Here is a 57,000-nt window from a genome sequence, read left to right on the forward strand (position 1 = left end):
GCGCACTTCCCGCGCTTCAAGCGGAAGAATCAGCAGAATGTAAAGCTCTACTTCCCGAAGAACAACAAGGGCGACTGGACGATCTGGCGACACAAAATCCAGATCCCGACCATCGGCAAGGTGCGCCTGAAAGAATTTGGCTACCTACCGCAGAGCGTGACCATCAAGAACGGGCACGTCTCCTATGAAGCGGGCCGCTACTACGTCTCGGTCACGGCCGAGATTGATGAGACGAGCCGCTATAACAATGACTTAGAAGCATCGTACCATCCGCAGTCGGATGGCATCGGTGTGGATCTTGGCGTCAAATCGCTTGCCATCGTCAGCGATGGCAGGATTTTTGAAAATATCAATACGTCTTCCCGGGCCAGACGGCTCGAGAAGCGGCTGAGAAGAGAGCAGAGGCGTCTCAGCCGCAAGTACGAGATGCGAAAGAGGAAAGGTGGTAGTACTGCTACTGCCTCTGCAAACATAGCGAAAAAGAAATTATCGGTACAGAAACTGCATCAGCGGTTAGCGAATCTCCGCCGCAATCACGAGAATCAGGTCATCCACGCACTGGTGGAGCAAAAACCACGCTTCATCACGGTGGAAGACCTCAACGTGACCGGCATGATAAAGAATCGTCATCTCTCGAAGGCAGTGTCAGAGCAGCGCTTCTATTCCTTCCGTGAAAAGCTGCGGCGCAAGGCAGAGATCATCGGGATTGAATTCCGCATCGCGGACCGATTCTACCCGAGTTCCAAGACCTGTCACGCCTGTGGGCATGTGAATAGTGGCCTGAAACTCAAAGACCGCGTCTATATTTGCCACGCATGCGGCTACACGGAAGACCGCGACTTGAATGCAGCGCTGAATCTGCGCGATACGAAGAACTATCGCATCGCCTGATTCACGTTTTCACATTTGATAAATGTACCGATGGCTAGTCGGAAACAGGCCGTTGCTTTGCGAGGCAAGGAACACGGTCAACGCCTTTGGAGTGTACAAGAACTTGTGAGTAGTCTCAGGCTTGCCTGGACAAAAGCATACACGATGAATAAGGAATTTTTCTAGGCATAGATAATTTCTATGTTATTCTATGTTTTTAGTAGCAGGTTTTTATTATGAAGCGCAGGAAGGGATTCATGGCAATCCTGATTCTCTTGCTGGCGGCCATCGGCGTCAGCGGCTACTGCTATCAGTCGTCCCGCACGCCGGAATACGCCCTGGACCAGCTCATGGAGGGCGTCAGAGACCACGACGCGCAGAAAGTACAGCGCTATGCGGACGTATCCGCCATCATCACGACGAGCTACGACACGGGCACGGCCATCCTCGCGCGTGACATCGAGCGGCTGCACGCTGCGTATCCGCAGGATTGGTTCTTCTGTCACGACACGGCGTTCATGAAATCGTACATCGCCGACCGCCGCGATAACGACCTCGTCTTCATTCACCGCAGCATGGAGTTCTTCCTGACGCCGACCATCGCGCCGATTGGCGAGAGCGACGAGCAGGCGAAGTGGATCGCGGGCGAAGCCGAGAAGTTCGCGCAGCACTACAGCGCCAAGCTCGAGAACGTCGAGCGCAAGGGCGACTGGGCCGAGGCGACGTTCCTCGTGACCGGTGACGAGTCCGACTACGGCCGACTCGTGCCGCAGATGACCGTCAAGGTCGAGCTCGCGCAGCAGGACGACGGCCACTTCCAGGTCACGCATATCACGAACGGCGAGGAGATCTTCGACCCCATCGTTAAGGGCGTCGAGGACTACTGGACCTTGCAGGGCTGGCAGTAAATCAGATAGCCGAACGCAAAAAGAGATTCCTCAATCTGGGGAATCTCTTTTTTGTGCGTTCTATGAGTTTGGTGAGCTTTCTCGTAGAAAACTGCGGCGCGGTCTGCTAGAATGGGCATGAGGTGATACTTATGGAAAAGATTGAGCATATCGGCATCTACGCCTGCCGGTTCGGCTTCTTCCGCATTGTGGAGGAAGAGGGGGCAGTCGTCGCCATCGATGTCGTCAAAGAGCGGCAGGGCGAGGAGGCGCCGAGCGAGGTGACGGACCTCGCGGCGCGCGAGCTCGCAGAGTATCTGGCGGGCGAGCGGCAGGTATTCACGTTCCCATACCGTCTTGTGGGCACGCCGTTCCGCCTGAAGGTCTGGCATGAGCTCGAGAAAGTCCCTTATGGCGAGACGACGACCTACAAGAAGCTGGCCGAGGCCATCGAGCGGCCCGGCGCCTACCATGCTGTCGGCGGCGCTGTCGGGGCGAATCCCCTGAGCATCGTCGTGCCGTGCCATCGCGTCATCGGCACGGACGGCAGCCTGACTGGCTACGCCTGGGGCCTGCCGATGAAAGAGGCCTTGCTCGACCTTGAGCGCCATTAACGGCGGCCGAGCGGCGTTTTCTGCAAGATGCCCGCGGCGACGATCGCGATCGCGCTGTTCAGCACGCCCTCTGCGATGAGGCCGGGGGCCGAGGCGAGGCCGGCCGCGAGGCTGTCGTAGAGCATGGCGCCGAAGAGCGTATAGGCCGCCGCCATCCAGGCCGAGGCGAGCAGGAAGCCGACGACAAGGCGCGTGAGCGAGGCATGGCGCTGGTCTGGACGGATGACGCGCCAGGCGATGTCCGCCATGAAGTACTTGATGATGATGGTCGGCACGATCCAGAGCGGGAAGCCGCCGAGCAGATCCGAGAGCGCCGAGCCGAAGCAGGCCGCGATCAGTGTCTCGCGGCGGCCGAGGAACAGCACCATGAGGAAGATGGCCGCATCGCCGAGATGGGCGTAGCCGAGCGGGATCGGGATGCGCGGCACGAAGGTTGCGAGGAAGACGACGGCCGCCATGACGGCCGCGAGGCAGAGCTCGCGCACCGTGAAGGAAGTTGAAGAGGAAGAGGATGGATGTACAGATGAGGTCATGAGTTTTCCTTCTTTCATTTTTGCATTTTTGGGTTTTGTCAATCTGGACTTGTGTCCTTTTGGTAGATAGTATATACTGATTTTGACCTTAGAAAAAGACTCAAAGTATGATGACAAGATAGTACCAGATGAGAGAGAAGGACTGCCATGCTGACCTATTCATTCGAGAACATTGGGGAGGAATCCCTCTATGAGCACCTCTACCGCTGCATCCGCGCCGACATCCTCGCCGGGCGGCTGCAGGCGAGCGAGAAGCTGCCGTCGAAGCGCTCGCTCGCGCGCCAGCTCGGCATCAGCGTCATCACGGTCGAGGGCGCTTATGGTCAGTTGGTGGCCGAAGGTTATTGTCAGTCTGTGCCGAAAAAGGGCTTCTTCGTCGCGCATCTCGCGAGCCTGCCCGTCCCGCCCGCGCGGCCGCGGCGCGCGCCTGCCGAGCCGGAAGCGCATAAGGCCGCGTATTTGGCCGACTTCACAGCTAACAGCCTGCGCCCCGAGGATTTCCCGTTCAAGACGTGGACGCGGCTCTTGCGCCAGGTCATGGCCCAGCAGGCCGAGGAGCTCTTAGTGCGATCGCCGGGCATGGGCATCATGGGCCTGCGCGAGACGATTGCCGACCATCTGCGCAGCTTCCGCGGTCTTGACGTCGCGCCCGAGCAGATCGTCGTCGGTGCCGGCACGGAGTACCTCTACGGCCTGCTCGTCCAGCTCTTGGGCCGCGACAAGTGCTTCGGCGTCGAGAATCCCGGCTTCGACAAGATCCGCGCGGTCTACCGCCAGCACGCCGTGCGCTGCGTGCCCGTGGCGATGGACGAGCAGGGCATCTGCCCGCAGGAACTCGAGGAAAAGGGCGTCGCGGTCCTGCACATCAGCCCGTCGCACCACTTCCCGACGGGCTGCATCACGCCGATCAGCCGCCGCTACGAGCTCCTGGGCTGGGCGAGCGCGGCCGAGGGCCGCTACATCATCGAGGACGACTACGACAGCGAATTCCGCCTGACCGGCCGGCCAATCCCGACGATGATGGGCATCGACGTCAGCGGCCGCGTCATCTACATGAACACCTTCTCGAAGACCCTGACGCCGACCATCCGCATCAGCTACATGGTCCTGCCCGACAAGCTCGTCGAGGTCTTTCACCGCGAGCTCGGCTTCTACAGCTGCACCGTCTCGAACTTCGAGCAGTACACACTCGCGCGCTTCATCCGCGGCGGCTACTTCGAGAAGCACATCAACCGCATGCGCAACTGCTACCGCAAGCGGCGCGAGGCCCTGCTGCACGCGATGAAAGCGGGCGGACTCTTCCGCCATGCCGACCTCATCGAGCGCGGCTCCGGCCTCCACTTCCTGCTGCATTTCCACACGGATAAGGACGATGGTGCACTCCAGCAGGAATTCGCGCAGAAGGGCATCCGCATGCGCCCTCTGCGCGACTACTACGTCGGCACGGCCGACGGCGCGGCGCACACCTTCGTGCTCAACTACTCCGGCATGGAGGAGAGCTGCCTCGAAGAGGCCATCGCCCGCATCGTCTCGTGCCTCGAGGCATGACCACATAGATATTTGCTATACACCCGATAGGGATTCCATATTTTCCATATATGATGATTCGTGATATAATGAGAGACAATGAGATAAAACCGTCACTTGCAGTGGATAAATGAAAGATAGAGGTGCTTCTTATGTTGATGGGTCTTACCGTACCAAAACTCCTGCTGATCCTCGGAATCGGCCTGTTGGTCTTCGGACCGGGCAAACTGCCACTCGTCGGCAAATCGCTCGGCAAGAGCGTCCGCGAGTTCAAATCCGCCGTCACTGAAGACGAGAAGGCCGAGCCAAAGCAGCTCGCCCAGGCGGAAACGAAGACGGAAACCGCCGCAAAATAAAAAAGCGAATACATTGCACAGTAACCTGGACCGAACAAGTCGGACAAGTGAAGAACGCTTACAACGCGAAAAGGCCATGCATTCCTGCATGGCCTTTTCGCGTTGGAGTTGCATTCTGCTCGTTTTAGAGTAGAATAAAAATGTGTGTTCAATATCAAAGGAGTAATAACATGTTTTTAAATGAATTGAAAGCCGGTGAGCGGGCGGTGGTGCGCTCGGTCGGCGGGGAGGGGGCGCTACGGCAGCATTTCCTCGACATGGGCGTGATACCGGGGGCGGAGATCACGCTGGTGAAGTTCGCCCCGATGGGGGACCCGATCGAGTTCCGCATCCACGAGTATGAGCTGACGCTGCGCGTCGACGATGCGAAGCAGATCGGCATCGAGAAACTGCCGAAGTGGGAGTCGGACCAGCATCCGGTCGTCAAGATCCCGCACGAGCCGACGGACCATCCGGGGCTCGGCGAGGGCGGCCGCTACCATGTGCGCGAGGGTGAGCACCCTCTGCCGGATGACCAGCTGCTGACGTTCGCGCTTGCGGGCAACCAGAACTGCGGCAAGACGACGCTATTCAACCAGCTGACGGGCTCGAACCAGCACGTCGGCAATTTCCCAGGCGTCACGGTCGACCAGAAGAGCGGCAGCATCCGCGGCCATGAGAACACGAAGATCACGGATTTGCCGGGCATCTACTCGATGTCGCCGTACACGGACGAGGAAATCGTCTCGCGTGAGTTCATCCTGCGCGAGCAGCCGACGGGCATCATCAACATCGTCGATGCGACGAACATCGAGCGCAACCTCTACTTGACCTTGCAGCTCATCGAGCTCGACCGCCCGATGGTCCTCGCGCTCAACATGATGGACGAGCTCACGGGCAACGGCGGCTCGGTCGACATCAATGCGATGGAGTCCCTGCTCGGTATCCCGATTGTGCCGATCTCGGCATCGAAGGGCGAGGGCATCGAGGAGCTCGTCGCGCACGCGCTGCACGTCGCACATTACCAGGAGAAGCCGGGCCGCATGGACTTCTGCGATGCGGAGAGCCATCGCGGCGCGGTGCACCGCTGCCTGCACGGCATCATGCACCTCATCGAGGATCACGCGAAGGAAGCGCGCATCCCGGTCCGCTTCGCCGCGACGAAGATCGTCGAGGGCGACAGCCGCATCATCGAGGCGCTGATGCTCGATCAGAACGAGATGGAGATGATTGAGCACATCATCTGCCAGATGGAGAAGGAGCGCGGCCTCGACCGCTCGGCGGCCATAGCGGACATGCGCTTTTCCTTCATCGGCAAGCTCGTCGACCGCACGTTCCACAAGGCGCACGAGAGCCGCCAGCACGAGCGCAGCCGCCGCATCGACAAGGTGCTGACGGGCAAGTACACGGCCATTCCGGCCTTCATCGCCATCATGAGCCTCGTCTTCTACCTGACGTTCAACGTCATCGGCGCGGGGCTTCAGGACCTCTTGGCGGCAGGCATCGGCCTGCTGCAGGATCAGGTCGATGCGGCCATGACGGCGGCCGGCGTCAATGAGGCCATGCACTCGCTCGTCATCGACGGCATCTTCCAGGGCGTCGGCACCGTGCTGTCGTTCCTGCCAATCATCGTGACGCTCTTCTTCTTCCTGTCCCTGCTCGAGGACACGGGCTATATGGCGCGCATCGCCTTTGTCATGGACAAGTGGCTCAGGAAGATCGGCCTGTCGGGCCGCAGCATCGTGCCGCTGCTCATCGGCTTCGGCTGCTCGGTGCCGGCCATCATGTCGACGCGCACGCTGCCGTCGGAGCGCGACCGCCGCATGACGATCCTCCTGACGCCGTTCATGAGCTGCTCGGCCAAGCTGCCGATCTACGGCTTCTTCATCGCGGCGTTCTTCGGCGATTACGGTGCCCTGCCGATGATTGTGCTCTACTTCGGCGCGATGCTCGTCGGCATTCTCGTGGCCTATCTCGGCAAGAACACCATCTTCAAGGGTGAGGCTGTGCCGTTTGTCATGGAACTGCCGAACTACCGCATGCCGGGCCGCCGCAATGTCATGCAGCTGCTCTGGGAGAAGTCGAAGGACTTCCTCGAGCGCGCGTTCTCGGTCATCTTCATTGCGACGATCGTCATCTGGTTTTTGCAGACGTTCAACTTTCGTCTCGACATGGTGACGGATTCGTCGGAGAGCATGCTCGCCGCTGTCGCGGGCATCATCGCGCCGATCTTTGCGCCGCTGGGCTTCGGCGACTGGCGCATCTCGACGGCGCTGATCTCGGGCTTCATGGCCAAGGAGAGCGTCGTCTCGACGCTCGGCGTCCTGTTCGGCACGAGCTCCATCTCGACCGTGCTGACGCCGCTCTCGGCTGCGTCACTCCTGGCGTTCTGCCTGCTCTACACGCCGTGTGTCGCCGCCATCACCTCCGTCAAGCGCGAGCTCGGCACGACGTGGGCTATCTGGGTTGTCATCTTCCAGTGCGTTATCGCCTGGATCGTCTCCTTTATCGTCCATACAATCGGCTTACTTTTATGATTCATTGAATCATTTCTTGTGAATATCTGCCTGCTGTGAGCTATGCTGCAGCAGGCTTTTTTACGTGTTGATAATAAAATATAGATGCATATTATTGCTATGATAAGCGGTACCTTTCATCGGAAGACAAAATACGATAGTGATATGAGTGTATAAATAAGAGCAAAAAATAGAAAACCAGGTAAAATATAAATATCAGCTGAGGAAAAACAAAACAAGAAGGTTGTAGGGGGTTAATAGGGGGAATGTGAAGCATGGAAAGCAATCAATATCAACCAATCAAGATGAAGGAAAAGCTTTGTTACAGCAGCGGTGATTGCGCTGGTCAGATCTATGTCACCTTGTGTACCTTTTTCCTGACTGGTTATTACACGGACACCGTCGGCATTGCCGCTTCGGCAGTCGCTACGATGATGTTCGTGACGCGAATCTTCGATGGCACGAGCGACCTGTTCATGGGAGCACTGATTGAGAAGACGCATTCTCGATATGGCAAGGTCAGGCCGTGGATCCTCTGGAGTTCGCCATTCATGGCGCTCGGCTTCATCGCCTTGTTCTTTGTGCCGGAGTCGCTGGGGGATACAGGCAAGCTCATCTACGCGTATGTGACGTACATTCTGCTCAACTGTGTCATCTATACGGCAAATGGTATTGCCTACAATTCGCTTCTCTCGCGCATGACTTTCAGCATTCGCGACCGCGTGTCCTGCACATCCATTCGCTTTATTCTCGGCAATGTCATGGCACTGGCCATCAATATGATCACTGCAGTCCTCGTGGGCAAGATTGGCTGGCATGCGCTGGCTGTCATCTATGCGGTCATCATGCTAGTCCTACTGCTCATCTGCTTCTGGGGCTGTGAAGAGCACATCGGCAAGCGCCTGGATGAGTCGGATAAAGAACGGAAGGGAAAGGCGGAGCGTGTTCCACTGAAAAAAGCGTTCGCTGCGTTGCTGCACAACAAATACTTCTATTTGCAGACGCTCCTGATGACCTCACTTTACATCAGCGTGATGTTCACGGGGACCATGACGTATTATTTCTGCAACAGCGTTCTGCATGACCTTTCGCTCATGGCACCTATCAGCATGGCTTACACCTTGCCGGTACTGCTCGGCAGCTTTTTGAATCCGCGTCTTGTCGAGAGAATTGGCAAGCAGAAGACCTTGATTGCTGCGTTTGCTCTGGTCATCCTTGGTCGCATCCTGGTCGGTCTGGCGGATGTCGCGCTCGTGCCCATCATGATTGGCTGTGCCCTGCATGGCTTTGCTCTGGGCTTCATCTACGCAGATGTATTTGCGATGACGTCGGATGTCGTGGACTATGGTGAATGGAAATTCGGCATTCGCTCGGAAGGACTGGTTACCTGTTGTGTCATGATCGGCATGAAGGTCGGTCTGGGCATTGGTGGCGCTCTCGTCGGCATCCTGCTGGCTGTCAGTGGTTATCAGGGACTTGCCGCCATGCAGGCACCGGAGGCGCTTGCAGCCATCAAATTTGGATTTGGTTACATTTGCGCAGCCTTTGCTCTTGTCAGCCTGCTCATCAGTCTCTTCATGAACCTGGACAATCTCGTCCATCGGATTCAGGAAGACTTGATTCGCAAGTATTCTTAATCTCGTCTATACATATCATAGGAGGTCCTATCATGTTTGATAATTTTCTGATTCGCAAAGACAGCTTGAAGAATGATTACGATGCCAAGGGAAACATCATCGGGTTCCAGATGGCTGTCCGCAATGCCAATTATCGTGGCGTTTATCTTTCCTTGCACAATGGCTATTACATCAAGGCTGATGGTGTGCTCTACAAGCGCGATGTCCAGACGTTTGAGATTAACGGCCGCGAGCCGCGCACGTTTGAGCAGATCAAGAAATGTGTCTGGGAACATTGGGATTTCGATGATGAAGCAATTCTGCACATCTATAAGCCAGGCGGGCTTAAGCCGGGCAAACATACCATTGATTTCCAGCAGTCCATCCTTGCAGCATATGGCTATCTGCCCACGGATGAAGAGTGGGTCAAGAATCCGCCGGAGCCTGGCACGGGTGCTGGTTCCGATAAGACGAAGAATATCGTCACATATGAGTTGGAACTGCAGGAGTGACAGAAGATAGAATGATTGATGCAGACCGATAGATTAGGAGGAAATATCATGGCAATCAAACGCGGTGTCGATTTTTACAGCTATCAGCAGGCCCAGTTCTTTGGCCAGATGAATCTTGAGCAGCAGATGAAGGAAGCGGCTAGTATCGAAGGTGTTACAGGCATCGAGATGCTCGATGAGCAGGCGCTGCACTATCCGGACCCGAGCCCGGAATTCGTCGATCAGTGGTATGAGTGGCTGGCTAAATATAAGCTCGAGCCGGTCACCCTGGATGTCTTTGGCGATGTCCTGCAGTTCCGCGACCACGTCATGAGCATCCATGAACTGGGAGAGCGCTTGATGCACGATGTCCGCCTAGCACATCGACTTGGCTTCAAGTACGTCCGCACTCTCGCGACGACGCCGCTGGAGGTCATGGCACTCGCGGTTCCCGTGGCAGAAGAGCTCGGCATGCGCATTGGCAAGGAAATCCATGCGCCGATTCCACTCAATGGCCAATATGTCAAGGAAATCGTCGATTATGTCGATAAGACGGGCACGAAAGCCCTTGGTATTGTGCCAGACTGGGGCATCTTCGCTTATCGCCCGTCGGAGGTTACGCTTGACTGGTATGTGCGCCAGGGGGCAAAGCGCAAGACCTGTGACCTCGTCGACAAGCTCTGCATGGACACGTACACGGGCAAGTCGGACATCCTGTCGAACATCGACCTCTCCCTGTATTCGGCTGGCAATGTTGAATCGTTCTTCCACAGCTACCTCAACAACCGTAAAGTGCCGCAGGAACTCATCCCAGTATTCCAGATGATGGAAGCACTCGTCAAGGACAATGTCAAGGATTATACGGATATCGACTTTGAGGTCATGGGCCAGGCCCTGCTTCTGTCACGTGCCAATCCGGACAATCTGCGCAAACTCATGCCGTACATCGTCAACTTCCACGGCAAATTCTACAATATGTCGGAAGTTCCGGGACACCCGGGTGAATACGAGGACAAATCTATCGACTATGCAGGCCCAATCCAGGTACTCAAGGAAGTCGGCTATGATGGCTACATCAATACGGAATATGAAGGCCAGCGCCGCTTTCAGGATCGCGGTGTCGAGGATCTCATTGACGAGGCGGACCAGGTCCGCAAGCATCAGGGCATGATGAAACGCCTGATTGAAGGTTGAATGTGTATCGAGAATTTTATTTGAGTTATATTTGAATCATAAGTCCATAGGAGGAATTTATCATGGCTAAGAAATTACAGCTCGCATTCGTTGGCACTGGTGGCATCTGCAACCATAAACATATCCCGGCACTCTTGAAACTGCAGGATAAGGTCGAGATTGTCGCACTCTGCGATATCGACCGCGCAAAAGCCGAGAAGACGGCCAAAGACTTCGGCCTGACGGACGCTAAAATCTATACGGACTACCACGAGATGCTCAAGGATGATAACATCGATGTCGTGCATGTTTGCACGCCGAACGTCTCGCATTGTGAGATCACGGTCGCGGCTTTTGAGGCGGGCAAGCATGTTTACTGTGAGAAACCGATGGCTGCCAAGACGGAGGACGCCGAGAAGATGCTCGCTGCCTGGAGAAAATCCGGCAAGAAGTTCACGGTCGGCTATCAGAATCGCTTCCGCTATGATGTCCAGGTCCTCAAGAAAGCCTGTGATGCCGGTGACCTCGGTGACATCTACTATGCAGAGGCCAATGCCATCCGCCGCAAGGCCGTTCCGACTTGGGGGGTCTTCCCGGATAAGTCGAAACAGGGCGGCGGCCCGCTCATCGATATCGGCACGCATGCACTGGACATCACGCTCTGGTGCATGAACAACTACGATGTCGACTCAGTCAGCGGCCAAGTCTTCTACAAGCTCGGCAATGATCCAGAGGCGGCTCAGGGCAATACGTACGGTCCTTGGGATGCGGAGCACTTCGAGGTAGAGGATTCGGCCATGGGCTTCATTAAGATGAAGAACGGTGCCCTGATTAATTTGCGTGCTTCTTGGGCACTCAATTACCTCGATGCACGCGAAGCTTCGACGACGCTCTGCGGCACGAAGGAAGGTGCGGAGATTAAGCACGGCGGCAGCTACCCGAAGTCGGAGCTCTGGTTCAATCACACGCGCCATGGCAAGATGATGACGGAGTTCCTGTCGGGGGAAGCACTTGTCGACTATTTTGAGGGCGTTAACGAGCCGCCGGCTGATGTCGATATGCGCCAGTGGACGAATGCCATCCTCAATGATACGGAACCGTGCGTAAAGCCGGAAGAGGCATTCCGCATCACGCAGATTCTCGATACAATCTACAAAGCTGCAGCGACGAATACGACCATCAAGCTTTGATATGTGAGAGCTAATGATAGAAAAGAATGCAGGTGAGTATCATGTTTAAATTTGCAGTGATTGGCTACGGCTTCATCGGCCGCCGCCATGTCAATACGTTGAAATCATTCGATGGCGTGGACTGCGTGGCAGTCTGCGATATCGACCCGGTTCGCCGGGAAGAGGCCAAGAAAGCGCATTCGGACATTGAGACATACGCGAGTGCCGATGAACTTTTTGCCAAAGCCGATATTGACAGCGTCATCATTTCGGCCAATAATAATCAGCACCACGACCTTGTCATCAAGGCTGCCCGTGCGGGCAAGCACATCATCTGTGAGAAGCCGGTGGCGCTGAGTGTCCGTGAGCTCGATGAGATGATTGAAGAAGTCCGTCAAGCCGGTGTGACCTTCACAGTCCATCAGCAGCGTCGCTTCGATAAGGACTTCCAGACGGCGAAGGCATGCTATGACCAGCATCTCGTCGGCGACGTCTACACAATCCAGAGCAAGCTCTTTGGCTATAACGGTAATATGCATGACTGGCATGTTTACAAGGCTGAGGGCGGTGGCATGCTCTACGACTGGGGCGTCCACCTCATCGACCAGGCGCTGTACCTCGACAAGAGCCGTCTCGTCTCGGTCTACGCCGATGTGCGCAATGTCATCAACAAAGAAGTCGACGATTACTTCAAGATCCTGCTTTCCTTTGAGGATGGTGTGACCTTTGAGATTGAGCTTGGAACCTACTTCCTCTCGGACCGCAAGAATTGGTTTGAGCGTCACTGGTTCGTGGGCGGCAATAAGGGCTCAATGCATGCCGACAAATTCAATCCGGAAGGCTCCATCGTGCGCACGGCGCATCTGCTCGAGAATGTGGCAGGCGAACAGGATAAGTCGACGGCCTCGTATGGCCCGACGCGTTCCTTCGGCATCCCGGCACCAGGCCTTATCAAGACGGAGCCGTTGCCGGAAGTCCACACAGAGCAGCGCGACTACTTCGTCAATTACTTCAAGGCACGCCGCGGTGAAGCGGACTTTGTCGTCACAATCCCGCAGGTGCGCCGCGTGCTCGCAGTCATGGAAGCCATCCGCAAATCGGCTGCCACGAAACGCAGCATTGACTTTGAATGAGGTAGGACATCATGATGGCATGACGATGACGCGTCGTGAATTCGTGAAAGCAGCTGGCATAATTTGTGCGGCAGCTGTGGCTGGTGATATGGATACCTTAGCCATGGCGGCCGAAACAGCAGAGAAGGAGGAGGGTTCCATGGTTATTGATGGACATGTGCATGTCTGGACGGCAGAAGGGGAGAATGAGCGGGCCAAGGTTGAGAATATCGTCAAGGCGATGGATGCGAATGGTATCGACAAAGTCGTCTGCTTCCCGTTTGCCGCAGGACTGGAGAAGCAGAGGAAAATGGCAGAGCTCATCAAGCCGTATGGAGACCGGTTTTATCCGCTGGCCTTCATCAATCCGAACGAGAAGGATGCCAAGGAACAGCTGCTCTATTGCCTCGATGAACTCGGTTTTCACGGCATGAAACTGCATCCGTGGTTCGGTAATTTCTCACTGGCAAACATCGAGCTCTTGCGTCCAACCATGGAAGTGCTCAATGAGCGTGGTCTCTACACGGTTATCCATTGCACGTCAGACGATGCGCGCATGCACCCCATCATGTTCGAGAAACTCGGCCTCGCCTTCCCGAATGTCGCGATTCAGATGGCCCATATGGGGGAAGTCATGGCAGGGGAATATGCTATCGATGTCGCGAAACGCGTGCCGAACGTCTATGTTGATACGTCCATCACGAGCTATATGGCTGTCATTCACGCGCACGAGCAGATTGTCGATAAGACGGTCATGGGCTGTGATTTCCCATTCTACAGGTTCGAGATGGAGATACAGAAACAGAAGCTGGCTGCAGAAGAACTGCACGATGTCGAAGGCATGAGGAAAATCATGGGAGAGAATCTTGCTCGAGTGCTTCATCTGAAATAAGGGAAGCAAAACAGGCAGTGTATAGGAATTGAAAAAGGGGAAGTTCTCCGCTTAAGGTGGGATACTTCCCCTTTCCTATACGCATATCGGATATATTATCGTATTATTCTGATTATACAGGTGCGTAGAAGAGAGAAGAAAGGGAGGAAATCCAAATGCGGAAGGGATATCAAACAAAAACAGTCATGGCCATGGCAGCCATAGGAGCTGCCTTGAGTGTTTGGGGCACTGCTCCGGCAGAAGCGGCCTCATTCTTGGAGGAAGTGCCGGTCTCGGACTGGTCGTATCAGGCTGTCAATGGCCTCATCGATGCTGGGAAGGTGCCTGGCTATGCGGCGAAGATACCGGAGGGGCGCGTCATGAGTCGTCTGGAAATGGCGGCCATTGTCGAATCGGCGGAGGGAAATCAAGCAGCGATGACGCCGACAGAGCAGCAGGAACTCACGAAGCTGAAGAATGCATATGATTATGACATCAAGAAGCTGGAACTCATTAATCGCCTGGATGGAGCTGCGGAGCATCTCAACCAGCAATCGCGTACACATGACGATGGCTTTACACCGGAGGAGAAGGCTGGACTGAAGAAGGCCGCTGCATTGGCGGATAAGCTTTCCATCAGCGGCTATGGGCGCCTGCGCAACGATCATCGCATCAAGGAGACGGGCGGTCGACAGACGATTGCCAATAAAGTACAGGTCTTCGTGGCCTCCAACTATCAGGTCAATGAGGACTGGCAGGCCCATGCAGACCTCTACTATCGCAGCTCTTTGAGCAGTGGCTTCGATGAGAGCCGCAGGACGCTGTGGCCGGATGACAATCACACGGGCATCATTGTCGACCCGTACATCACAGGACGACTGCTCCACAATTCTTTAGGAATCAAGGCGGGCAAGTAGAATGAGTGGAACATCTACGGTTGGGGCATGGACATGGATTGCGATTTTGCCGGCTTCCAGCTCGATTACGGCAAGAAGGATTTCAAGACCTTCTTGACCGTCGGCAAGATGGATTTGTGGGATAATGTCATGGGCGGTACGCGTGAAGATGAGGAAATCACGAGCCTGCGCTTCTTCTATCCGTTTGACAAGAAGAATGATGTCAATTTCGGCGTCTCGTGGAGTTCTGCGATGCAGAGTCGCTATCAGGACCCTGACCAGGGTCGCGTCTTCTACTATTACGGTCACGCACATCATCGCTTCGACAAGAATTGGGATTTGCGCGCCGGACTTATTGCGAGCAATGCCAAGCGTGATCCGTCGAACCCCGTTGCTAGTACGAAATCCAAGCATCCAGGTCGCTGGCTGCAGCTGCTCTACAAAGGGGAAGATCTGCAGAGACCGGGTTCGTATGGTATCAAGCTGACGTACCGCTATGAACCGGCGCTTTCCTGGCCGACGGTGACGGACTGGTGCGACCTCAACGATAAATTCGTCCGCCTTGCATTCTCGTACGTGCCGGCTAAGAACATCTTGCTCGATACCTTCTATAGCTGGGAGCGTGAGATTGATACAGGGGATCGTGACGATATGTACCGCTTCCAGGCTCAGTTCTTCTTCTGAGGTGCTGGCAGGATTTACGGAATGGATAACGAATCATGCGAGTGAGGTGAATGCATTTGGAGAAGGACCATTTAAAAGCGGGACAGATTATGTCCGTACAGATTGTGGAGGATTGTTCTGCTGCACAACATTCTCATGGAGATATCGAGCTCTTATACATTCTGTCTGGCTATGTCCAGGTCACAGTAGGCAGTGAAAACCAGTCTCTGAAAGAACGTGATATACTCGTCATCAATGCGAACCGCGAACACAGCTATATCGGCAGTGAGGGGATGCTCATGGCTCGCTTCCTGATTTCCCTGCAGGGGATCAAGGAAATGATGGGACAGAGCATTGTCCTATTGCGGTGCTGCTCTGCGAGAGAACAGCATGAGGCGTTTTCCAGCCTTCGCTTTCTCATTGGCCGCATCCTCAACGATATCCTGACACACAACAACTCGCAGATTTACCGCAACAGCCTCTATTATCAGATGCTGCACATCCTGACGAGCAATTTCCTGATACCGCCGGAGGAAATCCACTATCGAACGGATGTGGATAAGGATGAACTGCGCCTGCAGGAAATCTTTGCCTACATTCGGACCAATTACCGCCATAATATCCGGCTGAAAGACTTGGCGCAGCACTTGTTCCTCAGTGAGACGTATGTATCGAAGTACATCTCGCAGAAGTGTGGCATCAACTTTGTCGGGCTCGTCAATCACATTCGCTTGGAATATGCGATGGATGACCTCATCGAATCAGATGTCAGCATCATTCATTTAGCCATGGACAATGGCTTCGTCAGTGTGGCGGCGTTCAATCATTATTTCCAGCAGGCCTATCAGATGAACCCGTCTGCCTTCCGCAAGCGCTACCGCCAGCAGCGCAGGGAGCAGCAGGAGCGGGTGAAGAATATCCAGAAAGAACAGGAGGTCAAGCAGCGCATCGATGCCTTCCTGCGCGAGGAAGCAGATGGCGGTACGGCTTACGATCGCCGTGAAATCACGGTGCAGGTAGATACCGCCATAGATGGGATGCATTTCGAGAAAGCCAATCTCGTAGCTGTCATCAATGTGGGAACCGCAGTGGAACTTCTCGATGCTGGTCTCCGGGCGCAGTTGCTTGCATCACAGAGACGTCTGGGCTTCCGCTACGTCCGTTTCTGGAATCTGTATGGTGAGGGCATGAATTTCGATATCCACGCGAAGGGACCTCTGAATTTTAACCGTCTCGACAATATCTTGGACTTCCTGCTCGAACATCAGCTGCGGCCTTACATTGAGCTTGGCTGCAAACCATACCGCATCCTGCGCACGACAAAGACGGCAGTGCGCGATGACTATGCCCCGAACGGGGATTTCCGGGACCTCCAGGAGGAGCGGGAGTTCTATCGGCAGCTGGCTGTACATCTGGAACAGCGCTATGGCGACAAGGAAGTAGCGAATTGGTTTTTTGAATTGCGCATGAAAGAGCACTCGGTTTTTCAGGGCAGCCAGTTTTCTTATACGCCCTTGTCTGCAGCAGATCATCAACAGTTCTTCCGGGAATTTGATGCAGTTGCTGCAGTGTTGCAGCAAAGTCTCCCGTCACTCCGGTTGGGGGGAGGTGGCTTCCCCGTTCAGCATTATGGCCGGGAAGAGCTGCAGGCATGCGTAGAGCGTTGGTTGAAGAATCATGTGCGCCCTGCGTTCATCAGTATGACAGGCTTTCCTTATCATCTGGAACAGCACGAGGGCGATATGTATTTTGAGAAGCGCATTACGGATGAAGAATTCATCCGGCATAACGTACAGCTGATGGAACGTGTCTTAGCAAGCGTTGGTTTGGCAGGCGTCCCGATACATCTGTCAGAATACGCCATGAGCCTGTCGAGCCGCAATGCGATGAATGACAGCTGCTATCGAGGCGCATTCCTGATGCGTACGCTCATTTCCTGCGTGAGTTGCCAGAATCTGCTCATGGGACAGTGGCTTTTTTCGGATCTCCACAGCGAGTATAAGGATACGCGGGGACTGCTGTTTGGTGGCAGCGGCTTGGTGACGCGCGATGGCATCCCGAAGCCGGCCTGGTTCGCCTTTGATTTCTTCCATGCCTGTCATGATAGGTTCCTGGCAATGGAAGAGCACTGCCTTGTCACGGGCGGGGAGGACATAGGCTACCGCTTGGTCTGCCATAACGGCAAGCATCTGAACTATCATTATTACATGACGCCAGAGGACCAGGTAGATGGGAGAGCAATCAGTACATATCTTGAGGACCGGGATGTACTTTGCTTGCACATCGTTCTGCGTCATCTGAAGAACGGACGCTATATTATCCGGCAGAGGCGCATTGACGATGGTGATGGCAGCATCCAGGATGAATGGAATGAGCTTGACTGCATGGAAGGGCTGACCAGTCTGGAAGTCCGTCATCTCGCCAAGATTACGATGGCTCATCTGAGCATCCGCCATCGGCAGGTTGAGGATGGGACACTGCAGTTGGACCTGGAGTTGCGGCCCGATGAGATACGCTATCTGGAAATCAGCAAATCATTGGATTGGCTTGAATCTTGAACACAACGCTGATGAGTCGACATCATGACAAGAAACAGGGATAAAATCTTGTTGTGATGTCGGCTTTTTTATTGAATATCATAAATAAACTCACTGATATGGATGTATTGTGCGGAGAAGCGCGGGGGAGAAATCGGTACAATATAGGTACAGTAAAGAAGTCAAGAAATCCTGATACAAAGAAAAGAGGGGCTTATCATGATGAAGTTTGGTTTACTGACATCCATTCTTGAGGGAACGACATTTGAAGAAGCAGTTGACTTTGCTGCCGAGAATGGCCTGGAGTGTCTGGAAGTGGCCTGCTGGCCGAATTCGGGCGGGGCGAAGCGCCGCTACGCTGGTGTCTGCCACATTGATGCGGAAGCGCTGACGCCGGAACGCGCAGCAGAGATTCGCACCTATTGCCAGAAGAGAGGCGTCGCAATCTCGGCCCTCGGCTATTATCCCAACACGTTGGACCCGGATCTTGCGAAGCGCAAGGCATATATCGCGCACCTCTACGCGCTGATCGATGCGGCGGCGATGCTCGAGGTCAATATGGTAACGACGTTCCTCGGCCGCATCACCGACCAGTCGGTGGAACAGAATCTCTCTGTGGTCAAGGAAGTATGGCCGCCAATCCTCGAGTATGCCCAGAAAAAAGGCGTCAAGATCGCCATCGAGAACTGTCCGATGTGGTTCACCGAAGATGAGTGGCCGGGCGGACAGAATCTCATGACGAGTCCTGCGAACTGGCGCAAGGTATTCGAAATCCTGCCGTATGACAATTTCGGCATTAACTACGATCCGTCCCATTTCGTCTGGCAGCAGATTGACTATATCAAGCCAATCTATGAGTTCAAGGACCGTATCTTCCACGTGCACTTCAAGGATATCAAACTTCTGCACGACAGACTGGCAGATGTAGGTGTCATGGCTTGCCCGTTGGAGTACATGAAGCCGAAGATTCCGGGACTCGGTGATGTGGACTGGGGCAAGTACGTTTCGGCACTCAGTGATATCGGCTACGATGGATACAGCGTCATCGAAGTCGAGGATAAAGCATACGAGGGCACACTTGACGATGCGAAGCGTGCGGTCAAAGTGGCAGCGCATTATCTGCGCAATTTCGTCGGCTGAGGCAGAGATAAAGACTGCCGACAAGATTAGAGATGAAGCGATAAGATGAAGGAAGGAGCGTACGGAATGGGAGAAATGAGATTTTCTGCAGTAATCCGCTTGCTGATCTATATCGCAGGGATTGTTTCCGTATCATTGGGCATTGTCTTGTGCAAAAAGTGTGGCTTTGGCATCTCACCAATCAGCAGTATCCCCTTTGTACTGGAGGCCGCAATTCCCCTTACATTCGGTACATTGACGATGCTCTTCCACTTGGCAAACACAATCCTGCAGATGGTGATGGCACGCGAGATTACGGTGAAATATCTCTTGCAGGTGCCTGTGGCCATTCTGTTTGGCCAGATAATCGATCTCCTGCAGTTCTTCATCGTTCCGGACACATCGGATTTTCTGCTTGCTGTTTTCTATCTTGTCGGCAGCATTATCTTTACCGCAATCGGGATGGTCCTGATGATCAACATGCATCTCGTCCAGAATCCGCCAGATGGCTTTGTCTATCTGCTGAGCCTTCGCACTGGTCATGGACTCGGATGCGATAAGGTTCTTTATGACAGTGCCTGTGTCGTCATTTCTATAGCGGTTGGCTTGATGCTTTACGGCAACCTGTACGGGATGGGGGCAGCGACAATCCTTTCGGCAATCTTTGTCGGCCGCCTGATCCGACCACTGAATCCTGTATTCTTGCGTTTGATGCAGAGATGGGATGTGGATGGGACGACGGGCAGTGCTACGGAAATGGAAGAGGCGACGGAACCGGCAGCCGAATGAGTTATGCGTGATGATGAGCGATATGGGGCGATTCCTGTACGAGAAGCAAAGGAGCGAATGAAGATGATCAAGGCGATTTTTTCGGATATGGATGGCACCTTGCTCAATGAAGCAGGGCGGCTGCCGACAGGGTTCGGTGAGCTGGCTGCACAGTTGCGAAGCAGGGGCGTCATCTTTGCTCCTGCTTCGGGGCGGCAGTATGCATCATTAGCAAGGACATTTGCATCGTATCGCGAGGACTTCCTGTTCATCGCCGAGAATGGTGCGCTGGTCCGCTATCGGGAAAAGACCATCTTTTCCTGCCCGATTGACGAGAATCTCGTCTGGGATGTCCTTGATGCGGTGCTTGGCAAACCGGATATCTTCCCCGTGCTCTGTGGTCTGCGCCACGCTTATGTGTTGAGGCAACAAGCGAGGGATTCTCTGCTTCAGGGCATTGAGCCGTATTACCCCAATCATGTGTTGGTGCATTCCTTTGCTGATGTAGAAGATGTTTGTGTGAAAATCGCTTTATTCGATGACAGCGGACAGGCAGGTCAGCATATCCTGCCGTATGTCAAGACTTTTTCCAGCAAACTGCAGCTCGTGGAATCGAGCGGGTTCTGGCTGGACATCATGCAAAAAGGCGTGAACAAGGGAAAGGCAATCAAGGCCGTCTGCTCACGTTTTGGTTGGCAGTCGGGGGAGTGTGCAGCTTTCGGCGACTGGCTCAACGATGTTGAGATGATGAAGGCGGTTCGCTACAGCTTCGCAATGGCTAACGCGCATTCATCTGTCAAGCAAGCAGCGCATTTTACGACGTTGACCAACAAAGAGAACGGTGTGCTGCTTGGTATCCAGGGCTTGATTCAGAAAGGCTTGCTGTATTCTCCAGGGCAGCATGGTGATTTATCTCCAGATTGCCTTCCCGCATGACATAAGACCCCTTCCTGGCTCTTTCCTTGATTTATCTTTGCGGGATTGCACATAAAAAGCGGCTGTACGCGATGTACAGCCGCTCTTTTCATGTCAATCTTCGACGTCCCGTGTCTCGAGATAGAAGAAGAACGCGGTGACGATGATGGCTAAGATCAGCCAGATGGAAGATGGCATATGGACCTCCTGTCGATGATGGCACGGGGGTGATTCGGCAGCGGATGGATATTTCAGTCCGCTATATCTTGTTCTCAGTATAGCAGAGGATTCCCGACTCTGTCAAAGCTTTTCGCCAGGCCGCTTCGAGCATGGGCAGGCGCCAGCGGGCGTTGGCCGGGCTCGTCGAGGGCATGGCGTGGAAGGCGATGTCGGGGCGCGCGAGCAGCGCCTTGTTGTAGCGCTTGAAGGCCTGCGCCGACTTGCCGCCATTGAAGTAGATGGCCCGTATCCCGGGGTACTCCTGCAAGAGCGCCGCAAAGTCATTGCCCTGTTCGTTGCGGATGGCGGAGTCGAGGCTGCCCTCGCGCTCGCAGCTGCCGATGGAGTCCCAGAGGGCAATGTGGTGGCGCAGCAGCATGGCGAGCCTTTCCTCATAGGCGGAGGGCAGTGCTTCGCCGAGCAGATGGGCCATCATCGGCCAGAAGCGGTTCTGGGGATGGGCGTAGTACTGCTGCGCTTCGAGCGACTTGACGCCGGGCATGGAGCCGAGGATCAGCGCGCGGCAGTCTTTATCGATGTTGGGCCTTAGGCCAATGCAGAGCATGTTGATGCGACCTTTCTAGATGCGTGTGTCAGTGGATTCAGCGATTCTCGAACGCCTTGGCGAGATGCTCGAGGCCATCTTCGAGCGTGCTCCAGGGGCAGGCGATGTTGAAGCGCTGGAAGCCGCGGCCCGCCTTGCCGAAGATGTGGCCGGAGTCGAGCCAGAGGTTGGCGTCGTTGATGATGATGTCGTCGAGCTCCTCGTCAGAGAGACCGTAGGCCGAGAAGTCGAGCCAGAGCAGATACGTGCCCTCAGGTTCAATCAACGTGACCTTAGGCATCCTTTCGGCGAGGAAGGCCTTTGTCTTCTGGTAATTGCTCTCGATGTAGGCAAGGAGCTCCTTGAGCCAGTCGGCGCCGTGCTCATAGGCGGCTTGGGCGGCGAAGAGGCCGAGCGCGTTGGGCTGGCTGTAGCCGGCCGCCGAGATCTCGGCGCGGAAGCGCTTGCGCAGTTCATCATTCTCGATGAAGATGTTCGAGATCTGCAGGCCGGCGAGGTTGAAGGTCTTCGACGGCGAGGTGCAGGTGATGGTCTGCGCCGCAATCTCCGGCGAGAGGGAGGCGAGCGGCGTGTGCTGGAAGCCCGGGCGCATGAACTCCTCGTGGATCTCGTCGGAGACGATCAGCACGCTGTGCTTGAGGCAGATTGAGGCGATGCGCAGCAGTTCCTCGCGCGTCCAGACGCGGCCGGCCGGATTGTGCGGGCTGCAGAGCAGGAAGAGCTTGACTTCATTCTTGATGATCTTATCTTCAAAGTCGGCAAAGTCAATCTCGTAGTGGCCGTCCTGAAGGACGAGCGGGCTGTTGACGAGCAGGCGCCCGTTCTGGCGGATGACCTCGCTGAACGGGTAGTAGACGGGCTGCTGCAGGAGGACGGCGTCGCCGGGCTCCGTGAAGCAGCGCACGGCCGTGGCTAGTGCGAAGACGACGCCCGGCGTGATGGTCAGGGCCTTCGTCGAGGGCGTCCAGCCGTGGTGTTTTGTCATCCAGTCGACGATGGTCTGCTTGTACGATTCCTTCGGGTCGGTGTAGCCGAAGATGCCGTGCTGGACGCGGCGCGTGAGCTCTTCGATGACGGGCTGCGGCGTGCGGAAGTCCATATCGGCGACCCAGAACGGCAGGATGCCCTGCGGATAGCCGCGCTCGACGGCGAAGTCGTATTTGAGGCACGAGGTGCCGCGACGGTTGATGACTGTATCAAAATCGGTAGGCATAGAATCACTCGCTTTCTGTACGGTTCAAGAGAAAAGGGATCAGCCGTTCAGGGCCTGGTCAAGGTCGGCGATGATGTCATCGACTGCCTCGATACCGATGGAAAGGCGCAGCAGCCGGTCATCGAGGCCTGTGCGCGCGAGCAGCTCTTTTGGCATCTCAGCGTGCGTCTGGGCAATCGGGTAGGTCAGCAGGCTCTCGACGCCGCCGAGGCTCTCGGCAAAGGCGATGAGTTTGAGCCGGCCGAGCACGCGCACGGCGTGCTCCGGCGACTCGGTCTTGAACGAGATCATGCTGCCGAAGCCCGTGGCCTGGCTCTCGTGGAGCGCGTGGCCCGGATGGTCGGGCAGTCCGACGTAGTAGACGTCGGTGACTGTCGGCTGCGTCCGGAGCCACTCGGCGACCTTCATGGCACTCTGCGCCTGGCGCTCGACGCGGATGCCGAGCGTCTTGATGCTGCGCAGCAGCAGCCACGAGTCGATCGGCGTGAGGTTCGGCCCCTCCGACTTGATGTAGAGCTCGAGGTCCTGGCCGTAGTCGGAGGCGGCGTCGGCAATCGCGATGACGCCCGCGATGATGTCGTTATGGCCGCAGAGGTACTTCGTCGCGCTGTGGACGACGATGTCGGCGCCGAGCGTCAGCGGTTTCTGGACGTGCGGCGAGAGGAAGGTGTTGTCGACGGTGAGCAGGGCGCCGTTCTTGTGGGCGAGCTCGGCGATGGCGCGGATGTCGCTGACGAGCATCATCGGATTCGACGGCGTCTCGATGAAGATCATCTTCGTCTCCGGGCGGATTTTCGCGGCCGTCGCTTCGAGGTCGGCCGTGTTGACGTAGTCAAACGTCAGGCCGTACTTCTTGTAGATGTCGTTGACGAGTCGGACTGTGCCGCCGTAGAGGTCTTCGGAGAGCAGGATGTGGTCGCCGGGATTCAGCAGGTGGAGCACCATGTTGATGGCGGCCATGCCCGACGAGACGGCCCAGGCGCGCTGGCCGCGCTCGAGCTTCGCGAGGACGTCCTCGAGCTCCTTGCGCGTCGGATTGGCGACGCGGCCGTAGTCGAAGCCCGTGCTCTGCTTGTAGCCGGGATGGCGGTAGGTGGCCGAGAGGTAGATCGGTTCACTGATGGCACCGGTTGCATCGTATTGGTGACAGCCGTGCACTTCAAGGGTGTAGTCGTTCATAGAATCCCTCCTGATGGGCAGAATGAGCAAAACTCCTAAAGACATATCGTTCTAGTATGTATAGCTGATATTATAAGGGAAAACGGCCCCTTTTGTCAATGATATAGACTCTCGGTCTGTCAGCACGGCAGGGCGATGCGGCGCGTCTCGCCCGTTTCGGCCTGGAAGTTGGCGCTCGTGAGGTCGCGGAGCTCTGTCAACCGCGCATCGACTTCCTCGGGCGGCAGCAAGAGGTGGAGCGTGACGTGCTCGGCGTAGTCGGCTTCCTCCGTGCGGATCTCCTGCTGGCGGATCCAGTGCTCGACTGTGGCTAAGAGGTCATAGCCAATCGTCACGTGGAGCGCGGTGAAGGGCGTCATCTCAATGCGCGTGGCCGCCTCTATGCCGAGCACGGCGGCGTGGCCGTAGGCGCGGATGAGCCCGCCCGCGCCTAGCTTGATGCCGCCGAAGTAGCGCGTGACGACGATGACGACGTCAGTCAGCTCGTTCTTCTTGATGGCCTCAAGGATGGGATTGCCCGCCGTGCCGCCGGGCTCACCGTCATCGTTCGACTTCTGCTTGTCGGCGCGCTCGCCGAGCACGTAGGCGGAGCAGTTGTGGCGCGCGTCGAAGTACTGCTTCTTCATGGCCTGGATGAAGCTGCGGGCTTCTTCCTCAGTCTCGACATGGCGGATGTGTGTGATGAATCTCGATTTCTGTATCTCATAGAGCGTCTCGACGGAGTCGTCCGTCTCGCGGATGGTTCGATAGCGGTTCATGATTGCCTCCTGAATCTATTTCTTTCTTATAATTATACCCTATTTTCTGCCCGTATGTCCTCATCTGAAAATTTTATCTGTGTGGCTATGGTAATTGCCCCTGTTTTGTAGTATCCTTTAATAGAAATAATGGAAGTGTCGCGGATGGCAATGCTATACAAATCACAGATCGAAGCGGCACTGGGAAGGTTGTGTTATTAAGGTAATGAACGAGTCGAAAATGAACAGAGGGTTAAAGAATCGCCATCTGCAGCTGATCTCGCTGGGCGGGGTCATCGGCAGTGGTTACTTCCTCGGCACCGGGTATGTTCTCGAAAAAGCGGGCCCGGCCGCGATACTCGCCTATCTCTTGGGCGGGATTATCGTGCTTTGCGTCATGCTCTGCCTTGCGGAGCTGGCGGTGGAAAAACCTGTATCAGGTTCTTTTGTCACGTACGCCAGGGAGCATATCTCTCCGACCTGGGCCTGTGGTGTGGGCTGGGCCTACTGGACGACCTGGGTTGCGTACGTTCCATCCGAGATGATTGCCGCGGGCATCATCATGAATAACTTTATACCGGAAGTCAGCCAGCTCTGGTGGGCTGTGTTCTTCGGACTTCTGGTGACGATTCTCAATCTGTTTCATGTCGATAAGTTCGGCGAGAGTGAGTTCTGGTTATCCTTGATCAAGATTATCGCTCTTGCAGCCTTCAGTATCGTGGCCGGCCTCATCTGCCTCGGCCTCATCGGTGATCAGGGCTATATCGGCACCAAGGTACTTCTCGGCAGCGGTGGTTTCGCGCCGAACGGTTACTGGTCCATCGTGCTGACGATGGTCATCATCCTCGTCAACTTCCAGGGCACGGAGATCATCGGCCTGGCGGCTGGCGAGTGCGAGAAGCCGGAGAAGAGCATTCCGATTGCGGTGCGCAACGTGACGTGGCGCATCATCGCGCTCTACATCATCCCAATCTCGCTCCTGATCTCGATCCTGCCTTGGGACAAGGCGGGCCTCGATGAGAGTGTCTTCGCGGCAGCGGTCACGCAGTACGGCCTTTCGGGCTTCGGCGCGTTCTTCGCTTTCGTCATCCTGACGGCGGCCATCTCGTGCTCGAACTCGGGCCTCTACGGCGCAGCTCGCGCACTGCATGCGCTCGCGCGCATGGACATGGCACCGAGCGCACTCGGCCACATCAACAAGAATGGCATGCCGTCGCGCTCCATCCTCGTCTCGATCTGCGCCTGCTGGGCGGTCATCCTGCTCTACTCGTTTGACCCGAACTCGGCACTCTACACGTACCTCTTAGCCGTCTCGGGCTTCACGGGCGCGATTGCCTGGATCTCGATCTGCTGGAGTGAGTACCGCAGCCGCAAGCGCAAGATTGCGGAGGGAACGGAAGGCGCACTGCGCTATAAGACGCCGTTCTTCCCGTACGTCACGCTGTTCGGCATCTGGGCTCAGGTCTTCTGCCTCATCGTCATGGTCTTCGAGCCAGAGCTCCGCGAGGCCCTCTACGCCGGCATCCCGATGCTCATCTTCCCAATGGCATGGTACCGCCTGCGCCAGCGCCGCCGCGCCACCAGCGCCGCACGCGCAATCCACTGAATAGGATACAAAGCCGCTTCTCGCATAGAGGGCGGCTTTTTTATGTTGGGTTGACATCCAGCAAAAAGAGGCGCCGCAGCTGCTTGTCAACGCTCCGCTGCGCAGGATTGCTAAAAGGATTTTTTGCCGGATAATTAAGCCTTAGTAAAGACAAAAACGCGCTTCGCTTGAACGATTGTCTTTTCTAAGGGACTTGGTCGGCAAAAAATCCTTTCTTCACGCAATCCTGCTAACGCTCCGCTTATGACAAGCAGCTGCGGCTCACTTCCAGCAGGCGGCTGGTGCGCCGCTTCTCGCATAGAAGATTCGAATCTCTCATCGGAGGTGACAGGAAGACAAAAATCGCTTCTTCACGCAGGAATTTGAACGCTCCACTACTGGAGTGCTGCTGCCGCCTCTCTTCGAACAACTGAGTTTTTCGACACCGGAGCCGTGGCCGTTAGACTGCTCCGCATGCTGGCGCAGACCCCATCTCGCTTTCTGGAAGCAACAAAAAGAAGGCGAGCGAATAGGGCGGGAAGGCACTGAGCCGCAGCGGGCAGACATAAGCGGAGCATTGGCAGAGCTGCGTCAAGAAAGAATTTTTTTGCCGACCAGCTGCCCTGAAAAAGACAAGCGTCCAAGCGCAGCGCGTTTTTGTCTTTTTCAGGGATAAATTGAAGGGCAAAAAAATTCTTTCAGCAGCCTGCCCTGCGGAGCGTTGTCTGCCCGCTGCGGCGGCTTTTCTATAAGATGTAAATCGAATCCAAGCCTGCAAATCAAAAGCCCCCTGCAATGCAGAGGGCTCTCTTGTAGATGTGTCTATGTACTTATAGGAGTAAGATTATGCCGCAGCTTGTCTCTTGGCGTATTTCTTCTCTTCCTGATCCATGACGATGGCGACGGCGCCGTCACCGGTGATGTTCAGGCAGGTGCGGAACATGTCGAGGACACGGTCGATGCCGGCGACGAGGGCGAGGCCTTCCATCGGAAGGTTGACGCTCTGCAGGACCATCGCGAGCATGATGAGGCCGGCGCCCGGGACACCTGCTGTGCCGATGGAGGCCAGCGTACCGGTCAGGACGACCATGGCCATCTGGCCGTACGTCAGGTCAATGCCAAAGACATTCGCGATGAACAGCGAGCAGACGCCCATGTAGAGGGCCGTGCCATCCATGTTGATCGTCGCACCGAGCGGCAGGACGAAGGAGGAGACATCGCGCGATACGCCGAGCTTCTCCTGGCTGTTCTTCATGTTGATTGGCAGAGCCGCTGCACTCGAGCAGGTCGTGAAGGCAATCAGCATCGCCTCACTCATGCCGCGGAAGAACTGTGCCGGCGTGTGGCCGCCCCAGACCTTGGCGAGCGTCGAGTAGACCGCGACCGCGTGGATGACGCAGCCGACGGCGACGCAGGCGATGACGGAGATCAGCGGCAGCAGTACGGACGGGCCGTTCTTGGCGACGACCGGCAGCAGCAGGGCGAAGACGCCGATAGGAGCGAAGCTCATGACGATGCCGATGATCTTGTAGGAGACCTCTGCGCAGGCGTCGAAGAACTTGATCAGGATATCCGCGCGCTCGCCGCCGACTTTGAGGATGCCGACGCCGATGAAGAGCGCGAAGACGATGACCGGCAGGATGTCGGCCTTAGCCATCGAGGCGACCGGGTTTGCCGGGATCATCGCGACGAAGACCTGCATGATCGACGGTGCTTCCTTGACCTTGACGACAGCGTCCGACGTCATCTGCAGGCCGACACCCGGATGCGCAAGACCCGCGACACCAAAGCCGATGACAATCGCGATGGCCGTCGTGACGAGGTAGAGCAGGATGGTCTTGATGCCGATGCGGCCGAGCTTCGTCGTGTCGCCGAGGCTTGTCATGCCGACGACGAGCGAGCAGAGGACGACCGGGACGATCATCATCTTGATGAGGTTGATGAAGATCGTGCCAATCGGTGCGATCCACCAGTTGATGAACGGCAGGGCCGGTTCACCAGCGATGAGGCCGACGATGACGGCCAGCACAAGCGAAATAAAAATCTTGATGGATAAGTTCATGCAAATCACTCCTTGGGTGTTTCTCATTGGCGTGCATTTTCATATTTGTACGATATATAATGCCAACTCCTTATCACAGTAACTAATTATAGAGAAAACATGTACGCCTGTCCACCCATATGGTATAAGTATACGGTATACATACGCCGTGAAAGGACATACTTCCTTGTAATTCTGTATCATTGTAACTTGAATCCAATTCATTGACTGAATCCTGCCGCTTCGCTTCCTTATATACACAAGAAAGCGAGCAAACGGCAGACGTAAAATTTTTCGCGCGGGGTGATTGTCAAGGCAGGACTCTTATGATATAATTTCTAACGGTGTAAAAATAGCACGCGCCTCGATCGCTGCCCTGTGCCCGAAACTGGGTGGTGCAGAGAAATGAAAGGCGCGGAAGAAAAAAACAGGAGGTGCACCAACATGGCAGTTATTTCCATGAAACAGTTACTTGAAGCAGGTGTCCACTTCGGACATCAGACCCGTCGTTGGAACCCGAAGATGGCAAAGTACATCTTCACGGAGCGCAACGGCATCTACATCATCGACCTTCAGAAGACGGTCAAGAAGGTTGACGAGGCTTATGCATTCCTTCGCAGCGTTGCAGAGGAAGGCAAGAGCGTCCTCTTCGTCGGCACGAAGAAGCAGGCTCAGGAAGCCATCAAAGAAGAAGCTACGCGTGCTGGCCAGTTCTATGTCAACGAGCGTTGGCTCGGCGGCATGATGACGAACTTCCGCACGATCCAGAAGCGCATCGCTCGTCTCAAAGAGCTCGAGGCTATGGAAGCAGACGGCACGTTTGAAGTCCTCACGAAGAAAGAGGTCCAGGGTCTCCGTCATGAGATGGAGAAGCTCGAGCAGTACCTCGGCGGCATCAAAGAGATGAACAAGCTGCCGGGCGCACTCTTCATCGTCGATCCGCGCAAGGAGCGCATCGCCGTTGCAGAGGCTCGCAAGCTCAACATCCCTATCGTTGCTATCGTCGACACGAACTGCGATCCGGACGAGATCGACTATGTCATCCCGGGCAACGATGACGCAATCCGCGCTGTCAAGCTCCTCACGGGCCGCATGGCTGATGCAGTCCTCGAGGGTCGTCAGGGTGAGGATAGCGAAGCAGAAGCTGCAGAAGCACCGGCTGCTGAATAAGCAATCCAGATTCGATAAGAAGACCGAGAGGGGTAAGGGAGTTATCCCTTACCCCTTTCTTTTATTAGGAGGAAAGAACCAATGGCAAAGATTACGGCTGCAATGGTAAAAGAGTTGCGCGAGACGACGGGCGCAGGCATGATGGACTGCAAGAAGGCCCTGACGGCTACGGACGGCGACAAGGAAAAGGCAATCGACTGGCTCCGTGAGAAGGGCATCTCGAAGGCTGAGAAGAAGGCTGGCCGCATCGCTGCAGAGGGTGCTGTCGCAGCTTACATCAGCGACGATGCTAAAGTCGGCGTTCTCGTCGAAGTCAACTGCGAGACGGACTTCGCTGCTGGAAATGAGCAGTTCCGTTCCCTCGAAGAGAAGATCGCAAAGCACATCGCTGCTACGAACCCGGCTGACCTCGATGCCCTCAACGCAAGCGAGATCGACGGCAAGACGGTTGCTGCTCTCGTAACGGAAGCAACGGCTACGATCGGCGAGAAGATCTCCCTGCGCCGTTTCGTCCGCTATGAGACGGAAGGCCGCGTTGCCAGCTACATCCACATGGGCGGCAAGATCGGTGTCCTCGTCGACATGACGGGCGGCGACGAAGAGCTTGGCAAGGACGTTGCGATGCAGATTGCTGCAGCAGCTCCGGCAGCCATCGACCGCAGCGGTGTCGATGCAGCAGCTCTCGAGCACGAGAAGGAAGTCCTCCGCAAGCAGGCTCTCGAAGAGGGCAAGCCGGAGAAGATCGTTGAGCGCATGGTCGAAGGCCGCATCAACAAGTTCTACAAGGAAGTCTGCCTCAACGAGCAGATTTTCGTCAAGGATTCCGACAAGACGGTCAAGGACATCCTCGGCGACGTCAAGGTAACGGCATTCACGCGCTACCAGCTCGGCGAAGGCATCGAGAAGAAGCAGGAGAACTTCGCTGCTGAAGTCGCTGCTCAGATGAAATAATCGCCTCTAAAACCGTAAAACGGAATGGAAAGAGAACACATAATGGATTGTGTTCTCTTTTTTTAGAGGTTATAATAGAGAAAGATGCAGTGACATTTAGGCATTTACATTTAGATGGAGGGTAATATTTTGGAACCAGCAAAATATAAACGCATTGTCCTGAAGCTTAGTGGTGAATCGCTTGCCGGCGATCAGGGCTTCGGCATCAATCCGACTGTCGTCGAGGACATCGCGAAGCAGATCAAGAAGATTCGCGAGCACGGCGTCGATGTCGCCATCGTCGTCGGTGGCGGCAACATCTGGCGCGGGCTCGCTGGCTCGGCCAAGGGCATGGACCGCGCAACGGCGGACTACATGGGCATGATGGCTACGGTCATGAATGCACTCGCCCTGCAGGATGCACTCGAGAAGCTCGATGTGGACACGCGTGTACAGACCGCCATCGAGATGCGCCAGGTCGCAGAGCCGTACATCCGCCGCAAGGCCATCCGCCACATGGAGAAGGGCCGCGTCGTCATCTTCGGCGCCGGCACGGGCAATCCGTACTTCTCGACGGACACGACGGCTGCTCTGCGCGCTGCTGAGATCGAAGCCGATGTCATCCTCATGGCTAAGAAGGGCACGGATGGCATCTATGACAGCGATCCGAACAAGAATGCCAATGCGAAGAAGTTTGATTCGCTGACGTACATCGAGATCCTCAACAAGGGCCTGCACGTCATGGACACGACGGCCACGAGCCTCTGCATGGACAACAAGATCCCGCTTCTCGTCTTCAACATCGATGATCACGAGAACATCTTCCGTGCAGCACTCGGCGAGGAGATCGGCACGACGGTAGGAGGAGAGGAATAATGGTAAAAGACATTCTCGCGTCCCATGAGGAACGCATGAAGAAGAGCATCGAGGCCCTCAAGCACGAGTTTGCCTCGCTGCGTGCAGGCCGCGCTACGCCGTCCTTGCTCGATAAGGTCATGGTCAACTACTACGGTGCACCGACGCCGGTCAACCAGATCGCGAAGGTCACGGTGCCGGAGCCGCGCATGATCATGATCCAGCCGTGGGAGAAATCCATCCTGCACGACATCGAAGTCGCGATCATGAAGTCGGACCTCGGCCTGAGCCCGAACTCGGACGGCACGGCCATTCGCCTCTCCATCCCGGCTCTGACGCAGGAGCGTCGCCAGGAACTCGTCAAGACGGTCAACAAGAAGACGGAGGAGGCCAAGGTCGCCCTGCGCAACATCCGCCGAGACGGCAACGAGGATATCAAGAAGCTCGAGAAGGCCAAGGAGATCACCGAGGACGAATCGAAGCGCGGCCAGGAATCCATGCAGAAGCTCGTCGACAAGTACGTCAAACTCGCTGATGCAGCCAAAGAGGTCAAGGAGAAAGAGGTCATGGAAGTCTGATATGGCTCCGATGGACTCGATGACGCCTGACGTTCTGGCACGGCCCCTCGCCGAGGCCGAATCGCTGCTTCGCGAGGCCGGCCGTTCATGGCAAACGGAAATTACACGCCCAACGCGTGATTTTTTCAAGACAGACAACACCTGTCTCTATGTCGTCCGCGTGCGCGAGCAGGCGGACGGCACGATCATGCTGACTCTTGCGGCAAAGCAGAGGAAGCAGAATGAATTCGGAAAGGAGGCGAGATGAATGGCTTATAAGATCAATGATGACTGCATTTCCTGCGGTTCCTGCGCTGCTACGTGCCCGGTTGAGGCAATCAGCGAGGGTGCTGAGCATTACGAAATCGACGCAGACAAGTGCGTTGAGTGCGGTGCTTGCGCTGCCGGCTGCCCGGTATCCGCAATCGAAGCTCCCTGATGGATGACGAGCGGCCCCTCTTTTCTATTTGAGAGGGGCTTTTCGTTATTCTGCACGCAAGAATCTCAGGATGGGGATATAGTATGTGGAAAAAGATATTTGGCGGAGGAAGCTCCAACTCGGAGCGCACGGAAAAGGCGCCCGCTGGCGCGAATCCGCTCTACGATAGAATCAACTGGCAGCGCCTGCCGCGCCACGTCGCCGTCATCATGGACGGCAACGGCCGCTGGGCGCAGGGCAAGGGGCTCATCCGCACGGCGGGCCATAAGGCGGGCGTCAAGACGCTCAAGGACGTCCTCAAGACGGCCATCGACTTACGCATCGAGGCTCTGACGGTCTACGCATTCTCGACGGAGAACTGGAAGCGCCCGCGCCCGGAGGTCGAGTTCCTCATGAAGCTCTTCTCGGAGTACCTGCTCAAAGAGCTCGAGGAGATGAACGACTACAATGTGCGCATCCGCTTCATCGGCCGCATGGAGGGCATGCCCGAGGGCCTGCAGCGCCAGATGCGCGAGGCGGAGGCGCTCATGAAGGACAACACTGGCATCCGCTTCAATGTCGCGGCCAATTACGGCGGGCAGGACGAGCTCATCCGCGCTGCCCAGTCGCTCGCGCGCCAGGCAGCCGAGGGCAAGATCGCGCCCGAGGATATCGATGCAGAGGCCATTGAGCAAGAGCTCGACACGGCAGGCGACCCGCCTGTCGACCTCGTCATCCGCACGAGCGGTGACCAGCGCCTCTCGAACTTCCTGCTCTGGCAGTCAGCTTATGCGGAGTTCTACTTCACAGATGTCAACTGGCCCGACTTCACGCCGGCCTGCTTCGTCGACGCGATGGTCGACTTCGCCGGACGCGACCGCCGCTTCGGTGGTCTCACCAACAAATAAGATAGTAGATAGGAGCGTTTTCGTTGCTTACAAGAATCATCACAGGAGTGGTCGGCATCGCGCTGGCTGCCTTTGTCATCCAGACGGGCGGGGCCCTGTTCGCGGGCTTTGCTCTCGTGCTCTCTATACTGGCCTGGTTTGAATACGCGCGCGCCTTTCACCGCAAGGGCAGCAATCTCACCTTCCTGACGGGCATCCTCGGGCTCTTCCTGCTCTGGGGCTGCGCGTGGCTCGGTAATGCCGACGAGTCGATGGCCGTCACGACGGGCATCGTGCTCATCGTGCTCTTGGAGAGCGTCCTCTTGCACGGCCGCGTCTCCTTTGTCGATGCCTGCACCTCGGTCGCCGGCATCCTCTACCTCGGCCTGCCCTTCGCGCACATGGTCATGCTGCGCGGCCTCTACCCTGAGACGACGCTTGCGACCTCGCTCGGTTCCTTCGAGTTCGGCTGTGCGATGATCTGGGTCATGTTCATCGGCACCTGGGCCAGTGACACCTTTGCTTACTTCGTGGGCTCGGCCATCGGCAGCCACAAGCTCTGCCCGACGATCAGCCCGAACAAGACGGTCGAGGGCTTCCTCGGCTCCGTCGTCGGCACGACGGCAGCCGTCGCCGGCCTCGGTGTCTTCTTCTCGCTGCCCGTCGCTGAGATGGCTGGCCTCGGCTTCTGCATCTCGCTCCTCGCGACGCTCGGCGACCTCGTCGAGTCCGTCGCGAAGCGCTACACGGGCATCAAGGACTCGGGCAATATCATCCCGGGTCACGGCGGCGTCTGGGACCGCTTTGACAGCGTGCTCTTCACGGCACCGCTCGTCTACTACTTTGTGCTGATCTCGGGCCTCGGCCTGAAATAAGGGAGGGCAGGAAATGAAGAACATTGCCGTATTAGGCTCCACGGGCTCCATCGGCACGCAGACGCTCGACGTCGTGCGCGGCCATCGCGAGCTCTTCCACATCTCCGTGCTTGCTGCCAATTCGAGCGATGAACTGCTCGAACAGCAGATCCACGAGTTCGAGCCGGAGCTCGCCGTGCTCTCCGACGAGGCGGCCTACGCGCGCCTCAAGTCGCGCTACACGGGCAAGACGCAGCTCGCCGGCGGCCGTCAGGCGTTCATCGATGCGGCGGCCTATCCTGCGGTTGACACGGTCGTGACCTCGATGATGGGCTTTGCCGGCCTCGAGCCGACGATGAAGGCGCTCGACGCCAAGAAGAACATCGCGCTCGCCAACAAGGAGACGCTCGTCGTCGCCGGCGAGATCGTCATGCGCCGCGCGAAGGAACAGGGCGTCTCCATCCTGCCCGTCGACAGTGAGCACTGTGCCTTTTTCCAGTGCTTGCAGGGCGAGAAGCGCGAGACGATTGAGAAGCTGCTCTTGACCTGTTCGGGCGGCCCGTTCCGCGGCAAGAAGCGCGAGGCGCTCATCGGCGCGACGAAGGCGCAGGTCCTCGCGCATCCGACGTGGAATATGGGGCAGAAGATCACGGTCGACTCGGCCTCGCTCGTCAACAAGGGCCTTGAGGTCATCGAGGCGAAGTGGCTCTACGGTGTCGACTATGACCAGATCCAGGTCGTCGTCCACCCGCAGAGCATCATCCACTCGATGGTCCAGTTCTGCGACGGCTCCGTCATCGCGCAGCTCGGCTGCCCTGACATGAAGCTGCCAATCCAGTACGCCTTGACGTATCCGACGCGCCAATCGTCCGACTTCGAGCGCCTCGACTTCTGGAAGCTCAAGGACCTGACCTTCGAGAAGCCGGACACCGACACGTTCAAGGGACTGCGCTTCGCCTACGAGGCCGGCAAGATGGGCGGCTCGATGCCCTGCATCTTCAACGCGGCCAACGAGGTCGCCGTCGGCGCCTTCCTCAAGGGCGCCATCCACTTCCTCGACATCTACGACATCATCGAGCAGACGATGATGAAGCGCGCGTGCATCCTCGAGCCGACGCTCGAAGAGCTCTTCGAGGAAGACGCCTGGGCGCGCTCCTATGCCGCTTCGCTCCTTGAAACGTGAGCGAGACGTGGGCAATGCGATGATAAGTATCAGATCGATAATAACGATAGGATGGTGAAGCAATGGTATTGACAATAGCAGCCGCCGTATTCGTCTTCGGCCTGCTCGTCCTCGTCCATGAGCTCGGTCACTTCGCCACGGCGAAGATGACGGGCATGCGCGTCGACGAGTTCGCCATCGGCTTTGGCCCGAAGCTCGTGGGCTTCCAGCGCGGCGAGACGGTGTACTCCATCCGCGCGATCCCGCTCGGCGGCTTCAACGACATCGCCGGCATGGACCCCGAGCAGAACGACGCGGGCAGCCGCGGCTACTGCGAGAAACCCGTGAGTTCGCGCATGATCGTGATCCTCGCGGGCTCCATCATGAATTTCATCCTGCCGCTGTTCCTGTTCTTCGGCATCTTCTTCTTCGCCGGCGTCAGCACGCCGAGTCCCGAGCCGGTTCTCGGCACGGTGCTCGCGGGCAAGCCGGCGGCAGAGGCGGGCCTCAGGGACGGCGACCGCGTGCTGGCCATCGACGGCACGCCGATTGCGACGTGGTCCGACTTCGTGGGCGGCGTCAAGGACAGCGCGGGCGAGCCCGTCAAGCTGACGGTTGAGCGCGGCGGCGAGACATTTGACGCGACGGTCACGCCGGCCTACGACTCGAGCACGCAGCGCGCGATGGTCGGCGTCATGGGCTCCGTCAACACGCGCTATCCGGGCTTTGTCGAGTCGGTACAGCTCGCCGTGCAGAAGACGGGGGCCATCCTCTACATGATGGTCGACGCGCTCTACAAGATCATCCTCGAGCTGTCGGGTGCGGAGCTCGCAGGCCCAATCGGTGTCGCGCAGATGGCGGGGGAGGTTGCCCAGATGGGCTTTGTGCCGCTGCTGAACTTCGCGGCGTTCCTGAGCCTCAACCTCGGTATCGTCAACCTCTTCCCGATACCGGCGCTCGACGGCGGCCACTTCCTGACGCTCTGCGTCGAGGCCGTGCGCGGCAAGCCGCTGAGCCCAACGGCTCTGCGCTATACGCAGAACGTCGGCATCATCCTGCTGCTCCTCTTGATGCTGCTCGCGACGAAGAACGACATCGTCCGCGTCATCTTTGGCGGCTGAGCAGTTCAGATAACGCATCCGACTCATCCGACAGTCCGAAAGGATTCGAAAGGAAGTGTACGATTTGTACGATTTAAAGAAGCGCCGTCCGACGCGCCAGATCCACATCGGCAAGGTCGCCATTGGCGGCGGGGCGCCCATCTCTGTGCAGTCGATGACGAATACGAAGACGACGGACACCGAGGCGACCGTCGCCCAGATCCGCGCCCTGCAGGCCGCGGGCTGCGACATCGTGCGGCTCGCCGTGCCCGACATGGAGGCTGCCAAGAACCTCGGCAACATCCTGCGCCAGGTCACGGTGCCGCTCGTCGCGGACATCCACTTTGACTACAAGCTCGCGCTCGAGGCCATCCATCAGGGCATCCACGCCCTGCGCCTCAACCCGGGCAACATCGGCGGCGAGGAGAAGGTCAAGGCTGTCGTCAAGGCGGCCAAGGAGGCCGGCATCCCAATCCGCATCGGCGTCAACGCCGGCTCTCTCGACAAGAAGATCCTCAAGAAGTACGGCGGCGTCACGCCGGAGGCCCTCGTCGAGTCGGCCATGGAGCACGTGCGCATCCTCGAGGCGCTCGACTTCCACGACATGAAGATCTCCCTCAAGGCGCACGACGTGCCGCTGACGATTGCGGCCTACCGGCTCATGAGCCAGACGGTCGACTACCCACTGCACCTCGGCATCACCGAGGCCGGCACGGTCAACACGGGCATCATCAAGTCGGCTGTCGGCATCGGCGCGCTGCTCGCCGAGGGCATCGGCGACACTTTCCGCATCTCGCTGACGGGCGACCCCGTCGTCGAGGTCCGCGTCGCCAATGAGATCTTGAAGTCGCTCGGCCTCAAGGAGTACGGTCCGACGCTCGTCGCCTGCCCGACCTGCGGCCGCACGAGCATCGACCTGCCGGCCATCGCCGCACAGGTTGAGGAGAAGCTCAAGGACATCGCGGAGCCCATCGAGGTGGCCGTTATGGGATGTGTCGTCAACGGCCCGGGCGAGGCGCGCGGCGCCGACGTCGGCATCGCCGGCGGCAACGGCGAAGGACTGATCTTCCGCAAGGGCGAGATTGTCCGCAAAGTGCCCGAGGCCGACCTCGTGAACGAATTATTCCAGGAAATAGACCAGATATTGGAGGAACGCAAACATGCGAGCAAGTAACCTTTATGCACCAACCCTTAGAAATACGCCAGCTGAGGCGGAGATTGCCAGCCATCAGCTCATGTACCGCGCCGGCATGATCCGCAAGACGGCCGGTGGCATGTACACCTTCCTGCCGCTCGCATGGCGCACAATCCGCAAGATCGAGCAGATCATCCGCGAGGAGATGGACGCCGCCGGCGGCCAGGAGATCATGATGCCAATCCTGCAGCCGGCAGAGTTCTGGCAGGAGAGCGGCCGCTGGGGCGCTTACGGCGATGAGATGATGCGCATCAAGGACCGCCATGGCCGCGACTTCTGCCTCGGACCGACGCATGAAGAGATGATCACGGCGCTCGTGCGCGACGAAGTCCGCTCCTACAAGGAGCTGCCGCTGATGCTCTACCAGATTCAGGACAAGTTCCGCGATGAGCGTCGTCCGCGCTTCGGCCTCATGCGCAGCCGCGAGTTCATCATGAAGGACCTCTACTCTTTCGACAAGGACGTCGAGGGCATGAACGAGTCCTACAAGAAGATGTACGACGCCTACACGAACATCTTCACGCGCATGGGCCTCGAGTTCCGTCCGGTCGAGGCCGACAACGGCGCCATCGGCGGCGGCCATTCCCATGAGTTCACCGTCCTCGCCGACGCTGGCGAGTCGAACATCGCCGTCTGCACGAAGTGCGACTACGCTGCAAGCGACGAGAAGGCTGAACTCAAGCCAGTTGAAGCTCCGGCTGAAGATGAGCTGCCGCTCGAGAAGGTCAGCACGCCGGGCACGAACACCATCGAAGCCCTCTGCGACTTCCTCAAGGTGCCGGCCGACAAGACGATCAAGGCCGTCGCCTACCAGACGGACAAGGACGAGCTCGTGCTCGCCTTCATCCGCGGTGACCACGACGTCAACGAGGTCAAGGTCATCAACCAGATTGAGGGCGCACTCGACCTGCGGATGGCCGAGGAAGAGGCTATCCGCGCCGCTGGCGGCTGCCCGGGCTTCATGGGCCCCATCGGCATTAAGAAGGACACGCATGTGCTCGTCGATGCGACCGTCATGAACATGCACAACGCCGTCACGGGTGCCAATGAAGTCGACGTCCACTACAAGAACGTCAACCCGCAGCGCGACTTCGACAAGGATGCCATCATCGTCACCGACCTGCGCATGGTCAAAGAGGGCGACCCGTGCCCGCACTGCGGCGCACCGCTCAAGATGACGCGCGGCATCGAGGCCGGCCAGGTCTTCACGCTCGGCACGAAGTACAGCAAGGCCATGGGTGCGACCTTCCTCGATGAGAACGGTAAAGAGCAGCCGCTCGTCATGGGCTGCTACGGCATCGGCGTTGGCCGCACGATGGCTGCCGCCATCGAGCAGAACAATGACGACCAGGGCATCGTCTGGCCACGCGCCATCGCGCCGTTCGAGGTCGTCGTCGTCGCCGTCAACGCTAAGAAAGAAGAGCAGCTGACGTATGCCGAGGGCATCTACGACGAGTGCCGCAAAGCCGGCCTCGACGTCCTGCTCGACGACCGCAAGGAGCGCGCCGGCGTCAAGTTCAAGGACTGCGACCTCATCGGCTACCCGGTCCGCGTGACGATTGGCCCGAAGGCCGTCGACGAGGACATCATCGAAGTCAAAGTCCGCAAGACCGGCGAAGTCTACAACTTCACGCGCGCCGACTACCTCGAGAAGGTCCAGGAACTGCTCAAAGACCTCTGAGCCTGAAAAAATACAATAAAAAAGCTGCACCATCTGGTGCAGCTCTTTTTTATTGGCTTGTCTTATGCGCCGACGACCGTGTTGAGGTCCTTGACGAGCTGGTCGACGTCGATGCCGTGTGCCATCGCGCCCTGCTCGATGTTCTCGAAGTGTGCGGCAGCGCAGCCGAGGCAGCCCATGCCAGCGTTGACGAATACGTCAACCGTGTCCGGGTACTTCTGGACGACTTCGAGGATGCTCATGTCTTTCGTGATTGCCATAATGAAAAAACCTCCTATGGGTAACATAAAATCGCTGTGAGTTTCATCACATATACGTGGATGGGGTATATTTCCATCAAGAGGATTATACCACATTTTCGAGAAATGCACTAGATAGCCAAAAACTTTTCCGCTTTTTTCCAGATTTTGTGTTATGATAGATGCGAGTATCACGGAACACATGCAGGAGGAAGATTTGATGAGACGTTCATGGCGTTTGCTGGGACTGGTAGTATTGGCAGCGGTGATCTGCCTGGCGGCGGTGACACTGCTGCGGCCGGCGGTGCACGAGGCCGAGATGGCAGGGGGCACCGATAGCACGCAGGAAACGAAAGAGGTGCAGCAGCCAAAGCCCGATACTGTGGAAGGCGGCCCGCAGATCCTCGTGCTCAACTACCACAAGGTCAGCGACGAATTCCTGTCGCTCGCCGTCGCGCCGGCCGACTTCGACTGGCAGATGCGCTACCTTAAGGAGCATGGCTATCACGCTATCACGCCCGACGAGCTCTACGATGCCATCGAGGGGACAGGGACGCTGCCCGACAACCCCGTGTTGATCACCTTCGATGACGGATATCAGGACAACTACGACAACGCCTATCCGATTCTCAAGAAGTACGGCCTCAAGGGCACGGTCTTTGTTGTCACGAGCTTCCTCGGCACGCGCAAGGGCTACCTGACCTGGGATGAGTGCCGCGAGATGGAGAAGAACGGCATGACCGTCGCCTCGCACACCGTCGACCACAAGTCGATGACCGACCTGACGAACGACCAGCTGCGCGCTGAGCTCGTCGAGTCGAAAAAGAAGGCTGAGGCCGAGCTCGGCCACGAGGTCAAGTACATGGCCTACCCGACCGGTGCCTACAACCTCCACATCGCCCAGCTCGTGCGCGAAGCCGGCTACAAGGCCGCCTTCACCATCAAGTACGGCGGCGTCAGCCGCAAGAGCAACATCTACGCACTCGAGCGCGTGCCAATCTTCCATACAGAGAAGACGAACCGCGACTTCGTCGAGCGCATCCATTACACCCCGCAGTTCGAGAGCTTTGGCTGGACGAAGCACTGAGCTGCACAAAAGATTGCACGAAGTATACAAAATTAATAATTATTTTCCATAGACAGGATATCTTTCTTTCATAAATCGGCAAATTTAATCCGATGCTAAAGAAAAATATCCTGTTGTTTTATGCAATAAACGTGAGGTAAATCACTGAGCAAGACGCCATGCCTCTGGCGTACGCATAAAGGGGAAAGGATATAGTAAAGATATAAAATCAACCACACCAAATTTATAGATGATTATATTAAAATATGTTATAATTATCTATAGAGGGGAGGTGATTTCCATATGTTTGCTAAAGATGTTCTTCGTGTCTTGCAGGTTTCTAGGCCAACGCTCACGAAATACGTCAAGACAGGGATTATCCGTGTCCACATTATGCCCAATGGCCACTATGACTACAATGAGGAAGATGGTTTCAGAAGTACAACTGTGAGATTGTCGTGATGAGCGAAGTTGGGTCCGAAAAGCTTGACTCGCAGGAAGTGTTCGAGGATGCCGTAAGCCTGTTGCACTGCTACTCCATGAAGCTGTATGAAAGCCGCAGGAGACTGCGGAAGATCAAGGAGGCGATAGAGGATGATGAAACGAGTGGAACACCACCGTCTTAAATCTTCTTCACCGTTCTACGCCATGCTGCGTGAATTTTGTCATTGTTCCAAGAATCTGTACAACCATGGGAACTACCTGATTCATCAAACATTCATTGAAGATGGCAAATGGCTGCGCTATGGCGAAGTCGATCGTTTGCTGAAGGCTGACGCAGAGTACCCCGACTATCGGGAGATGCCAACGGCGCAGACAGCGCAGCAGACTCTCCGACTGCTGGATAAGAACTGGGCTTCGTTCTTCGCAGCCATCAAGGACTGGAAAGCACATCCCGAAAAGTACAAGGGACGGCCAAAACTGCCGAAGTACAAGCCGAAAGACGGCTATTTCCCGCTAGTACTGACGAACCAGAATTGCAAGCTCAAGGACGGGTTCATCCGTTTTCCAAGAGTCTTTCAAGGGTTCACGGTAAAGGCTATCTTCGCCAGTCAGCCAGAGGCTGTGTTCAAGCAGGCACGCTTTATCCCGCATGGTGGCGAAATTAATCTGGAGCTCGTCTATGAGATTCCAGAGGTCGAGGAAAAAGTGGATAATGGAAAGTATGCCGCCATCGATATCGGCGTCGACAATCTCGCGGCGCTGGCCTGGAACACAGGCAAGCGACCTGTCCTGCTCAAGGGGACGCCGCTCAAGTCGGTCAATCAGTACTACAACAAGCAGATGGCCAAGCGCAGAAGCATCTGTGAGCTGATGAATGGACGCCATTCATCCAAGCGAATCGCGCGGCTCACAGCGAAGCGGAACCGCAAGGTCGAAGATTACCTGCATAAAGCAAGCCGCAAGGTCATCGACCTGTGCGCGGAGCAGGATGTGCCGGTACTGTTCATCGGCAAGAACAAGGGCTGGAAGCAAGAAGCGAAACTTGGCCGCAGGGTCAACCAGAGCTTCATGCAGCTGCCTTTCGCCCGCTTCATTCAGATGCTCCAGTACAAGGCCAAATTAATCGGCATGAAGGTCATGCTGACTGAGGAGAGCTATACGAGCGGCACTTCATTCTTGGATGGCGAGACTCCGACCAAAGACCGCTATGACAAATCGCGCCGCGTTCATTGTGGCCTGTTCCAAGCAAGCGATGGCCGGAAAATCAATGCCGACATCAATGGTGCCTACCAGATTATGCGAAAAGTATTCCCGAACGTGAACGCAGACGGGATAGAGGGCGTAGCGTTACGCCCAGCTGTAGTAGCCCTTTCGATGAGCGCTCGTCGCAGCTCTGGCTGCGCCTGATGCGAGAAAGAGTGAACAGCGAAATTTATTAAAAATACGAATATCATTATTTGGCATTTATAATAAATATAACGTTGTCTACACAGTCACGAACCCGAACAATCCGTCGAGCTCAGACCCGATCAATGGACAGCTGGTTTACGGTGAGACGGTGACGCCGTCGTACCGTCCGGATGGGGTGCTGACGGATGGCCATTACGGGGTCATCACGACAATCGATGGCAAGACCATCACGGATGGAAATGTCTACGACAATTACCGTTACCACTACGACGGCGATGTCACGCTCAGCATGCCGAACAAGCCGGACTTCGAGCCGCCGGTCAATCCGCCGGTGATGCCGGGCACGGGCACGGTGACGCCGCTGCCGGAAAACCCGACGAATCCGTCGAATACGCCGGAGAACACGACGGAGACGACGGGCCACAAGACGGTCTGGGATGGCGACCGCGGCGGCGACCGTCCGGAGGACAAGCGCGTCGTGACGCTGCCGTTCTTCAAGGTATTGGAGGACAAGACGACGCACCGCTACGGCACCTATGATGTCGCGAAGCGCACGACGGAGGTCAAGATTGAGCCGTCGGCTCAGGTCCTGCCGGAGCCGAACCAGCCTGCGACACAGTATCGCGAGCTGACGACGGAGCTCACGACGGACAAGGGCACGGGCGAGTTCACGCTCAAGTACAACGGCTCGCGCTTCACAATCCTGCCGGACGATGATGCGGCGATGAAGCTCATCGTCGTCGGCGACGAGACGAAGAACCGCGCGCTCTTCGAGAAGGCACTCCATGTGACCTTCACGCAGATGGGCCTCGAGGTGGCCGACCTCGACGGTGTCTACATCCATTTCGGCAAAGATTAAGGGCAGGATATGCCTTCGGGAAAGCCTTTCTCATCTTCTTTTGGATGAGAAAGGCTTTCCTTTTTCTATAGAAAATGAATTTCCCCTTGCAAAAGCAGGATTTATCTGCTATAAAAAAGAATAGATAAAGTGGTGAATTGTGGGGAAAAATGTCTGATTGGTGGAAGGGCGGTGCAGAAGGATGTTCATGGGTGAGTATGCCCATACGATTGACGCGAAAGGCCGCGTCATCCTTCCGGCTGATTTCCGCCAGGAGCTCGGCGTTTCCTTTGTCATCACGAAAGGGCTCGACAAGTGCCTCTTCCTCTACGGCCAGCAGGCATGGGAGGAACTCGCGGCAAAATTGCGGGCGCTGCCGCTCGCGAAGCCGGAGGCGCGCGCGATCGTGCGCTTCTTCTTCTCGGGGGCGCGCACACTCGAGTGCGATAAGCAGGGGCGTTTCCTCGTGCCGGCGAATCTGCGCGCCTATGCGGACATCACGCTGCGCCAGTCGGTCGTACTGACGGGCGCGGACAACCGCATCGAGGTCTGGAGCAAGGACCAGTGGAGCCGCTACAACGAAGAAGTCGAGCCGGACGTGACGGCCATCGCGGCGTCGCTGGCAGAGCTCGGCATTTGAAGTAAGAGAAGCAAGATACGAACCAAGAAATGAAGACAGATGGGGGCAGGAAACGTGGAGTTTCATCATATCAGCGTCATGCTGGAGGAGACAGTCAAGGGTCTCGTGACAAATAAAGAAGGGATCTATGTCGACTGTACCTTGGGCGGCGCTGGCCACTCTCACCGCATCGCGGAACTGCTCTCACCGAAGGGGCGCATCATCGGCATCGACCAGGATGAGGAGGCCATCGAGGCGGCGAAGGAACGCCTCAAGGACGTCAAGTGCCGCGTGGACATCGTGCACAGCAATTTCTCGCATCTCGAGGAGATTCTCGAGGCGCAGGGTGCACCGCTCGTCGACGGCGTCGTCTTCGACCTCGGTGTCTCGTCGCATCAGATCGACACGGCGGAGCGCGGCTTCTCGTACATGCATGATGCGCCGCTCGACATGCGCATGGACCCGGAGGCGAAGTTTTCGGCGTACGATGTCGTCAACACGTACAGCGAGAAGGAGCTCGACCGCATCTTCCACGACTACGGCGAGGAGCGCTGGGGCCGCCGCATCGCGCAGTTCATCGTCAAGGAGCGCATGAAAAAGCCCATCGAGCGCACGGGCGAGCTCGTCGACATCATCTGCAAGGCCGTGCCGAAGGCGGTGCGCCAGGCGGCGAATGGCCACCCGGCGAAGCGCATCTTCCAGGCCATCCGCATCGAGGTCAATGACGAGCTCGGCATCCTCGAGAAGGCATTCCGCACGGCGGTGCATCACCTGAAGCCGGGCGGCCGCATCGCAATCATCACCTTCCACTCGCTGGAGGACCGCATCGCGAAGCAGACGCTCAAGGAGATGGCGCGCGGCTGCATCTGCCCGCCGGAGCTGCCGGTCTGTGTCTGCCACCATAAGCCGGAGATTCGCTTGCTCGGCAAGCCGAAGCAGGCGACGGCGGATGAGCTCGCGCACAACTCGCGCTCGAAGAGCGCGAAGCTGCGCATCGCGGAGAAGTTGGCTACCGATAATAATCAGGAAGAGACGAGAAAGGGGGAGCGCTGATGCTGGCAAGACAGGAAAAACCAGAGGAACCGTATCAGGAAGTACCGACGGAGCAGGCAGAGCGCGAGGGCAAGCGCTCGGACCGGCGCGAGTTCGTGCACCACGTGCTCAACACATCGCTGCGCTCTCATTTCCAGGTGCTCTTCTTCGTCACGGCGCTGCTCGCGATGCTCGTGACGATTGGCAGCGGCATCAGTGCGAGCCGCGGCTACACGCTTGTGGAGACGCAGAGCGAGGCCACCCGCATCGAGCAGGAGAATGAGCGTCTCAATGTGGAGATTGCGAAGCTCAAGAACCCGGAGCGCATCAAGTCGATCGCGGAGAGCCAGCTCGGCATGCAGGTCCCGAAGAAGACGTATTTCGCGCATGAAAGTAAATAAGAAGACAAGAGGCTGCAAAGACAATGAGCAGCTTCTTTTGTGTTTGCAGGACGCTGATGGAATGCCGATTGGTCCATTTTGCTTGTGCAAAATCCGGACAGTTGCGCTATAATAAAGAACGGCCCGCGGCGGCATGGGACTGCAGGCGGAGCCTTGGGGAGGAAATAATAACATGAAAACTATCGGTCAGCTGGCAGATCTCTTGACGGATGCTGTCGTCATCGGGAATCGCGATACGGTCATCACGGGCATCGAGCATGATTCGCGCAAGGTGCAGAAGGGCACGCTCTTCGTCTGCATCCCGGGCGTCCATGTCGACGGCCACAAGTTCATCCCGCAGGCAGTCGCGGCGGGTGCAAGCGCCATCGTGACGACGCGCGAGGATGTCGAGGTGCCGGAGGGCATCGCGGTGCTGCGCGTCAAGGAGCTGCAGCCGGCGCTCGACACGATTGTGCCGTACTTCCACGATTATCCGGCGCGCAAGATGCGCGTCGTGGGCATCACGGGCACGAACGGCAAGACGACGACGAGCTATATCACGCGCGCCATCCTGCGCAAGGCTGGCTACAAGGTTGGCCTTATTGGCACGATCCAGATCATGATCGAGGATGAGGTGCTGCCCATCCACAATACGACGCCGGATGTCGTCGAGCTCCAGCACACGCTCGCGATGATGCGCGACAAGGGCATGGACTACGTCGTCATGGAGGTCTCGTCGCACGCGCTCGACCAGAACCGCGTGGCGGGTATCGAGTTTGACACGGCGGTCTTCACGAATCTCACGCAGGACCACCTCGACTACCACAAGACGCTCAAGAACTACATGCTCGCGAAGGCGAAGCTCTTCGACCACGTGTCGGAGACGGGCTGCAAGCAGGGCAAGACGGCCGTCGTCAACATCGACGATGCGGTCGGCGCGACGATGCTCGCGCACGCGAAGTGCAAGCACCTGACGTACGCCATCGAGAAGGAAGCCGACCTGCGCGCGACGGACATCCTCGTCCACGCAAACGGTGCGGAGTTCGTGCTGCATCATGAGAGCTTCGGCGAGATGCCGCTGAAACTCCACATCACGGGCATCTTCAATGTCTACAATGTCATGAGCGCGGTCGGCGCGGCTCTGGCGGAGCACATCGATGCGGCCGTCATCAAGGAGACGCTCGAGGCCTTCACGGCGGTGCCGGGCCGCTTCGAGCTCGTCAAGGCGGGCCAGGACTTCTCGATCATCGTCGACTACGCGCATACGCCGGACGGCGTCGAGAACGTCCTCAAGACGGCGCGCAAGATTGCGAAGAAGCGCATCATCGCGGTCTTCGGCTGCGGCGGCGACCGCGACCGCACGAAGCGCCCGATTATGGGCCGCCTTGCGGCGGAGCTCGCGGATGTCGTCATCGCGACGTCGGACAACCCGCGCACGGAGGACCCAGAGTTCATCCTCTCGCAGGTCGAAGAGGGCGTCGATGAGGCCATCGGCACGAAGCACCACGAGCTCATCGTGGACCGCCGCCACGCCATCTACCGCGCCATCGAGATGGCGGAGAAGGACGATATTGTCGTCATCCTCGGCAAGGGTCACGAGAACTATCAGATCCTCAAGGACAAGACCATCCACTTTGATGATAAGGAAGAGGCCCGCGCAGCTGTCGCTGCCAAGCTGGCCAAGAAGAATTGACGAATTGCAACAGTTGCGATAGTGCAGAAGGGAGTATTCCGATGCCAGCATTTACGCTTGATGAGGTCCGCGAAGCGACGGGGGCACAGCTCTATAAGATGGAGCATGAAGAGTTCACGGATATCGTGACGGATACGCGCAAGATCACGCCGGGGGTCCTGTTCCTCGCCTTCAAGGGCGAGCGCTTCAACGGCGAGGATTTCGTGCGCGATGCGGTCGAGAAGGGCGCGAGCGGCGTCATGGTCAGCACGAGCTGCCCGAAGGCGCAGCTGGCCGGCCTCAAGACGACGGTGCTGATCGCCGAAGACACGCTGACGGCCTACCAGCAGCTCGCGCACGCCTGGCGCATGCGCTTCTCGCTGCCGGTCGTCGCCATCACGGGCTCGAACGGCAAGACGACGACGAAGGACCTCACGGCTGCGGTGCTCTCGGCGCGCGGCCCTGTCCTCAAGACGCAGGCCAACTACAACAATGAGATCGGCCTGCCGCTGACGCTTCTGGGCCTTCGCAAGGAGCATACGGCTGCGGTCGTCGAGATCGGCATGCGCGGCCTGCACCAGATCGAGGCAATGGCTCCGATTGCGGCGCCGACGGTCGGCATCGTGACGAATGTCGGCGAGACGCATATGGAGCTCCTCGGCTCCATCGAGAACATCGCGAAGGCCAAGTCGGAGATGGTCGAGGCCATCCCCGCGGGCGGCACAGTCGTCCTCAATGCGGACAACCCGTACGTCGCGGCCATGCGCTCGCAGGCGAGGGAGGGCGTCCGCGTCCTGACGTTCGGCATCGAGAAGGAAGCCGATGTGCGCGCCAAGGAAGAGACCATCGAGACGATCGACGGCCATGAGACGCGCTTCAAGATTGAGTGGAAGGGCCGCGAGCAGACGTTCACGTTCGCGATGGTCGGCCGCCACAATGTCTACAACGCCCTCGCGGCCATCGCGGCCGGCTTTGCGCTCGGCCTGACGCCTGCAGAGGCAGCCTCTGGCCTGCGCAACCTCAAGGCGACGAAGATGCGCTTCGAGGTACAGGACGTCAAGACGTACCACGTCATCAACGACGCCTACAATGCAAGCCCGATGTCGATGAAGGCGGCCATCGAGACGCTTTCGGAGCTCACAAAGGGACGCAAGATCGCGGTCATGGGCGACATGCTCGAGCTCGGCAGTGTCTCGGAAGAGGCGCATCGCGAGGTCGGCCATGAGCTCGCGGAGCACGGCTTTGCTGCTGTCGTCACGCGCGGCCAGATGGGCGCGTTCATCGCAGACGGCGCGGAGGAGGGCGGCGTGCCGCAGGTCTTCCGTGCGGATTCGCACGAGGCGGCGGCCGACTACCTGCACAAGATCCTCGAGCCGGGCGACACGATCCTCTTCAAGGGCTCGCGCGGCATGCAGATGGAAAAGATCATCGACCTGCTCTGAGCGTTTGCTTGAGGCGGGAAATCATAAAGAGAGTGGAGACGTTAGATTTTGGATAAGATACTTCTTGCGGCGATCTTTGCCGCCGGCCTTGTGCTCTGCATTGGGCCGTTACTGATCCCGGAGTTGCACAAGCTCAAATTCGGACAGAGCATCCGTGAGGAAGGGCCGAAGAGCCATCAGGCCAAGAGCGGCACGCCGACGATGGGCGGCATCATGATCATCCTGGCCATCGTGGTCGCGACAGTGGCGGCGGCGCCGCTGACGCCGGCTGTGCTGCTGGCCCTCTTCATCACGCTCGGCCACTTCGTGCTGGGCTTCCTCGATGACTACATCAAGGTCGTCAAGAAGCGCAACCTCGGCCTCAAGGCGAAGCAGAAGATGCTCGGCCAGATCCTCATCGCCATCGTGACGATGATCGTCGGCACGCGCGTGCTCGGCATCGACACGACCATCTGGATCCCGATTGCGGATGTCAATGTCGACATCGGCATCGGCTACTACTTCCTCGTGCTCTTCGTGCTCGTCGGCACGAGCAACGCGGTCAACCTGACGGACGGCCTCGACGGACTGGCCTCGGGCACGGTGGCCATCGCCTCGGGTGCCTATGCGCTCGTCTGCTATATGACGGGCCACTACGACCTCGCCATCTTCGGCGTGGCCATGATGATGGCCTGCCTGGCCTTCCTGCGCTTCAATGCGCATCCGGCCAAGGTCTTCATGGGCGACACGGGCTCGCTGGCACTCGGCGGTGCTGTTGCGGCGGTCGGCATCCTGACGCACACGGAGATCCTGCTCGCGGTCATCGGCTTTGTCTTTGTCTGCGAGGCACTCTCCGTCATCATCCAGGTCATCTCGTTCAAGACGACGGGCAAGCGCGTCTTCCGCATGAGCCCGATCCACCATCACTTCGAGCTCGGCGGCTGGAAGGAGACGAAGGTCGTCTTCGTCTTCTGGATGGTCGGACTCGTCGCGAGCATCGTCGGACTGCTGATGATGCCGTAACAGCGATCTTAGACTTAAAGTCGAAAATCAGATTTTCTTGTATATCCGGGGGGACTTGTCATGGAGTTGGATTGGAACCAGAAGAACGTGCTCGTCATCGGCGCGGGCATCAGCGGCTTTGCGGCGGCAAAGCTCGCCCGCCGCTTCGGCGCATCGGTCACGCTGAGCGACGCAAAGACGGAAGAAGAGCTCACGAAGCTCGGCGACGACTTCGCGAAGCTGCGCGGACTCGGCATTGCGCTTGCCTTCGGCCCGCAGCAGGAGAGCCTGCTCGAGGGCGTGGATACGGTCATCGTCTCGCCGGCCGTGCCGGTGCGCATCCCGCTGATCCAGGCTGCTTATAAAAAGGGCATCCGCGTCATGAGCGAGGTGGAGCTCGCCTATGACATCGCGGAGTCGCCGATCTGCGCGGTGACGGGCACGAATGGCAAGACGACGACGACGACGCTCCTCGGCCTGCTGCTCGAGACGCATTACGACAAGGTCGGCGTCGGCGGCAACATCGGTGTGCCGCTGTCGGAAGAGGCCCTGCGCATCGGCAGGGGCGGCTGCATCGCGGCGGAGATCTCGAGCTACCAGATGGAGGCGACGGAGCACTTCCACCCGCATGTCGCGGCCGTGCTCAATGTGACGCCGGACCACATCGTGCGCCACGGCTCGATGGAGGTCTACCAGGCCATGAAGGAGCGCCTCTTCCGCGAGGAGACGGAGGACGACTACCTCGTCCTCAATTACGACGACGAGAAGACGCGCGGCATGAAGGCGCGCACGGTGGCGCAGGTCTGCTACTTCAGCCGCCGCGAGGAACTCGAAGAGGGCGTCTTCGTGCGCGGTGATGTAAAGAACGGCCTCATCGTCATCCGCTGGCAGGGTCAGGAATACGAGCTCTGCCATACGGATGAGCTCGGCATCAAGGGCCCGCACAACGTCGAGAACGCCCTCGCGGCCATCGCTGTGGCGTTCTTCGCCGGCTGCGAGCCCACGCTGATGGTCCCGGTGCTCAAATCGTTCCGCGGCGTCGAGCACCGCATCGAGTACGTGACGACGATCGATGGCGTGCCGTACTACAACGACTCGAAGGCGACGAATACAGACTCGGCCATCAAGGCGCTCGAGACGTTCGACGGTCACATCATCCTGCTCGCGGGCGGCGACGACAAGATGACGGACCTCACGGACTTCATGAAGCTCGTCTGCGAGCGCGTCGATGCGCTCGTCCTCATCGGCCGCGCGGCGGCCCGCTTCTACGGGGCGGCCGTCGATAACGGCTTCCCCGAGAACCAGATCTACGCGGCGGGCTACTCGATGCGCAAGGCGGTCGAGATCGCGCATGCGCTGGCCAAGGAGCCGGCCGTCGTGCTGCTCTCGCCGGCCTGCGCGAGCTTCGACATGTACCATGACATGGCGGAGCGCGGCCGCGACTTCAAGCACCTCGTACATGAATTAGAACAGCAGAAGTGACGCTGAGCGGGAGGATTTACCTTGAATATCATTGTTTCAGGCGGCGGCACGGGCGGCCATATCTACCCGGCCATCACCATCATCCGGACCATCCAGCAGAAGGTCCCCGACGCGAAATTCCTCTACGTCGGCACGAAGCGGGGCCTCGAGGCCGACATCATCCCGAAGGAAGGGCTGCCTTTTACGACGGTCGACATCCAGGGATTTGAACGCCATCTGACGGCCGACAACATCCTGCGCGCGGGGCGCGCGATGGTCGGCGTGGCCAAGGCAACGCGCATCGTCCACAGCTTCAAGCCGGACGTCGTCATCGGCACGGGCGGCTACGTCTGCGGGCCCATCCTGCTCGCGGCCAGCCTCATGCACATCCCGACGCTCATCCAGGAGCAGAACGTCGTGCCAGGCATCACCAACAAGATCCTCTCGAAGTTCGTGACGAAGATCGCGGCGGGCACGGAGGAGGCCATGAAGCACTTCCCGGCGGACAAGGTCGTCTTCACGGGCAACCCGATCCGCAGCGAGGTGCTCTCGGCACAGCGCGAGCAGGGGGCAGCGGCCTTCGGCCTTGACCCGAAGAAGCTGACGGTGCTCATCTCGGGCGGCAGCCGTGGCGCGCGCGCCATCAACCTCGCGATGATCGGCGTGCTCAAGAATGCGGCGCCGCATCCTGAGGTGCAGTTCCTGCACGTGACGGGCAAGCGCGGCTATCAGGGCGTGCTAGACGGCCTCAAGCAGGCGGGCGTCGACCTCGCATCGTGCCCGCAGCTTCTCGTCAAGCCGTACCTCTACAACATGCCGCAGGCGATGGCGGTGGCGGACCTCGCGATTTTCCGCGCTGGTGCGACGGGCCTTGCCGAGCTCACGGCACGCGGCATCCCCGCCATCCTGATCCCGTATCCGTATGCGGCGGAGAACCATCAGGAGCACAATGCGCGCGCCCTCGAGGAAGCTGGTGCGGCGCGCATGATCCTCGACCGTGATCTGACGCCGGAACGCCTGAGCTCCGTGCTCACAGAGCTCTTGAGCGAGCCGGACAAGCTGCGGGCGATGGCAAAGGCCAGCCGCGCGATGGGACGCCCGCAGGCGGCCAGCGATATCGCGGACCTCGTGCTCGCGATCGCCAAGAAATAAGAGACAGACAAAGATAGAGAACGAAATACGAGTGCATAGAGATTGAATCACAGGGTAAAAGGGAAAAGGTGATTGGAGTGCATAAAGAGCTCAAAGAGCTGAAAGGCATCAAGAAGATTCATTTCGTAGGCATCGGCGGCGCCGGCATGAGCCCGCTGGCCAAGATGATGGTGGAACTCGGCTATGAGGTGTCGGGGTCGGACCGCGAGGATTCCGGCATCATCGAGAAACTGCGCCAGATGGGCGCGAAGATCACGCTGGGCGGCCAGAAGGCGGAGAACGTCCGCGGTGTGGACGCCATCGTCGTCTCGACTGCCATCCCGTTCGATAATCCGGAAGTCCTGGCGGCCAAGGACCTCGGCATCACGAAGCTGCACCGCTCGGATATCAATGCGGCACTCGTCAATGAGTACAAGGGCATCGCGGTCGCCGGCGCGCACGGCAAGACGACGACGACTTCGATGCTCGGCGTCGCCCTGACGCATGCCGGCGTCTCGCCGTCGGTCGTCGTCGGCGGCGAGGTCCCCGACCTCGGCACGAATGCAGAGCTCGGCACGAGCGACTACCTCGTGTCGGAGGCCGATGAGAGCGACGGTTCCTTCCTCAAGCTCCACCCGCACATCGCCGTCGTGACGAATGTCGAAGACGACCACATGGATCACTACGGCACGATGGAGAACATCATCAAGGCGTTCACGCAGTTCATTCAGAACGTCGACAAGGAGACAGGCTACGCCGTCATCTGCTTCGACAACGAGAACCTGCGTAACATGGCCAAGAACCTTGACCGCAAGTACATCACGTATGCCATCGACCATGAGGCCGATTATCGCGCGAAGAACATCACGCACAGCGGCACGGGCATCTCGTTCGACGTCTTCCACGGTGAAGAAGAGCTCGGCCACGTCGACCTCAACATCCCGGGCCGCCACAATGTCCTCGACGCGATGGCCTGCATCGTCACAGGCCTCTCGATCGGCGTGAGCTTCGAGAAGATGGCATCGGGCCTTGCGGCATTCCACGGTGCAAAACGCCGCTTCCAGACGAAGGGCCGCGTGAATGGCGTCTGGATCGTCGACGACTACGCGCATCATCCGACGGAGATTGCGGCGACGCTCAAGGCCGCCAAGGAGACGAACCCGAAGCGCCTGATCTGCGTCTTCCAGCCGCACCGCTACTCGCGCACGCAGCTCTTGCACGAGGAGTTCGGCAAGGCCTTCGTCTCAGCTGACGTTCTCGTGCTCACGGACGTCTACGCAGCGGGCGAAGCGCCAATCCCGGGCATCAGCGGCCAGACGATTGTCGACGAGGTACAGCGCCAGTCGGGCCAGCACGTCGTCTACGAGCCGGCGCGCGAGAAGCTCGCCGCCTATCTCAAGGATTTCGTGCAGCCGGGCGACCTCGTCATCACGATGGGCGCCGGTGACATCTACAAGACGGGCGAAGAGCTCGTCGCGCTGTTGCAGGCAAAGTGAAACATGCGCTGCGCATACTGCCGGTAAGAGATACGATAAGAGGGTAAAGGAGAAATTTTCATCATGAATCAGGATAAGATCGTCGTCGTCATGGGTGGTCCGTCCACGGAAGCAGAGATCTCGCGCCAGACGGGCTCGGCCATCCTCAAGGCACTGCAGTCGAAGGGCTACAACGCAGAGGGTATGGAGCTCAATCCGCCGACGTTTGCGGAGGACATCAAGAAGAGCGGCTGCGCGATCGTATTCAACGCGCTGCACGGCAAGTTCGGCGAGGACGGCGTCCTGCAGGGCACGCTCGACATGCTCGGCATCCCGTATACGGGCTCGGGCGTCCTGGCTGCTGCCGTCACGATGGACAAGGCAGCTTCGAAGCGCGTCTTCGTCGCAGAGGGCATCTCGACGCCGCGCTCGCACACGTACTACCGCTATGAGATGAAGCGCGACCTCGCCGCGGAGATCAAGCAGGGCTTCTCGCTGCCGGTCGTCGTTAAGGCCGCTTCGCAGGGCTCGAGCATCGGCGTCTACATCGTCGAGACGAAGGATGCCCTCGAGGATGCGCTCAAGGAAGCCTTCTCCTACAACGATGAGGTTCTCGTCGAGGAGTTCATCCGCGGCAAGGAGCTCACAGTCGCTGTCTGGGGCAATGAGGAGAAGAAAGAGGCGTTCCCGATCATCGAGATCACGACGACTTCGGGCCGCTATGACTACGAGAGCAAGTATACGAAGGGTGCTTCGACGCACATCATCCCGGCTCGCGTCTCCGCGGAGAAGACGAAGGAGATCCAGGACCTCGCCATCAAGACGTTCACGGCCTGCGGCTGCAAGGGTGTTGCCCGCGTCGACATGATGCTCAGCGAGGACGGCACGCCGTACGTCATCGAGGTCAACTCGGTGCCGGGCATGACGGAGCTCTCGCTCGTGCCGGATGCTGGCCGCGCGATGGGTGTGGAGTTCCCAGAGCTCTGCGAGCGCATCCTCGAGATGGCTGGCTTCCAGAAATAAGCTCACGCGCTTTATGTGATCTGCTGCGCCGGACCTCGAATTGTCCGGCGCTTTTCTATAGGGGGAACGATATTGAAGGAACAAGAGCAGAAAAAACATCGCAGCGGCAGGCGGCTTTTCAAGGGACTCCTGTTCCTGGCGGCCTGCGGCCTCGTCATGGCCATCGTCGTCTACACGCCAATCTTCACGCTGCAACGCGTGGAGGTCAGCGGCGCGAGCTACCTGACGAAAGAGCAGATCTGCGAGATCGGCCGCATCCACACGGGCGAGCCACTCTTCCAGCTGCAGACCGATGCCGTGGCGCAGAACCTCATGCACGACCTGCGCATCGAGTCGGCTGTCGTGCGGCGCCGCCTGCCGGACCGCCTCGAGATCGAGGTCACCGAGCGCAAGCCAGTCGCGACGGTCGCTTGTGACTACGGCTACCTGGACCTCGACCGCAGCGGTACGATCATCGCGGCCTACCGCGCGCTGCACAGCGTGCCAATCCCGCTGATCACGGGCATGGAGGTCAAGGGGCTCTACCTCGGCGACGAGGTCACGGACGAGAATGTCAAGAAGGTCCTCTACTTCCTCGACCAGATCGACGCAGAGGCGCTCAATCAGATCTCGGAGGTCAACATCGCCAATCAGGATGCTGTCGTCGCCTACGCGAACAGCTCTGTCCAGATTCGCCTCGGCAAGCTCGACCGTCTCGACGAGAAGGCCGTGCTTACGGCCGACTTCGTCAAGTCGCTCAAGACGAGCCGCCACACCATCGACTACGTCGACTTCAGCTACGAAGCGCCTTTCATCAAGCTCAAGGATTTCAATCCGGACTTGGATAAGGCGGATGGGAAGTCCTAACGTTGCGCTCTGCATAAATTTTTCACTTTGCCTATGGAATTCAGTATAAAATGATGGTAAACTGATAGAGGTATCTTATTGCTAAATGAAATAGACATCTCGGAGATGCCGGAAAATAGACAGGATATAGTATCGTATTATAGATGATGGGGGTTAGGGCAGTGTTTGAACTGGACGATAACGGGCTCGATCAATTAGCCAAAATTAAAGTAATCGGTGTAGGTGGCGGCGGCAGCAACGCCGTCAACCGTATGATCAATCTTGGACTGCAGGGCGTGGAGTTCATTGCAGTCAATACGGATGCACAGGCACTGCTCAAATCCCTGGCACCGAAGCGCATGCAGATCGGTGAGAAGCTCACGCGCGGTCTCGGCGCCGGCGCACAGCCTGAGATCGGCCAGAAGGCCGCTGAGGAGAGCCGCGACGACATCCTCGACACGCTGCGCGGCGCGGACATGGTCTTCGTGACGGCCGGCATGGGCGGCGGCACGGGTACTGGTGCTGCCCCTGTTGTGGCAGAGTGCGCGCGTGAGATCGGCGCGCTGACGGTCGGCGTCGTGACGCGCCCGTTCTCGTTTGAGGGCATGAAGCGCCGCCGCAATGCGGAGCTCGGCATCGAGAACCTCAAGAAGCACGTGGACACGATCATCACGATCCCGAACGACCGCCTCATGCAGGTCGTCGACAAGAAGACGCCGATCACGCAGGCGTTCAGCATCGCCGATGATGTCCTGCGCCAGGGCGTTAAAGGTATCTCGGACCTCATCGCCCTGCCGGGCCTCATCAACCTCGACTTTGCCGATGTCAAGAGCATCATGAGCAATGCGGGGTCTGCTCTCATGGGCATTGGCGAGGCTTCGGGCGAGAATGCGGCCGTCGAGGCCGCCAAGGCCGCCATCGCTTCGCCGCTGCTCGAGACGAGCATCGACGGTGCACGCGGCGTGCTGCTTAACGTGACGGGTGCAGAGGAGAACCTCAGCATGTTCGAGGTCACCGAGGCATCGGAGGCCATCGAGAAGGCTGCCGATTCGCAGGCAAACATCATCTGGGGTGCGTCCATCGACGATTCGATGGGCGACACGGTGCGCGTGACGGTTATCGCCACGGGCTTTGACGCGCCGGAGGAGACTGTCGGTATTCCTGACACCAAGGCACAGCAGGCCCAGCCTCAGGCACAGCCGCAGCAGGCCCCTGCCCAGAACACCCAGGCTCCGGATCCGTCCATCGGCAGCACGGTCGGCACGGACAGCTTCATCGATATCCCGGTCTGGATGCGCAAGAAATAAAAAATGAAATAAGTGTTGACAAGTGCGTGGGGAGCCGCTATAATAATACTTGTTCTTGACGCACTTGTTGAGAAATGGGTAGGTGCCCGAGTGGTTAAAGGGAACAGACTGTAAATCTGTCATCTTCGGATTACGATGGTTCGAATCCATCCCTGCCCACCATTTCTTGGCGGCATAGCTCAGTTGGCTAGAGCATGCGGTTCATACCCGCAGTGTCCGGAGTTCAAATCTCTGTGCCGCCACCAATAGCCATTATGACGCATCGAGCAATCGATGCGTTTTTTATTGCTTTGTATATGCTGCAGGGGAGCGGCTCAAAAAATTACGGATTTTGAGAAATAGGTGTTGACAAATGCACCGCCATCCTGTAATATAATACAAGTCGCCGCGAGATACCGGTCAGCATGAAACGCAAGACAAGGTTCCTTGAGTGGAAACAGCTTGCAAGATGCAATCGGTTGTCTTTCAGACAAGAAAGAAAAATAAAAAAGTTCTTGACAGTCTAAAAGAGATGCGGTACAATAAATGAGTCGCTTGAAGCAAAGCATTTCAAACGAAGGCAAGCTTCGAAAGACAAAGTTGTTCTTTGAAAACTAAACAATGCAACATGAATCATTTGTGATTCAAGCCAGATGTTTTTAAAAACATCGATTGATTATGAACATAAGCAATCGGCAATTTCTTTACTGAGCTTT

General features: G+C 57.7%; 54 protein-coding genes, 2 tRNA genes and 1 pseudogene. 49 read left to right on the top strand and 8 right to left on the bottom strand.

Features of this window, described 5'->3' with window-relative positions:
• The 3 genes from MITSMUL_RS11370 to MITSMUL_RS11380 form a co-directional block, all read left to right on the top strand.
• A partial coding sequence (locus MITSMUL_RS11370) for an RNA-guided endonuclease InsQ/TnpB family protein (protein ID WP_005842861.1) occupies positions 1-891 on the top strand: 891 nt, incomplete at its 5' end.
• 236 nt (positions 892-1,127) lie between these two features.
• Positions 1,128-1,778 (top strand): hypothetical protein, encoded by a 651-nt coding sequence (locus MITSMUL_RS11375; RefSeq protein ID WP_147652956.1) that lies wholly within the window; start codon positions 1,128-1,130, stop codon positions 1,776-1,778.
• Between the two features lie 131 nt (positions 1,779-1,909).
• Complete coding sequence (locus tag MITSMUL_RS11380) at positions 1,910-2,371, top strand: methylated-DNA--[protein]-cysteine S-methyltransferase (RefSeq protein WP_005842867.1); 462 nt, start codon at positions 1,910-1,912, stop codon at positions 2,369-2,371.
• On the opposite strand, the gene MITSMUL_RS11385 is transcribed toward MITSMUL_RS11380, so the two are convergent.
• The gene (locus tag MITSMUL_RS11385) at positions 2,368-2,904 is read right to left on the bottom strand and encodes an ECF transporter S component (protein ID WP_050751706.1); all 537 of its coding nucleotides are present in this window, start codon (positions 2,902-2,904) and stop codon (positions 2,368-2,370) included. The genes MITSMUL_RS11380 and MITSMUL_RS11385 overlap by 4 nt on opposite strands.
• A gap of 147 nt (positions 2,905-3,051) precedes the next feature.
• Here MITSMUL_RS11385 and pdxR point away from each other — a divergent pair, with 147 nt between their 5' ends.
• The 15 genes from pdxR (at position 3,052) to MITSMUL_RS11455 (ending at position 20,633) form a co-directional block, all read left to right on the top strand.
• On the top strand, positions 3,052-4,452 hold the full coding sequence (gene pdxR / locus MITSMUL_RS11390; protein ID WP_005842870.1) for a MocR-like pyridoxine biosynthesis transcription factor PdxR: 1,401 nt from the start codon (positions 3,052-3,054) through the stop codon (positions 4,450-4,452).
• Between the two features lie 131 nt (positions 4,453-4,583).
• Positions 4,584-4,787 carry a Sec-independent protein translocase subunit TatA/TatB gene (locus tag MITSMUL_RS11395; RefSeq protein WP_005842871.1) on the top strand — a complete coding sequence of 68 codons (204 nt, stop codon included), beginning with the start codon at positions 4,584-4,586 and terminating at the stop codon, positions 4,785-4,787.
• Positions 4,788-4,957: 170 nt separating this feature from the next.
• A complete protein-coding gene (gene feoB / locus MITSMUL_RS11400; RefSeq protein WP_005842873.1) occupies positions 4,958-7,303 on the top strand; it encodes a ferrous iron transport protein B in 2,346 nt (781 codons plus the stop codon).
• 254 nt (positions 7,304-7,557) lie between these two features.
• Positions 7,558-8,919: an MFS transporter gene (locus tag MITSMUL_RS11405; protein WP_005842875.1), complete on the top strand. Its 1,362-nt coding sequence runs from the start codon at positions 7,558-7,560 to the stop codon at positions 8,917-8,919.
• Positions 8,920-8,951: 32 nt separating this feature from the next.
• Complete coding sequence (locus MITSMUL_RS11410) at positions 8,952-9,410, top strand: C-glycoside deglycosidase beta subunit domain-containing protein (RefSeq protein WP_005842877.1); 459 nt, start codon at positions 8,952-8,954, stop codon at positions 9,408-9,410.
• A gap of 48 nt (positions 9,411-9,458) precedes the next feature.
• On the top strand, positions 9,459-10,583 hold the full coding sequence (locus MITSMUL_RS11415) for a sugar phosphate isomerase/epimerase family protein (RefSeq protein WP_040636426.1): 1,125 nt from the start codon (positions 9,459-9,461) through the stop codon (positions 10,581-10,583).
• Positions 10,584-10,645: 62 nt separating this feature from the next.
• Positions 10,646-11,752: a Gfo/Idh/MocA family protein gene (locus tag MITSMUL_RS11420; RefSeq protein WP_005842881.1), complete on the top strand. Its 1,107-nt coding sequence runs from the start codon at positions 10,646-10,648 to the stop codon at positions 11,750-11,752.
• A gap of 41 nt (positions 11,753-11,793) precedes the next feature.
• Positions 11,794-12,864 (top strand): Gfo/Idh/MocA family protein, encoded by a 1,071-nt coding sequence (locus MITSMUL_RS11425; protein WP_187115557.1) that lies wholly within the window; start codon positions 11,794-11,796, stop codon positions 12,862-12,864.
• A 139-nt stretch (positions 12,865-13,003) separates the two neighbouring features.
• The gene (locus MITSMUL_RS11430) at positions 13,004-13,735 is read left to right on the top strand and encodes an amidohydrolase family protein (RefSeq protein ID WP_040636427.1); all 732 of its coding nucleotides are present in this window, start codon (positions 13,004-13,006) and stop codon (positions 13,733-13,735) included.
• Positions 13,736-13,926: 191 nt separating this feature from the next.
• Entirely contained in the window at positions 13,927-14,631 is a 705-nt protein-coding gene (locus MITSMUL_RS12800) for a hypothetical protein (protein ID WP_156779542.1), read from the top strand.
• 27 nt (positions 14,632-14,658) lie between these two features.
• Positions 14,659-15,294, top strand: coding sequence for a hypothetical protein (locus MITSMUL_RS12805; RefSeq protein WP_005842889.1), 636 nt, complete (start codon positions 14,659-14,661; stop codon positions 15,292-15,294).
• Between the two features lie 50 nt (positions 15,295-15,344).
• A complete protein-coding gene (locus MITSMUL_RS11440; RefSeq protein WP_005842891.1) occupies positions 15,345-17,831 on the top strand; it encodes a GH39 family glycosyl hydrolase in 2,487 nt (828 codons plus the stop codon).
• A gap of 198 nt (positions 17,832-18,029) precedes the next feature.
• Positions 18,030-18,950, top strand: coding sequence for a sugar phosphate isomerase/epimerase family protein (locus tag MITSMUL_RS11445; protein WP_005842894.1), 921 nt, complete (start codon positions 18,030-18,032; stop codon positions 18,948-18,950).
• 66 nt (positions 18,951-19,016) lie between these two features.
• Positions 19,017-19,718 carry a YczE/YyaS/YitT family protein gene (locus tag MITSMUL_RS11450; RefSeq protein WP_040636429.1) on the top strand — a complete coding sequence of 234 codons (702 nt, stop codon included), beginning with the start codon at positions 19,017-19,019 and terminating at the stop codon, positions 19,716-19,718.
• A 63-nt stretch (positions 19,719-19,781) separates the two neighbouring features.
• Positions 19,782-20,633, top strand: coding sequence for an HAD family hydrolase (locus MITSMUL_RS11455; RefSeq protein ID WP_050751711.1), 852 nt, complete (start codon positions 19,782-19,784; stop codon positions 20,631-20,633).
• Between the two features lie 238 nt (positions 20,634-20,871).
• Here the strand turns inward: MITSMUL_RS11455 and MITSMUL_RS11460 are convergent, their stop codons facing one another.
• The 4 genes from MITSMUL_RS11460 to MITSMUL_RS11475 form a co-directional block, all read right to left on the bottom strand.
• Positions 20,872-21,396, bottom strand: coding sequence for a DNA-deoxyinosine glycosylase (locus MITSMUL_RS11460; RefSeq protein ID WP_005842899.1), 525 nt, complete (start codon positions 21,394-21,396; stop codon positions 20,872-20,874).
• Positions 21,397-21,433: 37 nt separating this feature from the next.
• Positions 21,434-22,609 (bottom strand): MalY/PatB family protein, encoded by a 1,176-nt coding sequence (locus MITSMUL_RS11465; protein WP_005842901.1) that lies wholly within the window; start codon positions 22,607-22,609, stop codon positions 21,434-21,436.
• Between the two features lie 39 nt (positions 22,610-22,648).
• Positions 22,649-23,788 (bottom strand): trans-sulfuration enzyme family protein, encoded by a 1,140-nt coding sequence (locus MITSMUL_RS11470; protein ID WP_040636430.1) that lies wholly within the window; start codon positions 23,786-23,788, stop codon positions 22,649-22,651.
• A 119-nt stretch (positions 23,789-23,907) separates the two neighbouring features.
• Positions 23,908-24,546 (bottom strand): YigZ family protein, encoded by a 639-nt coding sequence (locus tag MITSMUL_RS11475; protein ID WP_005842904.1) that lies wholly within the window; start codon positions 24,544-24,546, stop codon positions 23,908-23,910.
• 205 nt (positions 24,547-24,751) lie between these two features.
• On the opposite strand from MITSMUL_RS11475, the gene MITSMUL_RS11480 reads away from it, so the two are divergent.
• Positions 24,752-26,131, top strand: coding sequence for an amino acid permease (locus MITSMUL_RS11480; RefSeq protein ID WP_005842905.1), 1,380 nt, complete (start codon positions 24,752-24,754; stop codon positions 26,129-26,131).
• A 439-nt stretch (positions 26,132-26,570) separates the two neighbouring features.
• Here MITSMUL_RS11480 and MITSMUL_RS12810 read toward each other — a convergent pair whose 3' ends face one another.
• Together MITSMUL_RS12810 and MITSMUL_RS11485 are read right to left on the bottom strand one after the other, a co-directional pair.
• On the bottom strand, positions 26,571-26,888 hold the full coding sequence (locus MITSMUL_RS12810) for a hypothetical protein (protein WP_147652959.1): 318 nt from the start codon (positions 26,886-26,888) through the stop codon (positions 26,571-26,573).
• A 66-nt stretch (positions 26,889-26,954) separates the two neighbouring features.
• Positions 26,955-28,172: a dicarboxylate/amino acid:cation symporter gene (locus MITSMUL_RS11485; RefSeq protein WP_005842908.1), complete on the bottom strand. Its 1,218-nt coding sequence runs from the start codon at positions 28,170-28,172 to the stop codon at positions 26,955-26,957.
• 423 nt (positions 28,173-28,595) lie between these two features.
• Between MITSMUL_RS11485 and rpsB the strand changes: the two genes are divergently transcribed.
• The 12 genes from rpsB to MITSMUL_RS11545 all read left to right on the top strand — a co-directional run bounded on the left by rpsB (position 28,596) and on the right by MITSMUL_RS11545 (position 38,960).
• Entirely contained in the window at positions 28,596-29,321 is a 726-nt protein-coding gene (gene rpsB / locus MITSMUL_RS11490) for a 30S ribosomal protein S2 (protein WP_036378270.1), read from the top strand.
• 81 nt (positions 29,322-29,402) lie between these two features.
• On the top strand, positions 29,403-30,272 hold the full coding sequence (tsf, locus tag MITSMUL_RS11495) for a translation elongation factor Ts (RefSeq protein WP_005842910.1): 870 nt from the start codon (positions 29,403-29,405) through the stop codon (positions 30,270-30,272).
• Between the two features lie 114 nt (positions 30,273-30,386).
• Complete coding sequence (gene pyrH, locus MITSMUL_RS11500) at positions 30,387-31,127, top strand: UMP kinase (protein WP_005842911.1); 741 nt, start codon at positions 30,387-30,389, stop codon at positions 31,125-31,127.
• Positions 31,127-31,684: a ribosome recycling factor gene (gene frr, locus MITSMUL_RS11505; RefSeq protein WP_005842912.1), complete on the top strand. Its 558-nt coding sequence runs from the start codon at positions 31,127-31,129 to the stop codon at positions 31,682-31,684. Before pyrH ends, frr begins: the two co-directional genes overlap by 1 nt.
• A 1-nt stretch (position 31,685) precedes the next feature.
• Positions 31,686-31,931, top strand: a complete 246-nt coding sequence (locus MITSMUL_RS11510; protein WP_005842913.1) for a hypothetical protein — start codon at positions 31,686-31,688, stop codon at positions 31,929-31,931.
• Entirely contained in the window at positions 31,932-32,102 is a 171-nt protein-coding gene (locus MITSMUL_RS11515) for a DUF362 domain-containing protein (RefSeq protein ID WP_005842915.1), read from the top strand. It begins immediately after the preceding gene.
• Positions 32,103-32,185: 83 nt separating this feature from the next.
• Positions 32,186-32,989, top strand: a complete 804-nt coding sequence (locus tag MITSMUL_RS11520) for an isoprenyl transferase (RefSeq protein ID WP_005842917.1) — start codon at positions 32,186-32,188, stop codon at positions 32,987-32,989.
• A 23-nt stretch (positions 32,990-33,012) separates the two neighbouring features.
• Complete coding sequence (locus MITSMUL_RS11525; protein ID WP_040636431.1) at positions 33,013-33,843, top strand: phosphatidate cytidylyltransferase; 831 nt, start codon at positions 33,013-33,015, stop codon at positions 33,841-33,843.
• A 13-nt stretch (positions 33,844-33,856) separates the two neighbouring features.
• Positions 33,857-35,005, top strand: a complete 1,149-nt coding sequence (locus MITSMUL_RS11530; RefSeq protein ID WP_005842920.1) for a 1-deoxy-D-xylulose-5-phosphate reductoisomerase — start codon at positions 33,857-33,859, stop codon at positions 35,003-35,005.
• A gap of 62 nt (positions 35,006-35,067) precedes the next feature.
• Complete coding sequence (gene rseP / locus MITSMUL_RS11535; protein ID WP_005842921.1) at positions 35,068-36,105, top strand: RIP metalloprotease RseP; 1,038 nt, start codon at positions 35,068-35,070, stop codon at positions 36,103-36,105.
• A gap of 55 nt (positions 36,106-36,160) precedes the next feature.
• Positions 36,161-37,258, top strand: a complete 1,098-nt coding sequence (ispG, locus tag MITSMUL_RS11540) for a flavodoxin-dependent (E)-4-hydroxy-3-methylbut-2-enyl-diphosphate synthase (RefSeq protein ID WP_005842922.1) — start codon at positions 36,161-36,163, stop codon at positions 37,256-37,258.
• On the top strand, positions 37,245-38,960 hold the full coding sequence (locus MITSMUL_RS11545; protein ID WP_005842923.1) for a proline--tRNA ligase: 1,716 nt from the start codon (positions 37,245-37,247) through the stop codon (positions 38,958-38,960). The genes ispG and MITSMUL_RS11545 overlap by 14 nt, the downstream gene beginning before the upstream one ends.
• 62 nt (positions 38,961-39,022) lie before the next feature.
• Here the strand turns inward: MITSMUL_RS11545 and MITSMUL_RS11550 are convergent, their stop codons facing one another.
• Complete coding sequence (locus tag MITSMUL_RS11550) at positions 39,023-39,220, bottom strand: DUF1858 domain-containing protein (protein ID WP_036378940.1); 198 nt, start codon at positions 39,218-39,220, stop codon at positions 39,023-39,025.
• Between the two features lie 199 nt (positions 39,221-39,419).
• Between MITSMUL_RS11550 and MITSMUL_RS11555 the strand changes: the two genes are divergently transcribed.
• The 18 genes and pseudogenes from MITSMUL_RS11555 to MITSMUL_RS11635 all read left to right on the top strand — a co-directional run bounded on the left by MITSMUL_RS11555 (position 39,420) and on the right by MITSMUL_RS11635 (position 56,550).
• Entirely contained in the window at positions 39,420-40,286 is an 867-nt protein-coding gene (locus MITSMUL_RS11555) for a polysaccharide deacetylase family protein (RefSeq protein ID WP_244944576.1), read from the top strand.
• Between the two features lie 410 nt (positions 40,287-40,696).
• Positions 40,697-40,891 (top strand): annotated as a pseudogene (locus MITSMUL_RS13220) (recombinase family protein); the annotation flags it as partial.
• Complete coding sequence (locus MITSMUL_RS11560) at positions 40,860-42,116, top strand: RNA-guided endonuclease InsQ/TnpB family protein (protein ID WP_040636433.1); 1,257 nt, start codon at positions 40,860-40,862, stop codon at positions 42,114-42,116. The pseudogene MITSMUL_RS13220 and the gene MITSMUL_RS11560, both read left to right, overlap by 32 nt.
• Before the next feature lie 151 nt (positions 42,117-42,267).
• The gene (locus MITSMUL_RS11565; protein ID WP_147652962.1) at positions 42,268-42,978 is read left to right on the top strand and encodes a hypothetical protein; all 711 of its coding nucleotides are present in this window, start codon (positions 42,268-42,270) and stop codon (positions 42,976-42,978) included.
• Positions 42,979-43,159: 181 nt separating this feature from the next.
• Entirely contained in the window at positions 43,160-43,597 is a 438-nt protein-coding gene (gene mraZ / locus MITSMUL_RS11570; RefSeq protein WP_005842935.1) for a division/cell wall cluster transcriptional repressor MraZ, read from the top strand.
• 54 nt (positions 43,598-43,651) lie between these two features.
• Positions 43,652-44,629: a 16S rRNA (cytosine(1402)-N(4))-methyltransferase RsmH gene (gene rsmH / locus MITSMUL_RS11575; RefSeq protein ID WP_050751708.1), complete on the top strand. Its 978-nt coding sequence runs from the start codon at positions 43,652-43,654 to the stop codon at positions 44,627-44,629.
• Positions 44,629-45,009, top strand: coding sequence for a cell division protein FtsL (locus MITSMUL_RS11580; protein ID WP_005842939.1), 381 nt, complete (start codon positions 44,629-44,631; stop codon positions 45,007-45,009). The genes rsmH and MITSMUL_RS11580 overlap by 1 nt, the downstream gene beginning before the upstream one ends.
• Positions 45,010-45,181: 172 nt before the next feature.
• A complete protein-coding gene (locus MITSMUL_RS11585; protein WP_040636434.1) occupies positions 45,182-46,681 on the top strand; it encodes a UDP-N-acetylmuramoyl-L-alanyl-D-glutamate--2,6-diaminopimelate ligase in 1,500 nt (499 codons plus the stop codon).
• A 41-nt stretch (positions 46,682-46,722) separates the two neighbouring features.
• Complete coding sequence (locus MITSMUL_RS11590) at positions 46,723-48,102, top strand: UDP-N-acetylmuramoyl-tripeptide--D-alanyl-D-alanine ligase (protein WP_005842944.1); 1,380 nt, start codon at positions 46,723-46,725, stop codon at positions 48,100-48,102.
• Positions 48,103-48,150: 48 nt separating this feature from the next.
• Positions 48,151-49,104 carry a phospho-N-acetylmuramoyl-pentapeptide-transferase gene (gene mraY / locus MITSMUL_RS11595; protein ID WP_005842945.1) on the top strand — a complete coding sequence of 318 codons (954 nt, stop codon included), beginning with the start codon at positions 48,151-48,153 and terminating at the stop codon, positions 49,102-49,104.
• A gap of 66 nt (positions 49,105-49,170) precedes the next feature.
• On the top strand, positions 49,171-50,565 hold the full coding sequence (gene murD / locus MITSMUL_RS11600; protein WP_187115562.1) for a UDP-N-acetylmuramoyl-L-alanine--D-glutamate ligase: 1,395 nt from the start codon (positions 49,171-49,173) through the stop codon (positions 50,563-50,565).
• A 21-nt stretch (positions 50,566-50,586) separates the two neighbouring features.
• Positions 50,587-51,696 (top strand): undecaprenyldiphospho-muramoylpentapeptide beta-N-acetylglucosaminyltransferase, encoded by a 1,110-nt coding sequence (gene murG / locus MITSMUL_RS11605; protein ID WP_005842949.1) that lies wholly within the window; start codon positions 50,587-50,589, stop codon positions 51,694-51,696.
• Positions 51,697-51,764: 68 nt separating this feature from the next.
• Positions 51,765-53,171, top strand: coding sequence for a UDP-N-acetylmuramate--L-alanine ligase (murC, locus tag MITSMUL_RS11610; protein ID WP_244944577.1), 1,407 nt, complete (start codon positions 51,765-51,767; stop codon positions 53,169-53,171).
• A gap of 63 nt (positions 53,172-53,234) precedes the next feature.
• The gene (locus tag MITSMUL_RS11615) at positions 53,235-54,173 is read left to right on the top strand and encodes a D-alanine--D-alanine ligase family protein (RefSeq protein WP_005842953.1); all 939 of its coding nucleotides are present in this window, start codon (positions 53,235-53,237) and stop codon (positions 54,171-54,173) included.
• A gap of 72 nt (positions 54,174-54,245) precedes the next feature.
• A complete protein-coding gene (locus MITSMUL_RS11620) occupies positions 54,246-55,019 on the top strand; it encodes a cell division protein FtsQ/DivIB (protein WP_005842955.1) in 774 nt (257 codons plus the stop codon).
• A gap of 146 nt (positions 55,020-55,165) precedes the next feature.
• Positions 55,166-56,305, top strand: a complete 1,140-nt coding sequence (ftsZ, locus tag MITSMUL_RS11625; protein WP_071599960.1) for a cell division protein FtsZ — start codon at positions 55,166-55,168, stop codon at positions 56,303-56,305.
• Between the two features lie 76 nt (positions 56,306-56,381).
• A tRNA-Tyr gene (locus MITSMUL_RS11630) sits at positions 56,382-56,467 on the top strand.
• A 6-nt stretch (positions 56,468-56,473) separates the two neighbouring features.
• Positions 56,474-56,550 (top strand) — tRNA-Met (locus tag MITSMUL_RS11635).
• The last annotated feature ends 450 nt before the right edge of the window (positions 56,551-57,000 follow it).

The organism is Mitsuokella multacida DSM 20544 (genome assembly GCF_000155955.1).
GTDB lineage: Bacteria > Bacillota > Negativicutes > Selenomonadales > Selenomonadaceae > Mitsuokella > Mitsuokella multacida.

What these genes read in the sequence shown, in the direction of transcription:
- MITSMUL_RS11375 (WP_147652956.1), top strand. Translation starts at nt 1,128, where the DNA reads ATGGCAATCCTGATTCTCTTGCTGGCGGCCATCGGCGTCAGCGGCTAC.
- MITSMUL_RS11380 (WP_005842867.1), top strand. Translation starts at nt 1,910, where the DNA reads ATGGAAAAGATTGAGCATATCGGCATCTACGCCTGCCGGTTCGGCTTC.
- MITSMUL_RS11385 (WP_050751706.1), bottom strand. Translation starts at nt 2,904, where the DNA reads ATGACCTCATCTGTACATCCATCCTCTTCCTCTTCAACTTCCTTCACG.
- pdxR (WP_005842870.1), top strand. Translation starts at nt 3,052, where the DNA reads ATGCTGACCTATTCATTCGAGAACATTGGGGAGGAATCCCTCTATGAG.
- MITSMUL_RS11395 (WP_005842871.1), top strand. Translation starts at nt 4,584, where the DNA reads ATGTTGATGGGTCTTACCGTACCAAAACTCCTGCTGATCCTCGGAATC.
- feoB (WP_005842873.1), top strand. Translation starts at nt 4,958, where the DNA reads ATGTTTTTAAATGAATTGAAAGCCGGTGAGCGGGCGGTGGTGCGCTCG.
- MITSMUL_RS11405 (WP_005842875.1), top strand. Translation starts at nt 7,558, where the DNA reads ATGGAAAGCAATCAATATCAACCAATCAAGATGAAGGAAAAGCTTTGT.
- MITSMUL_RS11410 (WP_005842877.1), top strand. Translation starts at nt 8,952, where the DNA reads ATGTTTGATAATTTTCTGATTCGCAAAGACAGCTTGAAGAATGATTAC.
- MITSMUL_RS11415 (WP_040636426.1), top strand. Translation starts at nt 9,459, where the DNA reads ATGGCAATCAAACGCGGTGTCGATTTTTACAGCTATCAGCAGGCCCAG.
- MITSMUL_RS11420 (WP_005842881.1), top strand. Translation starts at nt 10,646, where the DNA reads ATGGCTAAGAAATTACAGCTCGCATTCGTTGGCACTGGTGGCATCTGC.
- MITSMUL_RS11425 (WP_187115557.1), top strand. Translation starts at nt 11,794, where the DNA reads ATGTTTAAATTTGCAGTGATTGGCTACGGCTTCATCGGCCGCCGCCAT.
- MITSMUL_RS11430 (WP_040636427.1), top strand. Translation starts at nt 13,004, where the DNA reads ATGGTTATTGATGGACATGTGCATGTCTGGACGGCAGAAGGGGAGAAT.
- MITSMUL_RS12800 (WP_156779542.1), top strand. Translation starts at nt 13,927, where the DNA reads ATGGCAGCCATAGGAGCTGCCTTGAGTGTTTGGGGCACTGCTCCGGCA.
- MITSMUL_RS12805 (WP_005842889.1), top strand. Translation starts at nt 14,659, where the DNA reads ATGGACATGGATTGCGATTTTGCCGGCTTCCAGCTCGATTACGGCAAG.
- MITSMUL_RS11440 (WP_005842891.1), top strand. Translation starts at nt 15,345, where the DNA reads ATGCATTTGGAGAAGGACCATTTAAAAGCGGGACAGATTATGTCCGTA.
- MITSMUL_RS11445 (WP_005842894.1), top strand. Translation starts at nt 18,030, where the DNA reads ATGATGAAGTTTGGTTTACTGACATCCATTCTTGAGGGAACGACATTT.
- MITSMUL_RS11450 (WP_040636429.1), top strand. Translation starts at nt 19,017, where the DNA reads ATGGGAGAAATGAGATTTTCTGCAGTAATCCGCTTGCTGATCTATATC.
- MITSMUL_RS11455 (WP_050751711.1), top strand. Translation starts at nt 19,782, where the DNA reads ATGATCAAGGCGATTTTTTCGGATATGGATGGCACCTTGCTCAATGAA.
- MITSMUL_RS11460 (WP_005842899.1), bottom strand. Translation starts at nt 21,396, where the DNA reads ATGCTCTGCATTGGCCTAAGGCCCAACATCGATAAAGACTGCCGCGCG.
- MITSMUL_RS11465 (WP_005842901.1), bottom strand. Translation starts at nt 22,609, where the DNA reads ATGCCTACCGATTTTGATACAGTCATCAACCGTCGCGGCACCTCGTGC.
- MITSMUL_RS11470 (WP_040636430.1), bottom strand. Translation starts at nt 23,788, where the DNA reads ATGAACGACTACACCCTTGAAGTGCACGGCTGTCACCAATACGATGCA.
- MITSMUL_RS11475 (WP_005842904.1), bottom strand. Translation starts at nt 24,546, where the DNA reads ATGAACCGCTATCGAACCATCCGCGAGACGGACGACTCCGTCGAGACG.
- MITSMUL_RS11480 (WP_005842905.1), top strand. Translation starts at nt 24,752, where the DNA reads ATGAACGAGTCGAAAATGAACAGAGGGTTAAAGAATCGCCATCTGCAG.
- MITSMUL_RS11485 (WP_005842908.1), bottom strand. Translation starts at nt 28,172, where the DNA reads ATGAACTTATCCATCAAGATTTTTATTTCGCTTGTGCTGGCCGTCATC.
- rpsB (WP_036378270.1), top strand. Translation starts at nt 28,596, where the DNA reads ATGGCAGTTATTTCCATGAAACAGTTACTTGAAGCAGGTGTCCACTTC.
- tsf (WP_005842910.1), top strand. Translation starts at nt 29,403, where the DNA reads ATGGCAAAGATTACGGCTGCAATGGTAAAAGAGTTGCGCGAGACGACG.
- pyrH (WP_005842911.1), top strand. Translation starts at nt 30,387, where the DNA reads ATGGAGGGTAATATTTTGGAACCAGCAAAATATAAACGCATTGTCCTG.
- frr (WP_005842912.1), top strand. Translation starts at nt 31,127, where the DNA reads ATGGTAAAAGACATTCTCGCGTCCCATGAGGAACGCATGAAGAAGAGC.
- MITSMUL_RS11510 (WP_005842913.1), top strand. Translation starts at nt 31,686, where the DNA reads ATGGCTCCGATGGACTCGATGACGCCTGACGTTCTGGCACGGCCCCTC.
- MITSMUL_RS11515 (WP_005842915.1), top strand. Translation starts at nt 31,932, where the DNA reads ATGGCTTATAAGATCAATGATGACTGCATTTCCTGCGGTTCCTGCGCT.
- MITSMUL_RS11520 (WP_005842917.1), top strand. Translation starts at nt 32,186, where the DNA reads ATGTGGAAAAAGATATTTGGCGGAGGAAGCTCCAACTCGGAGCGCACG.
- MITSMUL_RS11530 (WP_005842920.1), top strand. Translation starts at nt 33,857, where the DNA reads ATGAAGAACATTGCCGTATTAGGCTCCACGGGCTCCATCGGCACGCAG.
- rseP (WP_005842921.1), top strand. Translation starts at nt 35,068, where the DNA reads ATGGTATTGACAATAGCAGCCGCCGTATTCGTCTTCGGCCTGCTCGTC.
- MITSMUL_RS11545 (WP_005842923.1), top strand. Translation starts at nt 37,245, where the DNA reads ATGCGAGCAAGTAACCTTTATGCACCAACCCTTAGAAATACGCCAGCT.
- MITSMUL_RS11550 (WP_036378940.1), bottom strand. Translation starts at nt 39,220, where the DNA reads ATGGCAATCACGAAAGACATGAGCATCCTCGAAGTCGTCCAGAAGTAC.
- MITSMUL_RS11555 (WP_244944576.1), top strand. Translation starts at nt 39,420, where the DNA reads ATGAGACGTTCATGGCGTTTGCTGGGACTGGTAGTATTGGCAGCGGTG.
- MITSMUL_RS11560 (WP_040636433.1), top strand. Translation starts at nt 40,860, where the DNA reads ATGATGAAACGAGTGGAACACCACCGTCTTAAATCTTCTTCACCGTTC.
- mraZ (WP_005842935.1), top strand. Translation starts at nt 43,160, where the DNA reads ATGTTCATGGGTGAGTATGCCCATACGATTGACGCGAAAGGCCGCGTC.
- MITSMUL_RS11580 (WP_005842939.1), top strand. Translation starts at nt 44,629, where the DNA reads ATGCTGGCAAGACAGGAAAAACCAGAGGAACCGTATCAGGAAGTACCG.
- MITSMUL_RS11585 (WP_040636434.1), top strand. Translation starts at nt 45,182, where the DNA reads ATGAAAACTATCGGTCAGCTGGCAGATCTCTTGACGGATGCTGTCGTC.
- MITSMUL_RS11590 (WP_005842944.1), top strand. Translation starts at nt 46,723, where the DNA reads ATGCCAGCATTTACGCTTGATGAGGTCCGCGAAGCGACGGGGGCACAG.
- MITSMUL_RS11615 (WP_005842953.1), top strand. Translation starts at nt 53,235, where the DNA reads ATGAATCAGGATAAGATCGTCGTCGTCATGGGTGGTCCGTCCACGGAA.
- ftsZ (WP_071599960.1), top strand. Translation starts at nt 55,166, where the DNA reads ATGGGGGTTAGGGCAGTGTTTGAACTGGACGATAACGGGCTCGATCAA.